The sequence below is a fragment of the Tenggerimyces flavus genome (assembly GCF_016907715.1).
GTDB lineage: Bacteria > Actinomycetota > Actinomycetes > Propionibacteriales > Actinopolymorphaceae > Tenggerimyces > Tenggerimyces flavus.
The window spans coordinates 6,827,070-6,884,740 of record NZ_JAFBCM010000001.1 but is presented as its reverse complement, the minus strand read 5'-3'; the positions used below and the strand labels follow the sequence as shown (position 1 = coordinate 6,884,740).

At 69.2% G+C, this 57,671-nt stretch carries 45 protein-coding genes and 1 pseudogene (2 of these 46 cut by a window edge); 19 read left to right on the top strand and 27 right to left on the bottom strand.

The window, feature by feature from the left end:
• Nucleotides 1–211, bottom strand: the 5' portion of a protein-coding gene (locus JOD67_RS32130) for a hypothetical protein (protein ID WP_205121446.1). 188 nt of this gene lie to the left of the window's left edge; only the first 211 of its 399 coding nucleotides appear in the window; the start codon lies at nt 209–211; its stop codon lies beyond the left edge, outside the window.
• A 187-nt stretch (nt 212–398) separates the two neighbouring features.
• On the opposite strand from JOD67_RS32130, the gene JOD67_RS42510 reads away from it, so the two are divergent.
• The gene (locus JOD67_RS42510) at nt 399–794 is read left to right on the top strand and encodes an STAS domain-containing protein (protein ID WP_372442374.1); all 396 of its coding nucleotides are present in this window, start codon (nt 399–401) and stop codon (nt 792–794) included.
• 71 nt (nt 795–865) lie between these two features.
• Entirely contained in the window at nt 866–1,561 is a 696-nt protein-coding gene (locus JOD67_RS32120; RefSeq protein WP_205121444.1) for a DUF2461 family protein, read from the top strand.
• Here JOD67_RS32120 and pdxR read toward each other — a convergent pair.
• Nucleotides 1,558–2,943, bottom strand: a complete 1,386-nt coding sequence (pdxR, locus tag JOD67_RS32115) for a MocR-like pyridoxine biosynthesis transcription factor PdxR (protein ID WP_205121443.1) — start codon at nt 2,941–2,943, stop codon at nt 1,558–1,560. The genes JOD67_RS32120 and pdxR overlap by 4 nt on opposite strands.
• Nucleotides 2,944–3,049: 106 nt before the next feature.
• Between pdxR and JOD67_RS32110 the strand changes: the two genes are divergently transcribed.
• The gene (locus JOD67_RS32110; protein WP_239554129.1) at nt 3,050–3,775 is read left to right on the top strand and encodes a DUF899 family protein; all 726 of its coding nucleotides are present in this window, start codon (nt 3,050–3,052) and stop codon (nt 3,773–3,775) included.
• Nucleotides 3,776–3,977: 202 nt separating this feature from the next.
• Here the strand turns inward: JOD67_RS32110 and JOD67_RS32105 are convergent, their stop codons facing one another.
• Nucleotides 3,978–5,231 (bottom strand): HNH endonuclease signature motif containing protein, encoded by a 1,254-nt coding sequence (locus JOD67_RS32105; protein ID WP_205121441.1) that lies wholly within the window; start codon nt 5,229–5,231, stop codon nt 3,978–3,980.
• A gap of 985 nt (nt 5,232–6,216) precedes the next feature.
• On the bottom strand, nt 6,217–7,347 hold the full coding sequence (locus JOD67_RS32100; RefSeq protein WP_205121440.1) for a GntR family transcriptional regulator: 1,131 nt from the start codon (nt 7,345–7,347) through the stop codon (nt 6,217–6,219).
• 111 nt (nt 7,348–7,458) lie between these two features.
• Between JOD67_RS32100 and JOD67_RS32095 the strand changes: the two genes are divergently transcribed.
• The gene (locus JOD67_RS32095) at nt 7,459–10,092 is read left to right on the top strand and encodes a DUF7402 domain-containing protein (protein WP_205121439.1); all 2,634 of its coding nucleotides are present in this window, start codon (nt 7,459–7,461) and stop codon (nt 10,090–10,092) included.
• On the opposite strand, the gene JOD67_RS32090 is transcribed toward JOD67_RS32095, so the two are convergent.
• Complete coding sequence (locus JOD67_RS32090; RefSeq protein WP_205123254.1) at nt 10,085–10,486, bottom strand: class I SAM-dependent methyltransferase; 402 nt, start codon at nt 10,484–10,486, stop codon at nt 10,085–10,087. The two genes, JOD67_RS32095 and JOD67_RS32090, sit on opposite strands and share 8 nt — an antisense overlap.
• 103 nt (nt 10,487–10,589) lie before the next feature.
• Between JOD67_RS32090 and JOD67_RS32085 the strand changes: the two genes are divergently transcribed.
• Nucleotides 10,590–12,500: a glycosyltransferase family protein gene (locus tag JOD67_RS32085; RefSeq protein WP_205121438.1), complete on the top strand. Its 1,911-nt coding sequence runs from the start codon at nt 10,590–10,592 to the stop codon at nt 12,498–12,500.
• Here JOD67_RS32085 and JOD67_RS42190 read toward each other — a convergent pair.
• Nucleotides 12,492–13,469, bottom strand: coding sequence for a class I SAM-dependent methyltransferase (locus tag JOD67_RS42190; RefSeq protein WP_205121437.1), 978 nt, complete (start codon nt 13,467–13,469; stop codon nt 12,492–12,494). The genes JOD67_RS32085 and JOD67_RS42190 overlap by 9 nt on opposite strands.
• The gene (locus JOD67_RS32075; RefSeq protein WP_205121436.1) at nt 13,466–15,469 is read right to left on the bottom strand and encodes a glycosyltransferase family protein; all 2,004 of its coding nucleotides are present in this window, start codon (nt 15,467–15,469) and stop codon (nt 13,466–13,468) included. The genes JOD67_RS42190 and JOD67_RS32075 overlap by 4 nt, the downstream gene beginning before the upstream one ends.
• Nucleotides 15,470–15,592: 123 nt before the next feature.
• Here JOD67_RS32075 and JOD67_RS32070 point away from each other — a divergent pair, with 123 nt between their 5' ends.
• Nucleotides 15,593–16,279, top strand: a complete 687-nt coding sequence (locus JOD67_RS32070) for a hypothetical protein (protein WP_205121435.1) — start codon at nt 15,593–15,595, stop codon at nt 16,277–16,279.
• Here JOD67_RS32070 and JOD67_RS32065 read toward each other — a convergent pair.
• Genes JOD67_RS32065 through JOD67_RS32055 form a run of 3 tightly spaced genes read right to left on the bottom strand, consistent with a single transcriptional unit; the run spans nt 16,245 to nt 21,929 of the window.
• Nucleotides 16,245–17,996, bottom strand: coding sequence for an AfsR/SARP family transcriptional regulator (locus JOD67_RS32065; RefSeq protein ID WP_205121434.1), 1,752 nt, complete (start codon nt 17,994–17,996; stop codon nt 16,245–16,247). The genes JOD67_RS32070 and JOD67_RS32065 overlap by 35 nt on opposite strands.
• A gap of 10 nt (nt 17,997–18,006) precedes the next feature.
• The gene (locus JOD67_RS32060; RefSeq protein ID WP_205121433.1) at nt 18,007–21,000 is read right to left on the bottom strand and encodes a GtrA family protein; all 2,994 of its coding nucleotides are present in this window, start codon (nt 20,998–21,000) and stop codon (nt 18,007–18,009) included.
• Nucleotides 20,994–21,929 (bottom strand): glycosyltransferase family 2 protein, encoded by a 936-nt coding sequence (locus JOD67_RS32055; RefSeq protein ID WP_205121432.1) that lies wholly within the window; start codon nt 21,927–21,929, stop codon nt 20,994–20,996. The genes JOD67_RS32060 and JOD67_RS32055 overlap by 7 nt, the downstream gene beginning before the upstream one ends.
• 1,551 nt (nt 21,930–23,480) lie before the next feature.
• Here JOD67_RS32055 and JOD67_RS32050 point away from each other — a divergent pair.
• The 8 genes from JOD67_RS32050 (at nt 23,481) to JOD67_RS32015 (ending at nt 34,847) form a co-directional block, all read left to right on the top strand.
• Complete coding sequence (locus tag JOD67_RS32050; protein ID WP_205121431.1) at nt 23,481–24,734, top strand: HNH endonuclease signature motif containing protein; 1,254 nt, start codon at nt 23,481–23,483, stop codon at nt 24,732–24,734.
• A gap of 214 nt (nt 24,735–24,948) precedes the next feature.
• The gene (locus tag JOD67_RS32045; RefSeq protein ID WP_205121430.1) at nt 24,949–27,528 is read left to right on the top strand and encodes a glycoside hydrolase family 20 zincin-like fold domain-containing protein; all 2,580 of its coding nucleotides are present in this window, start codon (nt 24,949–24,951) and stop codon (nt 27,526–27,528) included.
• Nucleotides 27,529–27,683: 155 nt separating this feature from the next.
• Nucleotides 27,684–28,583 (top strand): carbohydrate ABC transporter permease, encoded by a 900-nt coding sequence (locus JOD67_RS32040; protein ID WP_205121429.1) that lies wholly within the window; start codon nt 27,684–27,686, stop codon nt 28,581–28,583.
• 3 nt (nt 28,584–28,586) lie between these two features.
• Nucleotides 28,587–29,405, top strand: a complete 819-nt coding sequence (locus tag JOD67_RS32035) for a carbohydrate ABC transporter permease (RefSeq protein ID WP_205121428.1) — start codon at nt 28,587–28,589, stop codon at nt 29,403–29,405.
• A 26-nt stretch (nt 29,406–29,431) separates the two neighbouring features.
• On the top strand, nt 29,432–31,003 hold the full coding sequence (locus JOD67_RS32030) for a hypothetical protein (protein ID WP_205121427.1): 1,572 nt from the start codon (nt 29,432–29,434) through the stop codon (nt 31,001–31,003).
• A gap of 3 nt (nt 31,004–31,006) precedes the next feature.
• Nucleotides 31,007–31,828, top strand: coding sequence for a fumarylacetoacetate hydrolase family protein (locus JOD67_RS32025; protein WP_205121426.1), 822 nt, complete (start codon nt 31,007–31,009; stop codon nt 31,826–31,828).
• Nucleotides 31,825–33,054, top strand: coding sequence for an AGE family epimerase/isomerase (locus JOD67_RS32020; protein WP_205121425.1), 1,230 nt, complete (start codon nt 31,825–31,827; stop codon nt 33,052–33,054). Before JOD67_RS32025 ends, JOD67_RS32020 begins: the two co-directional genes overlap by 4 nt.
• Nucleotides 33,051–34,847, top strand: a complete 1,797-nt coding sequence (locus JOD67_RS32015; RefSeq protein WP_205121424.1) for a PQQ-binding-like beta-propeller repeat protein — start codon at nt 33,051–33,053, stop codon at nt 34,845–34,847. The genes JOD67_RS32020 and JOD67_RS32015 overlap by 4 nt, the downstream gene beginning before the upstream one ends.
• Here JOD67_RS32015 and JOD67_RS32010 read toward each other — a convergent pair.
• From JOD67_RS32010 to JOD67_RS31975, 8 genes are all read right to left on the bottom strand, one after another.
• Nucleotides 34,837–36,141, bottom strand: a complete 1,305-nt coding sequence (locus JOD67_RS32010) for an aspartate aminotransferase family protein (protein WP_205121423.1) — start codon at nt 36,139–36,141, stop codon at nt 34,837–34,839. The two genes, JOD67_RS32015 and JOD67_RS32010, sit on opposite strands and share 11 nt — an antisense overlap.
• A 10-nt stretch (nt 36,142–36,151) precedes the next feature.
• The gene (locus JOD67_RS32005; RefSeq protein ID WP_205121422.1) at nt 36,152–37,528 is read right to left on the bottom strand and encodes a hypothetical protein; all 1,377 of its coding nucleotides are present in this window, start codon (nt 37,526–37,528) and stop codon (nt 36,152–36,154) included.
• Nucleotides 37,525–38,367 carry an amidohydrolase family protein gene (locus JOD67_RS32000; RefSeq protein WP_205121421.1) on the bottom strand — a complete coding sequence of 281 codons (843 nt, stop codon included), beginning with the start codon at nt 38,365–38,367 and terminating at the stop codon, nt 37,525–37,527. The genes JOD67_RS32005 and JOD67_RS32000 overlap by 4 nt, the downstream gene beginning before the upstream one ends.
• Nucleotides 38,357–39,100: an amidohydrolase family protein gene (locus JOD67_RS31995; RefSeq protein ID WP_205121420.1), complete on the bottom strand. Its 744-nt coding sequence runs from the start codon at nt 39,098–39,100 to the stop codon at nt 38,357–38,359. The genes JOD67_RS32000 and JOD67_RS31995 overlap by 11 nt, the downstream gene beginning before the upstream one ends.
• Entirely contained in the window at nt 39,097–40,998 is a 1,902-nt protein-coding gene (locus JOD67_RS31990; RefSeq protein WP_205121419.1) for a heparinase II/III domain-containing protein, read from the bottom strand. Before JOD67_RS31990 ends, JOD67_RS31995 begins: the two co-directional genes overlap by 4 nt.
• The gene (locus JOD67_RS31985) at nt 40,995–42,029 is read right to left on the bottom strand and encodes a Gfo/Idh/MocA family protein (protein WP_205121418.1); all 1,035 of its coding nucleotides are present in this window, start codon (nt 42,027–42,029) and stop codon (nt 40,995–40,997) included. The genes JOD67_RS31990 and JOD67_RS31985 overlap by 4 nt, the downstream gene beginning before the upstream one ends.
• Nucleotides 42,029–43,333, bottom strand: coding sequence for an ABC transporter substrate-binding protein (locus tag JOD67_RS31980; RefSeq protein WP_205121417.1), 1,305 nt, complete (start codon nt 43,331–43,333; stop codon nt 42,029–42,031). The genes JOD67_RS31985 and JOD67_RS31980 overlap by 1 nt, the downstream gene beginning before the upstream one ends.
• 466 nt (nt 43,334–43,799) lie before the next feature.
• Nucleotides 43,800–44,021, bottom strand: a complete 222-nt coding sequence (locus JOD67_RS31975; RefSeq protein WP_205121416.1) for a hypothetical protein — start codon at nt 44,019–44,021, stop codon at nt 43,800–43,802.
• 653 nt (nt 44,022–44,674) lie between these two features.
• On the opposite strand from JOD67_RS31975, the gene JOD67_RS31970 reads away from it, so the two are divergent.
• The gene (locus JOD67_RS31970; RefSeq protein WP_205121415.1) at nt 44,675–45,919 is read left to right on the top strand and encodes an HNH endonuclease signature motif containing protein; all 1,245 of its coding nucleotides are present in this window, start codon (nt 44,675–44,677) and stop codon (nt 45,917–45,919) included.
• On the opposite strand, the gene JOD67_RS31965 is transcribed toward JOD67_RS31970, so the two are convergent.
• From JOD67_RS31965 to JOD67_RS31955, 3 genes are read right to left on the bottom strand one after another with little or no spacing between them, the layout of a single operon-like run.
• Nucleotides 45,916–46,143, bottom strand: a complete 228-nt coding sequence (locus tag JOD67_RS31965; RefSeq protein WP_307782753.1) for a DUF1761 domain-containing protein — start codon at nt 46,141–46,143, stop codon at nt 45,916–45,918. The genes JOD67_RS31970 and JOD67_RS31965 overlap by 4 nt on opposite strands.
• Nucleotides 46,144–46,176: 33 nt before the next feature.
• Nucleotides 46,177–47,091 (bottom strand): IS982 family transposase, encoded by a 915-nt coding sequence (locus JOD67_RS31960; protein WP_205118013.1) that lies wholly within the window; start codon nt 47,089–47,091, stop codon nt 46,177–46,179.
• A gap of 58 nt (nt 47,092–47,149) precedes the next feature.
• Nucleotides 47,150–47,746, bottom strand: a complete 597-nt coding sequence (locus JOD67_RS31955; protein WP_205123378.1) for a hypothetical protein — start codon at nt 47,744–47,746, stop codon at nt 47,150–47,152.
• Between JOD67_RS31955 and JOD67_RS40605 the strand changes: the two are divergent.
• A pseudogene (locus JOD67_RS40605) lies at nt 47,735–48,712 on the top strand (metal-dependent hydrolase family protein); the annotation flags it as partial. The gene JOD67_RS31955 and the pseudogene JOD67_RS40605 overlap by 12 nt on opposite strands.
• Before the next feature lie 83 nt (nt 48,713–48,795).
• Here the strand turns inward: JOD67_RS40605 and JOD67_RS42185 are convergent.
• From JOD67_RS42185 to JOD67_RS31930, 5 genes are all read right to left on the bottom strand, one after another.
• Nucleotides 48,796–49,206, bottom strand: coding sequence for a LysR family transcriptional regulator (locus tag JOD67_RS42185; protein WP_205121414.1), 411 nt, complete (start codon nt 49,204–49,206; stop codon nt 48,796–48,798).
• A gap of 12 nt (nt 49,207–49,218) precedes the next feature.
• On the bottom strand, nt 49,219–49,599 hold the full coding sequence (locus JOD67_RS31945) for an STAS domain-containing protein (RefSeq protein WP_205121413.1): 381 nt from the start codon (nt 49,597–49,599) through the stop codon (nt 49,219–49,221).
• 100 nt (nt 49,600–49,699) lie between these two features.
• Nucleotides 49,700–52,177 (bottom strand): GH39 family glycosyl hydrolase, encoded by a 2,478-nt coding sequence (locus JOD67_RS31940; protein WP_205121412.1) that lies wholly within the window; start codon nt 52,175–52,177, stop codon nt 49,700–49,702.
• 93 nt (nt 52,178–52,270) lie between these two features.
• Nucleotides 52,271–53,533, bottom strand: coding sequence for an MFS transporter (locus JOD67_RS31935; protein ID WP_205121411.1), 1,263 nt, complete (start codon nt 53,531–53,533; stop codon nt 52,271–52,273).
• A 158-nt stretch (nt 53,534–53,691) separates the two neighbouring features.
• Entirely contained in the window at nt 53,692–54,714 is a 1,023-nt protein-coding gene (locus tag JOD67_RS31930; RefSeq protein ID WP_205121410.1) for an LLM class flavin-dependent oxidoreductase, read from the bottom strand.
• Nucleotides 54,715–54,762: 48 nt separating this feature from the next.
• Between JOD67_RS31930 and JOD67_RS31925 the strand changes: the two genes are divergently transcribed.
• Nucleotides 54,763–55,857: a hydroxymethylglutaryl-CoA lyase-like TIM-barrel protein gene (locus tag JOD67_RS31925; protein ID WP_205121409.1), complete on the top strand. Its 1,095-nt coding sequence runs from the start codon at nt 54,763–54,765 to the stop codon at nt 55,855–55,857.
• Here JOD67_RS31925 and JOD67_RS31920 read toward each other — a convergent pair.
• Nucleotides 55,841–56,845, bottom strand: a complete 1,005-nt coding sequence (locus JOD67_RS31920; RefSeq protein ID WP_205121408.1) for an MBL fold metallo-hydrolase — start codon at nt 56,843–56,845, stop codon at nt 55,841–55,843. The genes JOD67_RS31925 and JOD67_RS31920 overlap by 17 nt on opposite strands.
• A 98-nt stretch (nt 56,846–56,943) precedes the next feature.
• On the opposite strand from JOD67_RS31920, the gene JOD67_RS31915 reads away from it, so the two are divergent.
• Nucleotides 56,944–57,381 (top strand): MarR family winged helix-turn-helix transcriptional regulator, encoded by a 438-nt coding sequence (locus JOD67_RS31915; protein ID WP_205121407.1) that lies wholly within the window; start codon nt 56,944–56,946, stop codon nt 57,379–57,381.
• On the top strand, nt 57,378–57,671 hold the 5' portion of the coding sequence (locus tag JOD67_RS31910) for an MFS transporter (protein ID WP_205121406.1). The gene runs 948 nt beyond the window's last position; only the first 294 of its 1,242 coding nucleotides appear in the window; it begins with the start codon at nt 57,378–57,380; the stop codon falls past the right edge of the window. Before JOD67_RS31915 ends, JOD67_RS31910 begins: the two co-directional genes overlap by 4 nt.

Sequence of the window (57,671 nt, the reverse complement as noted above, 5' to 3'; positions counted from 1 at the left end):
CCGGCCTCCAGGCGTGGCGGCGGACCAGCATCCAGGCGAGCATGCCGACCGCCATGTTCGCCGTCATCACGAGCAGGTGCAGGTCGGCGCGGTCCGCGGGCACGTTCCACAGGGCGTTCTGGAACGGCGGGAGCACCAGCATGCCCGCGGCCATGGCGAGCAGCATCTCGAGGAACTCCCACACCCGACGCTGTGCCGCTAGGGCGTTCATCCTGGCCTCCATCCGTCTGGCGGTTATACCCACCGACGAACGGGATCGCCTCGATACGACATCAGGCCGGAAGAATTTCACGCCTGGCCGCCCTCTGGTGAGCGAAAACGCGGAGGCGTATCGTGACCGCTGGTCCGACAGAGTGGCCACGTACACGGGGCATCACTGCGGTCAGGCGGTGGCTGTCATGCATATGGACGCGAACGTCGTCTTCCTCACCGTTGTCGAGGACGGCTCTCCGGCTGTGATCGCGACGCCGGAGGGCGACTTCGGCGAATCCGACGCCATCGACCTGATGGCTCAACTTCTGGGCGTACTCGCGCGGAATCCGCGGCATCTCGTCCTCGACCTCTCGCACGTGACCGCGATGGACCCGACTGTCGTGCGGGCCCTCGACCTGGTCGAGAAGCAGGCCGCCGAGGTGGGGTGCGACTACCGCCTCGCCAACCCAACCCCGGTCGTGGCGACCGCGCTGCACGCGGTGCACCGCCCGAGCGTCGCGCGCCGTACGGGCAGCAGCCGCCTCGACGCCGTCGCCGTAGCCCGCCGCCTCGCCCGCCGCCGCGCGGTCCTGCACAACTAACGGCAACGCGGGCGCTCGCCCGCGCGAATAGGTCAGCAGGTGTCCTGATCGGTCGGCGATACTGCTGCGGTATGGGTGGACGATTCACCGGCTGGCCAGAGCAGGCGTACGACGTGCTGCTGAAGCTCGAAGGTGACCCGCCCATGGCCGTCCGGGAGAGCGTTCGCGACGAGCGGGAGCGGCTCGTACGTCAGCCGATGGTCGCGCTCATGCAGGATCTCGCCGACGCGGACGCCTGCTACCGCAAGTTCGTCGTTCCGAGCCTCGGCCTCACGCTCTGGCCGTGGCAACGACAGGTTGGCTTCGTCCGGGCCGAGCGCAACTTCGACCAGCGGGTCTGGCTCGACCTCGACGGGATGTACGTCGAGGCGTGCTGGTGGATGTTCAACCCTGGCTCGTACACCAGCCCTTGGCGCGAGGCCTACATGACGGCCGTCGCCGACGACACGTCGGGGCCGGAGCTGGTCGGCATCGTCGAGACGCTGCGACAGCAGGGCTACGACCTCGGCGGTGAGCAGCTGGAACGGATCCCGAAGAGCTACCCGGGCGACCATCCGCGAGCCCTGCTGCTGAGGGACGCCGACCATCCGCGGGCCGGGCTGCTGCGGCACCGCAGCCTGGTCGCCGGACGGCACCTCGGATCCGAGAACTGGCTACACAAACCCGAGGCGGCCGATCGGGTGCTCGCGGCGTTCGAGGAGCTGCGGCCGATGGCGTCGTGGTTCGCCGACCACGTGCCGGGCGACGCCCACCGGTACCCGTCCTAGCAGCGGGGGAGGACGCGGGTGAGGGTGGACAGGGCGGTCGGGTACGTGTGCTCGGTCGGGCGGCTGTAGCCGATCACGAGGCCGGGGCGTTGGCGGGTGAACGGGAGGCACTGCTCGGTGAGGCTGCTGAGCTCGAGCCCGCGCCGCGCGGCCGCGGCGACGACATCGCTCTCGACGGTGTCCTCGGGAAGCCACAGCAGCGCGTGCAACCCGGCGGAGATGCCGGCGATGGTGACGTCCGCGCGGCTCGCCTCGAGCTGGGCCAGCAGCAGGTCGCGGCGGCGTCGGTAGCGCAGCCGGGACGCGCGGATGTGCCGGTCGTACGCGTGGCTGGCGAGGAAGTCCGCCAGCGCCACCTGGCCGAGCGCCTCGGTCTGCATGTCCGTGTGCAGACGGAGATCGACCATCGGCGCGACGAGCCGCGGAGGCAGCACGATCCATCCGAGCCGGAGCCCCGGGCCGAGCGCCTTCGACGTACTCCCGACGTAACAGACGTGCTCGGGAGCCGTGCCCTGCAACGCGCCGACGGGCGCGCGGTCGAAGCGGAACTCGCCGTCGTAGTCGTCCTCGATCAGCACCCCGCCCGTCGCCTCGGCCCAGCGCACGAGCGCGCGCCGGCGTTCGGGGCTGAGCGCGACACCCGTCGGGAACTGGTGCGTCGGCGTCAACAGCACCGCGTCCTCGTCGCTCAACGACTCGACCTGCACGCCGTCCTGGTCGACGGTCAGCGGGCGAACCGAGGCGCCCATCCGGGTGACGACGTCGCGCGCGAAGTACCAGCCGGGCTCTTCGACGGCGATCGTCGTCCGCCCCTCGTCGGCGAGGACCCGGGCGAGCAGGTGCAGCCCGTGCACCGATCCCGACGTGATCATCACCTGGTCGGGCGCGCACACCACGCCGCGGGCACGGCCGAGGTACGCGGCGAGCGCGATCCGCAGCGGGCGCCAGCCGAGCGGATCGCCGTAGCCGTACACCTCGGCCGGCGCGTCGGCGAGCCCGCGACGCATCGAACGCAGCCACTCGGTCGTGGGGAAGCGGCTCAGATCCGGGTAGCCGGGAGCCAGGCTGAGGCCCGGTCGGGGATCGGTGGAGCGTTCGGCGACCGCCGGCCAGTGGGCCGGCAGCTCGGCGACCTGCGTACCCACGCCGTGCCGCGAGAGCAGGTAGCCCTCGGCGACGAGTTGGTCGTACGCGGCGACCACCGTTCCCCGCGAGATGCCCAGCTCCGTGGCGAGCTCTCGCGTCGCCGGCAGCCTCGTTCCGGCCGAGAGCCGGTGCGACTGGATCGCCTCGCGCAGCGCCCGTTCGAGGCCCTCGCGGCGGCCGAGCTGCGGAGGGAGGGAGAGCAGCAGGTCCACCCCGGTGGTCCATTCACGTGCCACGGTTTCGGACCCTACCCCTGGACCACGGGATTTCGGCGGCCCGATGTCGAATCGTGAGGTGCCTCGAACGTCGGTGGGCATGGACCGCCGAACGAAGGAGAGACCGATGTCGAAGAGCGGACTGCCGAACGTGACGGACCGGGCGAGCTGGCAGGCAGAGCTCGACGCCCTGCGGCTGCGGGAGAAGGCGCACACCAGGGCGGGCGACGCGTTGGCGGCGGCGCGGCGGCGGCTGTCGATGGTGGAGGTCGACGCGACGATCCCGCTCGTCGGCGAGAACGGACGGGTGCCGCTGCTCGCCGCGTTCGAGGGTCGCGGCCAGCTGATCGCGTACTTCCACATGTGGCACGCCGGCCATGACTCCGCCGGTCAGTGCGAGGGCTGCACGTACTTCAACGGCCAGGTGCGCGAGCTGTCGGTGCTGCACTCGCGCGATGTCACGTACGCCACGCTGTGCCAGGGTCCGTACGAGCCGAGCGTGCGCTACCGGAACTTCATGCAATGGGACGTGCCGTGGTACTCCGCGCAGGACTCTTTGCAAGCCCTGTTGGGAGATCGGCCGACCGCACCGTCGCCGTTGGTGTTCTACGTACGAGACGGCAACCGGGTCTTCGAGACATACTGGACGAGCGGCCGCGGGCTGGAGCCGCTGGCCCCGAGCTACGGGCTGCTGGACCGGACCGTGTTCGGGCGCCGCGAGGGCTGGGAGGACCAGCCCGAGGGACGGCCGGAGCCGATGTGGCCGGACGACGTCAACCCGATGCGGATCAACGGGCGCCCGATCGCGCAGTGGTCCCGCATCGCCGCCGGCCGCGACGACACCCTCGCCTAACGGCACAGTTGTCCCTGGCGATGACCTGGTGAGCTGCGGTCGACAGCAACGGCGACCCGCGCGACCGGTGCCGGCGCCGGGGCCAATGATCGTGTTTACAGGCTCATTGGCCGCTTTACGTGGGGTGGGCGGCAGGTAGTGGGGTGGTTGGCCGTGTGGGGTGACCGCAGGCGGTCGGCGCTCCGCTGGCCCCGGCCGCCGCTTAGGCGGCTGGGGTGAGGCGGTGGTTGCGGAGTGGTTGTTGGTGGGGGTCGATCCAGTCGGGGGGTAAGAACTCGGGTAATCCGTCGAGTGCGATGCGGACTTGCCAGGTGCCTTGGTGGATGAGTCGGTGGTGGTACCCGCAGAGCAGGACCCCGTTGTCGCGGGTAGTGGGCCCGCCCTTACTCCAGGGGGTGACGTGGTGGGCGTGGCACCAGCCGGGTGGCCGGTCACAGCCGGGGAACGCACAGCCACCGTCTCTGAGCTCGAGCAACCGGCGCAGCTTGCCCTGGAAGAGTCGCTGCTGGGTGTCGGTCAAGAGGCTGACGCGGCCGGGCTGGTCCTCGGGCTTCACGAGGTAGGTGCGGTCGGCCTCACACATCAGCTGCTCGACCAGGCGGCGGGACAGCTCGATCCCGGTGTGCAAAGTCCGCCCACCAGTCTGGGTGACGGTGACGACCACCTGGGTGGGGTTCCCGCCATGAGAGGGCACCAACCGCTCAGCCAACAACCGCCGGCAAGCCTCATCCAAAGCATCCACATTGCGCTGCTCGGGGAACCGGGTGTCACGCCCGTCGGGTCCAGGCTGCGGCGCAGCCAACGGATCGAGAACCAGCTTGAGGCGTTCCCCGACCACCTTCGGGAGCCGGGCGGTGACCCGCCACGTCCCCGACGTGGCGTCGAAGGACATACGCAGGAACCGGTCCCGTTCGGCGCTGGCCTCTTCCTGTTTGAGCTTCAGTTCCAGGACCTGGTCAGCGAGGTCCGGAGCGACGGTCTCCAAGAGCCTGTTCCCGACCTTCGACAAGACTTTGGGGTCGAAGGCGGCGGCATTCTTCAGCAGGGTCGCCTCCACCTCGGAGCGGAGCTCCGGGGTGGCGATGTGGGAGGGCAGCATCGTCACGACCCGGGAGATCACCCGCACCTGTGGAAGAGAAATCTCGCCGCTAGCAAGCGCCCGCGCGGTGGCGGGCAACTCGGCGTCGAGATGAGAGGCCAGCTTCACCATCGCCCCCGCCTCAGCCGTCGGGACCCGAAGCCGACCAGCGACCCACTGCGCGGTGTTCGCCGCACCAGCCGTGACACCAAGGTTGCGGGCCTCGGCTTCGCGGATGAGCTCGAGCTGGCGGCCCTGGAGCTGGTTCAGCTGGGTGGCGTTGTCGAGAAGTGCGGTGGTGAGTTGGTCATCGGACATCGACCACGCCGACACACCACCGGCGGTGCCGATGGTGTTCGAGCAGGTGGTCGATTCCATAGCAGAATTCTACCAGCCGAATCGGCTTAATGCTCAACCCGGCAAGGGAAATCCCCCGACTTCATCCGAGCCGTAAGCAAGCCGTGGGCTCCACAAGCAACCCAAGCACGGCAGCAAACCCAAGGCACAGGAGACCTGTCCCGGGGAACTGTTCCGGGGGCAGGGGCGGCGCGTGAAAATCTGGTGGCCGGGCCGGGGCGAGTCAAGGGCCGCAAAGCGGTCGCGAAGCGACGCCTCTCTCCTCCGCGAAGCGCCCCAGAGAGGCGCCCTCGACGCGCCCCGGACCGGCCACCACAATCGACCGCCGCCACAGCCCGACCAGCTAATCGCCAAGCGCAGCAGGGAAAAGCAACAACAAGAGCAGAAGCACAGCACCGCCCCAAAAGGGGCGGAGGTGAAGAGGATGGGAGGTAGCGGGCTAGGTGCGAGCGCGTGGGGCGGAGTGATGGTCGCGGGGTGCGCAAGGTGGCAGCCCGGCCACCACAATCGACCGCCGCAACAGCCCCGATCAGATGCCTTGCTCAAGCAGGGTGGGGCAAATCAACAGAGGACAGCACGCCCCCGGAGGGGCGATGATGAAGAGGACGGAAGTAGCGGGCTAGGTGCGAGCGCGGGGGCGGAGTGATGGGCGCAAGGTGGCAGCCCGGCCACCACAATCGACCGCCACAACAACCCGACCAGCTACTTGCCCAAGCCCAGCAGGGCAAAGCAACAGCAAGAGGATAAGACCAGCAAGCAGGCGATAGTGGCGGGGCTTGATGGTCGAGAAGTGGGGTGATGGCTGCCTGGGGGTGAATGATCGAGGGGTGCGGACCCGCCGGGGACCTGCGGGGCATGGCGTGTGCGCGATCCTGCCGGGAGCTATGCGCGGGATGTGGCGGAGTGCGCGAGTCGCGAGTCGCGGGGTTAGTGGGTGAAGCGCCGCCCCGGTGGGTACTCACCGTTCCAGCCACCACACCCGCAACCCCAGGTCACGGCCTGGGACCTAAGCCGTCCCCGCCACCACCTGCAAGTAGCCGCGTGCGGTGTCGCGGGTGCGCAGGCTGATCGGGAGGACGACCCGCCGGGGACTGTCGTCGAGGGAGCCGTCGATCCGGGACGCGAGCAGCAGCGTGCTCTGCCGGCCCAGTTCCTCGGCGGGGACGACGGCGGCGGCGATTGTCAGCGGCAGGATGTCGAGCGGGCCGGCGTCGTCCATGCCGGCCAGCTCGACCTGGCCCGGCACCTCGATGCCCATCGAGGCGAGGTCGGCCGCGGCGGTGGCCACGGTGTAGCCGTGCGAGCAGATCAGCACCGTCGGCGGCTCCGGGTGTTCGAGCAGCTCCGCCAGCCGGGCGACGCGTGCCGGCCGGTCGAGACGTTGGTGCGCGGTCAGCACGGTGAGGTCGGGACGTTCCCGTACGTCGTGCTTCCGCAGCGCCTGCAGATGTCCGCTCAGCCGTTCGCGCACGCTGGTGCAATCGGTCTCGTCCCACAGCAGCGCCATCCGCTCGTGGCCCTGCGCGATCAGGTGCGTGGACAGGTCGTACCCGACGGCGAAGTGGTCGACGGTCACGGTGTCGGAGGCGACCGTCGGCAGGTAGCGGTCGACCATCACGACCGGAACGTTCTGCCGCTCGAGCGCCGCGAGCGCGGGCGAAGGGGAGCTGCCCTGAACGGGATAGAGCACGACCCCGCTGACGCCGCCCTCGTGCGCGCGTTCCAGCGCCCGCTCCTGGCCAGCGAGGGAGTCCTTGCTGTGGAACAGGAGCAGCTCCGCGCCGAGGTCGGAGCAGACCGACTCCACGCCGGCGATCACGTTCGCCCGCATCGGGCCCTGCCCGTGGATGACGCAGGCGACCGACGTACGTGACGACCGCGCCGGGCGCTCGGGAGCGACGACCGCCGAGCTCGAGCGGTCCGCGACGTACGTGCCACGGCCCTGCCGCCGGACCAGGATCCCCTCGGCGACCAGGTCGTTCAGCGCGCGGATCGCGGTCGTCGTACTCACGTCGAACCGCTCGCAGACGCCGCGCTGGCTGACGAACGGCTGGTCCGGAACGTACTCACCGCGTTCGATCGCCGCCCGGAGCTCGCGCTTGACCTGCTGGTAGCGCGGCAGAGAGTCGTCGCTCATGGGCTCAGGTTAACGCGTTCAGACTCCTGGCAGCTTCTGGCCGCGACATTGACGCGTTAACGCGCTAAGTCTACGGTCCCAGACACGTTCACCTGCGGGAGGAGCCCCGGGATGCGCATCGGCACGTTCGCCACCGTCCTCACCTTGCTCGGCGCCCTGCTCTGGGCCGCGTCCCCACCACCGATCGCCCAGGCGGCCGTCACGGCGACCGCGGACTTCTCCGTCGACGCCGGACCGGGTCACGCCGAGGTGTTCGGCTCGGGCATCAACGTGCCGAGGCTGACCGACACCAACAAGATCGAGACGCTCCACCAGACCGGCACGAGGTTCATCCGCGGCGACGCGTATCTGGACGACATCCTGCCGAAGGACACCTCGATCGCCGGCTACCTCGAGGCCATGCCGTCCGGTACCGGCGTGGCCGACCCGACGACGTGGGACTGGAGCAAGTACGCCTGGGTCGACGAGCACCACAAGCGCGGAGCGAAGATCGTGCTGATCCTCGCCTACAACATCAGTTGGCTCAGTGCCAACGGCAAGCAGTTCGGGCCGCCGAACGGGCCGGACGGGTACCGGGTGTACGGGGACGTCGTCGGCAAGATCTACCGGCATTTCAAGGACAAAGTGCATCTGGTCGAGGTGTGGAACGAGCCCGACCTGGACATCTTCCTCGACCTCCCCGACGGAACCACGATGGCGCAGCGGATCGAGGTCTACACCAAGATCTACGAGACCGCCGCCGATGCTGTTCAGGCCGCCGATCCCCACTCCGACGTCCCGATCGGCGGACCGGTGATGTCCCATCCCAACGTGGGCCTGCAGTGGATCGACAAGCTGCTGCGCGACACGCGAGTGAAGGACGACATCAACTTCCTGAGCTACCACGTCTACAACCACTACGACAGCTTCCGGGACGAGCAGGTGACGCAGTGGAAGCAGGCCGCACGTGACCTCGGCAAGGGCGAGGACTTCCCCGTCTACGTGACGGAATGGAACTGGGACCCGGTGTACGGCGACGTGCCGATGAACGGCAACCACCCGCACACGATCAGCTACGCGGCCTGGCGGCTCAGCACGTTCCTCAAGCAGCACACGAACGGGACCAACTACTTCGCCGACAACGACGAGGCGGAGGTCCCGGAGTTCTTCGGCGTGCACCGCAACGGCATGCTGCCGCCGAAGGCGCGCGTCTACCGGCTGATGTCGGTCGACCTCGGCCTCGGTGCCGGTGCGAGCCGGCTGCGGCCGATGACGTACCCGACGTCGATCAGCAGCGCCGGTGCCGCGATGAACGCGAACGGCGATCGCGTTGCCTGGTTGGTGAACGACGGCACCGCGCCGCTCGAGGTCGAGCTCAACCTCACCGGGCTCGGCTCGGCGACGTCCACGACGGCGACGGTCTTCGAGGCCAGCCCGATCCAGCCGACGACCGCACCGAAGACGTCCGTGCCGTTGCAGGTGACCGGGGGAGCGGCGCGTCTCGATGTCGCCGTTCCAGCCAAGTCGCTCATCGGCGTACGGCTCGGCGCGACGCCGATCGCCGACGTCGAGAACCTCGCCCGTACCGCCACGGTCACGCCGTCGTCGGTCTCCGCGGAGGCTCCCCAGCTGGCCGGACCGAACGTCGTCGACGGCGTCGTCGGTATCCACGCGCGCGGCGAATGGGCGTCCCACCGCGAGCTCAGGCCGAGCATCACACTCTCCTGGCCGACGCCGCAGACGATCGGTCAGGTCGTGCTGTACGACCGCGCCAACCCGACCGATCGCATCAACGCGGGGAGGGTCGTGTTCAGCGACGGCAGCGTCGTCGACGTTCCCGCGCTGGTGAACGATGGCGTTACTGGCAAGGCGATCTCGTTCCCGGCGCGAACGGCCACCTCGGTGCGCCTGGAGGTGACGAACGGGGCCGGCTCGAACGTCGGCCTGTCCGAGCTGCAGGTGTTCGCCGGCGACAACGTCGCCCGCGAAGGGACGCTGACCACGTCGACGCAGGCGGACCTCGGCCCGCGCGGCCAGCTCCGCGCGACCGACGGAAACTCCACCAGCACAGGCGAATGGGTGTCGACAGAGACCAACCCCTGGGTTCAGGTCAGCTGGGTGAACAGCCACCAGATCGACCGCGTCGTCCTGCACGACCGGGTGAGCACGGCGAGCAACGTGAACGGCGGCACGCTGACGTTCAGCGACGGCTCGTCGGTCGCGGTGTCCGGCGTTCCGGCGAACGGAGCGGCGAAGGTCGTGTCGTTCCCGCCGAAGTCCGTGACCTCGGTGCGTTTCCAGGCCGCGGGCGGAACGGGATCGGGCAACGGACTAGCCGAGCTGCGGATCCTGAGCGCGGGCAACCTGGCCTCGAGCGCGGTGGCGACGGCGTCGAGCTCGGCCGGCGACCCCGGCCTTGGCCCATCGGCGGCCGTGGACGGTGTCGTCAACCAGTGGTTCGCCGGCGAGTGGGCCTCGAACGGTCAGCTCAATCCCTCGTTCCGGCTGACCTGGACGACGCCGCAGACGCTTGGGCAGGTCGTGCTGTACGACCGGAACAACCTCGTCGACCACGCGCCGGGCGGGACGCTCGTGTTCAGCGACGGCAGTCAGGAGCCCGTGAGCGGAATCGACAACACCGGTGTGGGAAAGCCGGTCCCGTTCTCGCCTCGGACCGTCACCTGGCTGGAGTTCCATCCCGCCGTTGGGAGAGGTCTGAACGTCGGCCTGTCCGAGGTGGAGGCGTTCGCCACGCGGCCTAGCTGACCGGCCTGCGGGCGTGGACGACGCTCGAGCCGGGCGCGAACTCCCTGATGGCGTTGAGGGTCTCGTTCACGGCCGGCTCGGTGAGGTACGGCGTGACGCCCTCCCACAGGAACAGAGTCACGCGGTCCAGCGCGGCGCCCGCCGCGGGGAGCGACTCGAGCAGCGAGTCGGTGGTGAAGTCCATCGTGACGTAGTGGACCTCGGCGGACAGCTGCGGGAGGCCGCGCATCGTCTGTTGCTTCCAGTCGCTCGTCGACGGATGGTCGACCTCGAAGAACGGGATCCCGCGCGCGGCGTCGGCGAACCGGTGGGCCCGCGTGTAGCCGCCCGAAGCGCCGCCACGCCCTCGGCGGTGTAGCTCCGCTTGCCGTCCCTCATGCGTGCACGCCCACAGGTCCGTTCACCGATGATCGCGAATTCCATCATGGCCGCACAACGTCGGCGCCCTGTCAGGTGTCTCACTCATGGGATCGAAGTCACCAACGAGGGGTGCCAGCGTGCAGAGTGCAGAACGTCCATGGTCGCAGTCGACCACCGCGACCGTCGACGCCGAGCTGATCGAGTCGTGGACCGCCGCTCTCGACGAGCTTCCGTACCCCACCGTCGGCTTCGGCCGCACGGAGCCGCTGGCGCCGGGGCTGTCCATCGTGGTGCTCGACCTCGACGACCTCGACGGGCTCTCGGTGGACGGCCGGCGCGACGTCGAGCTCGTGATCGTCCTGACGTCAGCGGGGCGGCCGATCGTCGAGGCCTTCCGTACGTCGCATCCCGAGCTCGACGTTCGCACGATCTCGCTGCCGACCGCCCACCGTGCCGCCGCCCGGGTGGCCGGCCTCGCCGCCGCTCGCCGGGCCCAGGTCAGGGAAGCCGGCGAGAACGGCACGGTGGTGGAGACGGCGCTGGCTCAGGCGATCGCCCGGCAGGTCGGCGGCGCGGAGGACGTCTACTGGGCGAACGTCGCGGTGCGCACCAGGACGGAGTTCGTGGCCGGCACACCCGACGACGACGCGGGCTGGCGTCCGCACCTCGCCGCCATCGCCCAGCTCGAGGAGCTGCGCGCCGAGGCAGGCGCTGCGATGGTCGCGCCGATCGACGAGGCCATCGCGGCGCGCGCGACCGCGATCGGCACGTACCTCCAGCGGCACCCGTCCGAGCACGCCGAGCTGGTGGCCGCGCTCGACGAGCTCCCGATCTTCCACCTGCCTTATGGATTGGTGAACGCGGGCATGCCGCGCGGCGTGGTGTTCGCGTACGCGTTCGCCCCGTACGCCGACGCGAGCGGGATCGTCATGGCCAAGCGGATCAGGACGATGGGCCGGGTCGCCGACGTCGTCTACAACGCGATGGACCGGATCCGTACGGTCGATCCGACGACCCGCCGCATCGCGGGACCGTTCACCGCGGACGAGGCGGTGATCGCGACCCCCACGTACTTCTCGCACTGGCCGGCGATGGAGCAGTTCATCCTCGAAGGGCTCGACCAGGCGCGCAAGTGGGAGGCGGAGAAGGGCCCGTACCGCTGGTCGTACAGCCGCGCGCACTTCGCGGCGTCCCACCTGCTCGGCGCCGCGCACAAGCTGGCCAGCCCGTCGGTCTCGTGGACCGCGGAGTTCTCCGACCCGCTCTCGCGCGACATGCTGGACGAGGAGCGCGGCACGACGGTCGAGCCAGGGCCGGTACGCGAGTTGTTGACCGCGGGCTTGGAGAAACTCGGGCTGCCGATGCCCGCGTCCGACAACTGTTTCGTCTGGTGCGAGGAGCTCGCGTACGTCCTGGCCGACGAGCTCATCTTCACCAACGAGAACCAGCTGGAGTACATGCTGTCGTACTGCTCCGACCCGTTGGTGGCGGCGACGGCTCGCGCGAAGGCGGTGGTGTCGGCGCACCCGACGCTGCCGACGCCGTTCTACTCGATGGTCGACGGGCACGCGCCGCTCGAACCGGGCAAGGCGCACGTGGCGTACTTCGGCGTCTTCTATCCGACCCGCGGGCTCGACGACGTGCTCGCGGCGGCGGCCGAGCTCGGCCCGGCCGATCGCGAGCGGCTGATGCTGCACGTGTTCACGACGAAGCCGGAGACGCTGCGGGCACGGGCGGCGGAGCTGGGGATCGGCGCGTGCGTACGGGTGGGTCCGTACGCGGGATATCTGGAGTTCCTCAACCTCACCACGCGATTCGACTGCCTCGTGGTCAACGACGCGAACACCTCCGAGCACCACGAGCGCAACCCGTACCTGCCGTCGAAGTGGTCGGACTACAAGGGGAGCGGCACGGCGGTGTGGGGCTTGGTCGAGCCGGACAGCCCGTTGAGCCGCCAGCCGCTGGCCTACCAGTCGCCCGTCGGGGACGCCGCGACGGCGAAAGCCGTGCTGGAGCGGATCGTACGGGCGAGGTTTCCGTCAGCGTGAGCAGCGCAGGACCGAGGCGATCTTCTCCACGTTGAGGCGCGTCTCGGTCAGCCACGGGTACTCGGCCAGCCAACGCGCGACGAGCTCCTGCTCGTCGGTACGGACCAGGTCGTCCAGCACCACGACCGCATCGCCCGCGAACCGGTCGGCGAGCAGCGGCAACGCTGGATAGCGGGCGTGCCGGCCAGTCACGCCAGGTGGGCCGTCGACGAACAGCAGGTCGAGCTGGTCGAGGTCGCGCCAGGCGTCCTTCGCGTACCACGACCGGTCCTGGTCACCGAGGCGGTACGTCTGGAGCGGCGCGAGGCGTACGTCGGCGAAGTCCGCGACGCCGTGCGCTTCGAGCAATGCCTCGGTCTGGCGTACGTACTGGGCGTCGTGCTCGAGCGCGACGTGCCGGCCCTCGACGCCGAACGCGCGTCGCGCCAGCGCGCACCACAGCGTGGAGACGCCGCTGCCGCACTCGACGCTGAGCCGCGGCCGATCCGCGCGGATGGTTTCGACCAACAGCAGAAGGAGGTCCGGCGATGCCGCCCATCCCCGCATCGCCGGAACGCGCGCGGTCACCGGGACCATGCTGTAGAGGTTGACCAGCGCCTCGAGCTGGCGGTAGACGGTCGTGGTGTCCCGTATGACCTTCCGCCTGGTGTTCTCCGGGCCTCGGTCGATCGCGGTCGCCGCGGCATCCAGAGTCGAGCTCATCGTTCTCATCGCGGTCAGCAGGTCGGTGGCGTGCTGCGCGCCTTCCTGGTGCCTCCCTGCCAGCTGGCGGAGCTCGCCGATCACGAAGCGGTTCTGCCTGTGTGAATTGAGGACGACGAGGAGCTGCAGGCCGAGCACGGAAACGAGCAGGACGACGGTGACGTCCGATCGGAGCGCGGCGGTGATCGCCAGCGCGGCCAACCAGATCGCCGCGACCGCGGCGAGCAGGCCGCGGCGCGCGAGGTTGCTGGCGAGCTTCGACCTCACCGGCCCGAGTCCGGGAGCTCGACGCTGGCGTACTCCGCGAAGTAGCGGCGGGCACCGGCGACGTCGCGGTGCAGCAGGTCCGCCCACGCGGCGACGACCTTGTGCGGGTCGTGCGTACGGCCAATCTCCTCGCGGGCCTGGTCCCGGCTCTCGGCCGACACGGCTGGATCCGCGTTGCTCAGCACGGCGTTCGCGGCCGCGCCGATCGAGTCGTGCACCCACTGCTTGCCGTAGATCTCGGCCGCGCCGGGCCAGGACCGGACGACCGGCACGGCACCCGAGGCCATGCCTTCCGCGACCGACGCGTGGCTGCCCTCCTCGTCGCTGGTCGAGACGAGGTAGCCGACCCGGCGGAACCAGCGCGCCATGTCGCGTCCGGGCGGGTGCAGGACGACGGCGTCGCGCAGCAGCGGGTCGCGTTCGATCCGTTCGAAGCACCAGCCGACGTAGTCGCGTTCGTCGTCGTTGGTCCACGCGTACTTGTTGTGCCACGGCATCGCGCCGCGAACGACCATGCGGAATCGCTTGTCCGTCTGGCGAATCTCGGCGAGCAGGTCGAGCGCGAGGTCGAACCGCTTGCGGATGAACTCGAAGCCGACGAAGCCGAGCGTGAACTGGGCGCCGTCGAGCTTGGGCCGGTCGAGCCAGTCCAGGTCCAGGTAGTTCGGGATGTAGACCAGCTTGTCCGTGGGCCAGTTGAGCTCGTCGCGGATCCGTCGTCCGAACAGCGGCGCGATGTAGACGACGGCATCGACGTTCTCCAGCGCGAGCTGCCGCGGGTACGGGGTGTCGAGCTCGAACCTGTGCAGTCGTACGACGAGGAACTGGTCGGGGCGCTTGTGCTCGGACAACCAGATCGCGCTGGTGCGAGCCCACTCGGCGAGAATCGAGTCGGCCCGTTCCAGTCGTTCGGCGGTCTGGGCGGTTTGACGCGCCAGGCCTGGCCATTCGTCGATGGAGAGGTCGAGATCGCTCCTCCGGTCGAGACGTTCGGCAAGCTCGACGGCGAACTTGAGGTCGTGCCCGGACACCATCACGTTGCGCCGCTGCCTTGGCGCGGTGGGGCCGGGCATGCGGACGGTGTCGCGTACCGCGCGGGCGCCGGCGGCCTGCGCTGCTGCTGTCCAGTCGGCGGGTCGGTCGCCGGGCATCGTCATCGGCGTGCCGGTGTGGTCGTTCTGCCAGGCCGACCGGTTCGCCTTCGCCCAGGGACCCGCCAGGCCGCGTTGACGCGCGCCGGCGAACGAGTACGGGTGGGGCTCGTCCTCCTCCGCGTGTCCGTCGCGCCAGAGCGCGAGCTGCGCCACGGTGGGATCCAGCTCGGTCAGGTTGAGTGGCTCGACCGGCTGGCCGGTGCAGGCCTCGCAGGCCTGGTCGGTCGCGATCGGCGGGAACAGCTCGACCTTCGGCCTGAGCGCGTGGGCGGAGCGCTCGATCGACTCCCGGGCCAGCTCGCCGTCGGTGAGGAATCCGCCGACCTGCTTGGCGGTCTCGTTCAGCTCGGTCGCGTACTCCGTGTGCCCGCCGGGCGGCAGCCACTGCGGTGGGAGGGCGAGGGCCCAGACGCGGTAGCTCGGGGTGTCCGCGCTAGCCGCGGCCCGCGCGGCCCGGAGGGACTCGGCGACCACGAGGTCCGCACCGTCCAGGTCCGGTCGGTTTGGGTCGGGGGCACCCTGGTCCGAACCTATGGGACCAGGGTGCCCCCGACCCAGCCGGACCTCGGCCGTCGCGCGGCGCAGGCGTCGGTAGGCCTGGGCGAGCGGGCGCCGTGCGAACGGTGGCAGCCAGGCCAACCGGCGTGGACCGTTGCCCGTGGTCGCCTTGCGGACGGGTGCGGGAGCGGGCGGCTGCCACACTACCTCGCGGACCGTCGCGCCGGCCGCGCCGAACGCGTTCCGCACGCCGCTGCGCCAGCAGCAAACGCCGGGCACGTTCGGCCATTCTCCGTCGCACAACAGGACGACCTCGAAGTCCTGGTGCTCCGTTACATCCCCGCCCATTCCACCCTTGCCTTTCGACCGACAATTGCTCGTCGAACTGTGTCATGGAGCGTTGTCAAACGGCCTTCAGATCTCCTTCATTCGCCGCGAGAACTCACCGTGGAAATGCGCTAGCGTGAAATCATGGAAAGCGAAGCCAAGCTGCTCGTGGTGATGGATGACGCCGATTCCTGGTCCGACGCGTTCGCGCTTCCGTTCCGGGACGCGACCGTGGTGGACGGCGACGGTGCGTGGGAGCTCGAGGGCGCTTTCGACACCGTGGTCATCGACCGTCCCGGCTTCGATCCGTTGTGGCTCGACCGGGTCGCTGCCGAGCTGCGTTCGGTGGTGAGTCCGAAGGCGCGGATTCTCGTCGCGCTTGGTGGTCCGGCCGCCGCGACCGCGCAGTCGCCTGCCCTGCCTGGGCTGGAGTGGGACGGGCTGGTGCTGCTCGGCGAGCGGCCGTGTGCGGTGTTGCGTACGACGGGGTCGGGCTCGGGCTCGACGGGAGTCCTGGTGGCTGCCGCTCATTCGGCGGCAACGATCGCGGAAGCGGGCATGGCTCGGAATCGTCCACGTGCACAGGAAGTTCGGCGGCTTCTGCTCTCGGGTGAGGCGGACCGGAGGCGCAGCGAGCAGGCGCTGCTCGGTCACCTCGCGAAGGCCGCCGCGCACGCGGAGAAGCTGTCCGTGGAGCTGCGCCGGCACCTCGATGCCGCAGCCCAACCGGTCACCGTCAAGGCACTGTTGCGCTCTTCGTCCTCAGGGCGGCGCCTGCTGGGTATCCTCGGTCGGGCTAAGCGGCTGCTCCGTCGGCGCTCATCTGCTTGAGCGAGGTTGCCCGCGCGAGAACGTGAAGCCGGTAGCGATCCGGCGCGTGTTCCTTGACCAGCTGGGCGTCCGCGAGCTCCTCCAGAAGTCGTCTCGATTCGGCCACCGTCGAATGCAGAAGAATGGCGGTGCTCTGGGGCGTGAGCTCGCCGCAGGTGTGCTTTCCGAAAAGCCGCAGGGCACGTTCCTGATCGCGCGTGAGATCTCGAGAGGACAATGCGAAGGCGGCGTCTACCTCGGATATTCCCTCTCGGAGCCGTTCCGTCAGCTGGGAAGCCGACCAGAATGGTCGGGAGCGGAACAATTCCGCGGCGTGCCTGAGGGCGAGAGGAAGGCGACCGCACAGCTCGACGAGCTCGTCGACGGCCTGCCGGGAGTCGTCGCGTTCTCGTCCGTGCGACCTGGTGAACATCGCGATCGCGTCTGCCTTGGGGAGCACGTCGAGCGTGAGCTGATGGTCGGCGTCGATCGTGCGCAGACGCCGGCGGCTGGTGATCAGGAGCAGGCAGCCCGGGCTGCCTGGGAGGAGCGGTCGCACCTGCGACTCGTCGTGCGCGTTGTCGAGTACGACGATCATCCGGCGGCCGGCGAGCGTGCTCCGGTACAGGGCGGCACGTTCGTCGAGCTCGACCGGGATGGACTCGTCCTGCACGCCGAGCGCGCGCAGCAGGCGCGCGAGCACGACGCCGGGAGCCAACGGCGATCGGCCCTCCGTGTAGCCGTACAGGTCGACGAAGAGCTGACCATCGGGAAACTCCGGCGCGAGCCGATGCGCCACGTGCACCGCCAGCGCGGTCTTGCCCACGCCGGCCATGCCGTCGATCCTGCTCGCGAGGACCGTCGTTGCCGGTTGTCCGGCGAGGTGGAGCAGCTCCTCGACCTCCCTCACACGCCCGGTGAACGCGGGGGTGTCCGCGGGTAGCTGCGCCGGCCGGACGGGTTCGGCGATGGTCACGGCCGGAGTGTCCGCGGCGAGCAGGCGAGGGTCCGCGGCGAGGATGGCCCGATGGAGGTCCCGCAGCTCGCGTCCCGGGCTGACGCCCAACTCGTGTGTGAGCACGTCCGCCGTCGCGGTGTACGCCTGCACGGCCTCGGCCTGACGACCAGACCGGTAGAGCGCCAGCATGAGCTGACCGCAGAACCGTTCCCGGAGCGGATGCTCGGCGAGCAGCCGCCGCAGTCGCGGGAGCTGGCTGGCGTGGTGGCCGAGCGACAGTTCGTCGTCGATGAGCTGTTCCTCGGCCTCGAGCCGACGTTCGTTCACCGGCGTGGCGTCCAACGCGTGCAGAACGTCGGAGTCGAGGTCGACGCAGATCGGACCGCGCCACAGCCGCAGTGCCTCGGTCAGGAGCTCGACCCGACGTCCGGTCTCGGATGCCTTTGCTGACTGGCGGAGCAGCTGGTCGAACCGCAGCAGGTCGAGCTGGGTCGGGTCCAGCTCGAGCTGATAGCCACCCGGGGTGGTCCGGATCAGCCGCGGGTCACCGAGCGCCTGCCGAAGCCGCACCACGTACAGCTGGACCGCGTCTCGAGGCTGGCTCGGCGGCCGCTCGTTCCACAGCCGTTCGACCAGCTCGCTCGTGGGGACTGGATGGTTCGCCCGCAGCAGCAGCGAGGCCAGCAGCGTGCGGAGGCGCGGCGGACCCACCCGCACGGGCCGGCCGCCGCGGGTGACCTTCAGCGGTCCCAGGACCGAGAAGCTCGGCTTTCCCGACATCTGACGTCCTCTAGTGGTGACTCGAGAGTTCCTTGCGTGAAGAGACACGCGAGAGCGTCGTTTCGTTGTCGCGACGGTGCCGTCGGAGTACGGGCACGGCGACCAGCATGATCAGCCCGGCTGCGCCGACGGAGGACATCAGCAGGCCGGCGCGCAGGCCGGGCGGGCGAAAGGCGAGCTCGATCCGATGGCGACCAGGCTCGAGGTCGAGGCCGATGAACGCACCCGCGGTGGTCCGGATCGGTGCGGGACGACCGTCAACCTCGGCCTGCCAACCGGAGATGTGCGGTACGGACAGGAAGAACCGGCCGCCCTTCGCGTCGTCGACCTCGACGGCCAGCCCGGCCGACGTCCAGCGCACCGCGGTGGCCGAGCGGGCGCGCAGCCCGCTCACCCACCGGTCGAAGCGCGCCACGTCCAGGCCTTGTACGAGAGGTTGAGGAAGCGCGACGCGCTTGCTGCGCGTACTGAACTCGATCGTGAACGTCGTGTCGGTGCGCTGGCCCAGGTCGAGCGGGCCGGTCGCCTGCCTGGTCGGGTAGGTGATCGTCGGCTCGTCGTCGATCCGTACGTCGCTCGCGTCGAACGGGGCCTGGTGCCACAGGTAGAGCTGACGCGTGCTGGTGGCGTGGCAGGTCCAGCGCAGCGTCGCGGATTTGACCGCCGGGTCGCGGGTGAGGACGATCGCGCCCGGGCGTTCTCGCACGGTCCCGCCGGTGACGACGGGATCCTTTTGGCAGCTGTCGGTGAAGAGGTTGTCGTCGCCGAGGAGACTCTCCTGGTTGGTGAACGGGTTCTTCGAGTCGAGCGGACCTCCGGGCTCGAAGAAGTAGCCGACCGGCAGTGCGTTCGCGTTTCGGTAGGCGAACAAGGGTTCCTGGTACGGCGACGGCCGCTCGGCGGGAACGTGGCGCACCAGCTCGAAGCCGGGGCGGGTGAGTGGCCGGTCGCTGAGCACGGTCCGGAAGCCGAACATCGCGTCGGTCACCAGCGTCGAGCCCTGGTAGTCGAAGCGCACGTTCGGAAGCGGGTCGGAGAAGCCGAGCGCGTGGAAGGCGCGGTGGGCGCGGCCGTTCGTGATCGACGAGTAGTGCGTGATCGCGAAGTTGCCGAACCGGAGCGCGTCGTTCGGCGTGCGGTAGCTCGTCGCGTCCGCGCGGAAGAACTCGTCCTGCTGGGGGTTCGCGGCTCGCAGCTCCGCGGACCAGGCCGGTCCGGGTCGGCTCCACAGCTCGCGGTCGACGACGACCAGCTTCTTCGACGCCAACGCGGCCGCTCCGCTCGCGTCGAGGATTAGCAGGATCGCGAGCGCGGCGACGAGCGGCCTTCGAATTCGTTCTCTGCCGCGGAACAGGAAGTACGCGAGGCCGATCGTCGCGGCGGCAGTGACGACGACGGCCGTCCACAGCAGCACTCTCTCCGGCAGCAGGGCGGGTCGTACGCCGGCGACCCAGGCCGCGGTGGCGAGTGCTGCCCCCGCCACTCCGACCGCGGCGGTTGCCGCGACCCTGCCGATCCCTGTGACGGCGGCGCGATAGCCCAACAGCACAAGGAGAAACGAGAGGACGAACCCGAACCGGTGCGGGTAGCTCGTCGGCGGCTCGAAGCCGTGCCACAGCAGGTAGAGGAACGGCACCTGGCAGGACGCGATCAGAAACGCGAGCAGGAGGCCGAAGCCGACGCGTTCGCGTCTTGGGATTCTCTTGGCGGCGAAGAACACCAGCGCGAAGACGAGCGTGGCGGTGCCGACCGCGAGATGCGGCGGGCCGTTGAGCTTGTCGAGCATCGTTCCGCCGTACAGGCTGCCGAGGAAGTCGGCCCAGGGGAGCGGAACGTCGCTGTTGCCCTCCGGCGCCGCGTAGCGGTCCTGGATCGCCCGCAGGGACGGGATGATCACCACGCCCGCGCACAGCAGCCCGATCGCCACGGCGGCCGTGGCTCGCGCGGCGGTGGTCAGGGCGGCACGTGTCTGGAGGGTGTGGTGGAGGGCGACGTACCGGACGACCAGGTAGAGGCCGGCGAACAGCATCGTCATCATGCCCGCGTAGTAGTTGACGATCATGGTCGCGGCGGTGAGGCCGGCGAGCGGCAGCATGCTCTGGCTGGCCAGGAGTCGCTCGATCGCGAGGAGGACGAGGGGCAGGAGGTAGAGCGCGTCCAGCCACATGAGGTTCGAGGCGTTGAAGATCGCCCAGCTCATGGCCGAGTAGGTGACGGCGGCGGCGACGACGAACGGGCGCGGGCCGGGGAACGTTCGGCGGAGGTACCAGGCCATGGTGGCGGCCGCGAGCGCGAGCTTGCCGGCCGTGACGGCGATGATCGCCTCGGGGAGGTTGCTGTCGCCGACGAGTAGTGCGATCGCGTTGAACGGGCTGGCCAGGTAGTAGGCGGCGAGTGGGAAGAGGTTCATGCCGAGATCGGCCTGCCAGCTGAACATCAGGCCTTCGGGACCCAGGACGGCCTGGCGGAGATAGGAGAACAGTGGGGCGTACTGATGGCTGAGATCGTGGGTCAGGATCGAGTTGGTGCCGGCGGGATAGACGTTCCTGACGACCAGCGTGCCGAGGTAGACGCCGGTGGCGAGTACTGCGGCTGTGACGATCTCCCATGCCGGTGTGGGTTTGCTTGTGGGCTCGTCCTTGGGGGCGAGGATCGTACGCGATACGAGGAACGTGACCGGGATCGCGGCCGCCGCGGCGACGAGTGGGGCGGGGCGTTCGTCCATGCCGATCCACTCGACGAGTACGTACACGCCCGCGGTGGTGAGCACGAAGTTGGTGGCGGTGGTGAGGGGGAAGAGGAGGAACCGCTTCCAGGTGGGGCTTACGCGGTAGGTGAACCAGCAGTTGAGGAAGAACGAGCCGACGGTGCTGATGGCGAACGCGAGGACGTGCGCCGCGAGGTAGGGGAGGACGAGGCGGAGGGCGAGATAGCAGGCGAGGTACGTGCCGGTGTTGACGACGCCGACGAGCCCGAACCGTACAGCCTGCCTGAGGATCACCATGGGCCGGGCACGTTGCTGTCCTTGACCAGGAAGTGCGGTCGGCGCTTGGTCTCGTAGTAGATGCGGCCGATGTACTCGCCGATGACGCCGAGGAACAGCAGCTGGATGCCGCCGAGGCCGGCGACCGCTGCGACGAGGGTGACGTAGCCGGGCATCTCGACACCGAAGAGTGCGACGCGGATCGTCAACCAGAGCACGTAGAGCATGGATGCGAGGATGACGATTCCGCCCAGGTAGATGGACAGTCTGAGCGGTCTGTTGTTGAACGAGAGGACGCCGTCGATGCCATAGTTGAGCAGGCTGCGGAACGTCCAGCTGCTGTCGCCGCCGGCGCGTTGGACGTTGTCGTACTCGATCGTGATCTGCTCGTAGCCGATCCAGGAGAACAGGCCCTTGGAGAAGCGGTTGTACTCGCCGAGCGCGAGCACGGCATCGACCGCACGGCGGGACAGCAGCCGGAAGTCGCCGACGCCGTCGACGAGCTTGACGTCGACGAGGCGGTTCATCACCTTGTAGTACGTCTTGGCCGCAAGCGTCCGCGTCGGCTTGTCGCCGGTCCTGGTGCGCCTGGCGACGACCTGGTCGAACCCTTTGCGGTGCAGCTCGAGCATGCGGGGAACGAGCTCCGGCGGGTGTTGCAGGTCGGCATCGATGATCACGACGGCCTCGCCGTTGGCAGCTCTGAGCCCGGCGAGCATGGCGGCTTCCTTGCCGAAGTTGCGGCTGAACGCGACGAACCGGACCCGTTCGTCCTCGGCCGCGAGGACGCGGATCAGCTCGAGCGTGCCGTCCGTACTGCCGTCGTCGACGAAGACCAGCTCGTAGTCGTCCACCACCTCGGCGATCTCGCCGGTGAGGCTCGCGTGCGCAGCAGTAACCACCTCCGCCTCGTTGTGGCACGGAACGACAACGCTCAGCGCCGGCTTCATCGACCCCCCGCCTTCGGTTCGTTCACCGTTAAAGACATCGTGCGGGGGCTGTTTGTTGCCTCGGATGCCGGACTGTTACTTGATGGGTTGCGATTGCTCGTGCGGGTGGCGGGCGACTTCACCCCACCCCAGGCCTCGCCCAACGGGCCGTCACGTGACCCTCGGCGCCGCACTCCCACCCCGACGGTGATCACCCGTCTCCGTTGTCCCGCACCGTCTTTGTCCACCCGTCTACCCGGGCCGTCACTTGACCCACGGTGCCGTGACTTCACCTACCCCCGGCCACACCCGCTAGGGCCGTCGCCTCATCCTCTGGGCCGCGACTTCGTCCACCACCCCTGAGACCTCACCCCGGCACGTCACCTTCCGTCCGCGACCTCGTCCACCGGGCCGCCGCCTCGGCCCACTACCCCGACACCTCACCGTGGCTCTGCACTCACCGAGCCGTCTGTTCATCCGCCGCGTGGCGACGTCGCCCAGGCGGCCGCTACTTCGCCCACCGGGCAGCGGTTCCTGCCCGTTCGGGTCGTGACGCGCTGGTTGTGGTGCGCGGCTGGGCGTGGTCGTCGTGGTTTCGTGATTGGGTGTCGAGCCGCACTCCGAGGCCTGTCGCTCCCGCCCCTCCACCGTTGCCACCCAGCGGCCCATCACCTCACCTTCACTCCACTTTCGGACCCATCCATCGATGCCACCCGGAAGTCATCGCTCCCACTCCCGCGACCAGTACCCGTCTTCCGCCAGCGGCCATCGCTCCCACTCCGGCCGCTCCCGCGGCCATCACCCGCCGCCGCATCCAGCCGCCATCCTTCTCATCCCCACGCATGTCCCATCCCGGCTAGTCCCGCACCTCTCACCTCACCCACCGGCCGTCACGTCACCCACCGGCCGTCACGTCACCCACCGGCCCGTCACGTCACCCACCGGCCGTCACGTCACCCACCGGCCCGTCACGTCACCCACCGGCCGTCACGTCACCCACCGGCCGTCACCCACCGGCCGTCACGTCACCCACCGGCCCGTCACGTCACCCACCGGCCCGCCACCTTGCGCTTACCCCGCGACCATCACTCCATGCCGCGCCTCGCTAGCCCACTACTTCCTCTTCAACATCGTCCACCGCTCGGTCGCTCCCAGCTCTCGACCGTCACTCCCATCCTCTTCACCTTCGCCTCTTGGGGACGGTGCTGTGCTTCTGCTCTTGCTGTTGCTTTTCCCTGCTGTGCTTGGGTGAAGTAGCTGGTCGGGCTGTTGCGGCGGTCGATTGTGGTGGCCGGTCCGGGGCGCGTCAAGGGCGCCGCGGCGGCTTCGCAGAGGGGCGACGTCGCTTCGCGACCGCGTTGCGGCCCTTGACTCGCCCCGGCCCGGCCACCAGATTTTCACGCGCCGCCCCACCCCCCGGAACAGTTCCCCGGGCAAGGCCCGCTTGTCGTTCCCGTCTGCTGCCGTGTTGCGGCTTCTTGTGGAGCCCCCGGCCTCTTGTAGTTTCGATGAAGCCGGGGATTTCCGTTGCCGGGTTGAGCATTAGACCGGTTCGGCTGGTAGAATTGTGCTATGGAATCGACCACCTGCTCGAACACCACCGGCACCGCCGATGGGGTGTCGGCGTGGTCGATGTCCGATGACCAACTCACCACCGCACTCCTCGACAACGAGGCGGCACTCCACCGGCACGAAGGCCGGCGGCTCGAGCTCATCCGCGAGGCCGACGCCCGGAACCTCGCCGTCACCGCGGGTGCCGCGAACACCGCGCAGTGGGTGGCCGGCGTCCTTCGTGTTCCTTCGGCTGAGGCTGGGGCGATGGTGAAGCTGGCCAGCCACCTGCACCACGAGTTGCCCGCCACCGCGCAAGCGTTAGCTGACGGCGAGATCTCTGTTCCGCACGCCCGGGTGATCTCGCGGGTGGTGCAGCTGCTGCCCTCCCACATCTCCACCCCGGAACTCCGCTCCGAGGTGGAGGCGACCCTGCTGAAGAATGCCGCGACCTTCGACCCCAAAGTCTTGGGGAAGGTCGGGAACCGGTTGTTGGAGACCGTCGCGCCGGATCTTGCTGACCAGGTCCTGGAGTTGAAGCTCAAGCAGGAAGAGGCCAGCGCTGAGCGGGACCGGTTCCTCCGCATGAGCTTCGACGCCACGTCGGGGACGTGGCGGGTCACCGCCCGGCTCCCGAAGGTGGTCGGGGAACGCCTCAAACTTGTGCTCGACCCGCTGGCGGCGCCGCAGCCCGGACCCGACGGCCGTGACACCCGGTTCCCCGAGCAGCGCAATGTGGATGCTCTGGATGAGGCCTGCCGGCGGTTGTTGGCCGAGCGGCTGGTGCCCTCTCATGGTGGGAACCCGACCCAACTGGTCGTGACCCTCACCCAGACTGGTGGGCGGACTTTGCACACCGGGATCGAGCTGTCCCGCAAACTCGTCGACCAGCTCATGTGCGAAGCGGACCGCACCTACTTGGTGAAGCCCGAGGACCGGCCCGGCAGAGTCACACTGCTGACCGACACCCAGCAGCGACTGTTCCAAGGCAAACTCCGCCGCATCCTCGAACTCCGCGACGGCGGGTGTGCGTTCCCCGGGTGTGATCGGCCACCTGGTTGGTGTCACGCTCACCATGTGGTCCCGTGGAGTAAGGGCGGGCCGACTACTCGCGACAACGGGGTCCTGCTGTGTGGGTATCACCACCGGTTAATCCACCAAGGCGCGTGGCAGGTCCGAATAGCGCTCGACGGATTACCGGAGTTCTTACCCCCCGACTGGATCGACCCCCACCAACAACCACTCCGCAACCACCGCCTCACCCCGGCCGCCTGAGCGGCGGCCGGGTGGGTGATCATGCGCGGACGGCCTTCGCCAGGCTGTCCTAAAGCTCGGTTGTCGGCCGCGCGATCCATCCCGATCCGCCGGGCCGCTACTGAGCGAGGTCTTTACAGCGTGGCAACTTGAGGCCAAGACCTTTTGTCCGCGCCCCAGCGGCCCGACACTGGCCGTGGTCCTGAACTCGGGTTTCGGACATCGGAGGTCGCCAATGTGGGCACGTCGTTCCATCCTGCTCTCCGCCGTGGCTCTGCTCGGTGCCAGCCTGCTCGGCGGCGTCCAGCCTGACCGGGCCGAGGCCGCTGATCCGTTACCCGGCACCGTCCCGTCCGTACGCCAAGCCACCGCGGGCACGGGGGCTGGGTTCGCGTGGACGCCGACCGGACGCATCGTGGCCGAGGCACCCCTTGTGAACGACGCAAGGACGCTCGCCGAGGACCTTGCCGGGATCTTCGAGGGCCGCCTGCCGCAGGTCGTCACCGGCGCGCCCGGCAGCGCGCAGCCCGGCGACATCACGCTCGCGCTGGGCAGCACCGATACCCAGCTCGGCGAGGAGGGTTACACCCTCGCGATCGGCCCGACCCTCAACATCCAGGCGAGAACGAGCACCGGCGCGTTCTGGGGTACGCGCACGGTCCTCCAACTGCTCAGGCAACGCTCGACCCTGCCCGCGTACACCGTCAGGGACTGGCCGAAGTTCAAGGTCCGCGCCGTCAGTGTGAGCCTCGACAAGTATCCGGCTGGCTGGTTCGTCAACCTGGTCAGGGACCTGAGCTTCGTCAAGCTCAACGAGCTCACCACCGGCTCCGCCCTCGCCGGGCTCTCCGACGACCAGCTCAGAACGATCCAACAAGCTGCCGACAAGTACCACGTCAAGTTCGTCGGCTGGTTCAACACCCCGCACTACAACGGCAACGTGCCGCCGGCGCACCAGCTGCGGGTCGCCAACCAGGCCGGCACTGTGGTCGCGCCGGACCCGAACACGCTCGACCTCACCGAGCCGGCCGCGATCAAGTGGGCGACCGACCAGATCGAGCACTACATGGACCTCCAGACCACGCCGATCTGGCATGCCGGCGGTGACGAGTACCCGAAGTGGTACCTGCGCAACGACCGGGTCACCGCCGCCAATGCGCCGGATCTGTACGCGGTCGCGAAGCAGCGCTACCCGACCGAGACGTACCCCGCGGGCGCGCTCTACAACGAGGTCTTCAACAACCTGAACGACCTCGCCAAGCAGCACGGCAAGCAGATGCGGATGTGGAGTGACGCCATCGTTCCGACCACGACCATCCAGCTCGACCCCGACATCACCATCGACCACTGGTTCAAGCGGCCGCCTTCGCTCGAGCCCGCGCAGTTCGCCGCCGCCGGACACCAGCTGATCAACTCCAACCAGCAGTACCTCTACTACAACGAGGGCGCACCACAGTTCCCGAACGCCACCGACACCGCGCTCTGGACGACGTTCGATCCCGGCGAGTTCAACGGCGGACTCAGGCTGCCCGGCGGCGCCGACGACCCGCACCTCGACGGCATCAAGCTCAACACCTGGCACGGCTCGATGCACCTGCCGCCGGCGCCGATGGAGAACAACCTGCTGACGCTCACCCGTCCGCTCGCCGAACGTGCCTGGGCGCCGACCAAACCGACGTCGACGATCGCCGTGGCACGCGTCCTGTTCAAGGCGATCGGCCGCGCGCCCGGCTTCGTCCAGACGCCCGCGACCGGTGCCGCGAACGACCCGTGGGATCCCGGCAAGTCCTCGCTCCCCGGCAGCCCCGCCGTCGGCTACAACGGTTCGCAGCAGGTCTTCTTCGTCAACGCCGCCGGCCAGCTCCGGCACCGGTTCTGGAGCCCCGGCCAAGCGGTGAAGGACGAGCCGCTGACGACCGCGGTCACCGTGACCGGCCGTCCCCTCGCGTACGTCGGAAGCGGCCAGCTGCACGTCTGGGTACGCGGAACGAACGGCAGCCTGCAGCACGTCTGGTGGGACCCCGGCGCGAACCGCTGGGCCAACGACGACTGGACCGCGAGGAGCGGCACACCGCTCGGCTCGTTCACCGGCGACCTGGCCGGCTACGCGTACGGCCCGCACCAGCACGTGTTCGCGCGCGGCACCGACAACAAGCTGCGGCACATCTTCTGGGACGCCAACCAGCAGAAGGTGCTCACCGACGTCTGGGGCGGCGACATCGCGGGATCACCCGTCGCGTACGCGTGGGGCAGGACGCAGAACGTCTTCGCGGTCGCCCCCGACGGCACGCTGCGGCAGTGGTCGCTGCAGGGGACCGACCTGGCCCACCGGCAGTACCGGAACCTCGGCGGAACTTTCGGCGCCGACGCGAGGCCCGCCGCGCTCGCCTTCTTCGAGACCCGGCAGGACGTCGTCCTCCGCGATACAGCTGGCCGGCTGCGGTTGTGGTCGCACGACCACAAGGCAGGCAGCTCGTCCTGGCGCGACCTGACCACCGAGACCGGGATCACCGTCACCGGCAACCCGGTGGAGTACGCCTTCGGGGTCGGCGACGCCGGAACGCGGTACGTCTGGGTGCGCCGCGCGAGCGACGACCACCTGATCCGGCTGTCGCTGCCTCCGGCGGGCGGCGTCACCGTCGACGACTGGACGGCGACCGCGATCGGCGGCCCGGCGACCGCCGTCGCGGATCCGTACGGCTTCAACTCCGCTAACGACCAGCAGCACGTCTGGGCCACCGACGCGGCCGGGAAGATGCACCACTGGTTCTGGAAGATCCAGGACAGAAAGGTCTACCAGGACCTCTGGGGGTAGCTGTCGTCCGAAATTAACACTGCGGACATCAACGGGTCGGTCCGTCGGAACAGCGCAGGCGGGCCGACCACGGACTTCGTGCTTGACAGTGTCCAAGAAGGCAGGACAGGCTGTGGAATCGATCTGCCGTAAACCCGATTTTAGGACAGCGACGTATGGCACGTGGCGGGGCAGTGCGGGAAGGCCCGCGACGGGTGGTCGGCCAGCGCGCCCTGACGCCGTACCTGTTCATGCTGCCCGGCCTGGCGTTGTTCGCAGCGATGTTCGCCTGGCCTGCCTTCATCTCCCTGCAGATGTCGGTCTCGTCGTACCGCATCGTCACGCCGGTCACGTTCGTCGGCCTCCGCAACTTCCTGCAGTTGGCGAACGATCCGCAGTTCCACCACGCGGTCACCAACACGTTCATCTTCATGGGCCTGTTCCTGCCCTGGGCCGTCGTCCTGCCGCTGCTCCTCGCGCTCCTCGTCAACCGGCGCTTGCCGGGCATCCATGCGTTCCGCGTCGCGTACTACCTGCCGGTGGTGACGAGCATGGTCGCCGTCGCGGTCGCCTGGCGCTACCTGCTCAGCCGCGAGGGCGTCCTCAACTGGCTGCTCTCGCTCGTCGGCCTCGGCCCGATCGACTTCCTGCTCGACACCGGCTGGGCGCTGCCCGCGCTCGCGACCGTCGAGGGCTGGAAGTCGATGGGCCTGTTCATGATCATCTACCTGGCCGGCCTGCAAGGAGTGCCCAAGGAGCAGCTCGAGGCGGCGACGATGGACGGCGCGAACGCGGTCCGCAGGCTGTGGCACGTGACCCTTCCGGCTCTGCTCCCGTACATCTCGGTCACGCTCACGCTCGGGATGCTGGAGGCGACGCGATCGTTCGAGTCGATCTACGTGCTCACCCGCGGCGGCCCGGAGGACAGCACGTTGACGCTCGGCTACTACATCTGGAGCACGGCGTTCGAACGGTACGAGATCGGTTACGCCAGCGCGGCCGGCCTGGTGCTGTGGGCGTTGATGATCCTGCTCGCCATGCTGAACCAGCGTCTCACCAGGCAACAGGGGGTGTGAGAGGTGCGGATCGCCAAGCGGGTCGGAACGTACGCGCTGCTCGTCGTCGTGGCGGCAGCGTTCATCGGCCCGTTCCTGCTGCTGCTCTCGACCGCGCTGAAGCCCGGATCGCAGTCGGTCTTCTCGTTCCCGCCCGACCTGATCCCGCGCCCACCGGTGGTCGACTGGTTCATCGAGGCCTGGACGACCATCCCGTACGGCAAGTTCGTGCTGAACTCGCTGTTCTACGTCGGCGTCATGGTGCCGCTCTACCTCGTCGTCTCGGCGATGACCGCGTACCCACTGGCACGCATCGCCTTCCGTGGAAGGCAAGTCTTCTTCCTGCTGTTCCTCTCGACGATGTTCCTGCCGGGCGAGCTGATGCTCATCCCGCGCTTCCTCGTCATGCGCGAGCTCGGGCTGATCGACACCTACGCCGCCGTCATCCTGCCTGGCATCCTGTCCGCGCTCGGCATCTTCATGCTGCGCCAGACGTTCGCGACGATCCCCGAGGCGATCATCGAAGCGGCACGGGTCGATGGTGCGAGTGAGTGGCGCATCTTCCTCTCGATCGCGCTGCCGCTCGCGCGACCCACCCTTGCGGTGTTGACGATTCTCGGCTTCATCTCGGTCTGGAACAGCTTCCTCTGGCCGCTCGTCGCGCTGACCGACCAGAGCAAGTTCCCCCTCGCTCTCGGCATCGCCTACCTGTCGGGTGTCAGTGGTGCGGACGTACGCGGCCTCGCCGCGGGCACCGTGCTGTCGCTGATCCCCGTGGTGGCGGTGTTCCTCTTCCTGCAGCGCCACATCCTCAGCAGCATGGCCGGCGCGATCAAAGGGTGATCGCCTTCGTACGAAAGGGATCCGTCATGAACGATGCCTTCTCTGCACGCCGCCCGTCCTCCTCCCTCACCCGACGCACGCTTCTGGCAGGCGGTGCCGCGCTCGGACTCGCGGCGACGGTCGCGTCGCCGGCCCGAGCCGCCACCTACGAGTACACCTCGCCCGCGGACTTCGATCGGTTCCTCACCGGCTACGAGGCCTCCGGAGCGATCGGCCAGCCCACCGAGAACAACGAGAACGGCAACCTGGCCTGGGGGCAGGCGTACGTCCTGCTCGGTCTTGTGCGCATGTACGAGGCGACCCACGACACCAAGTACCTCGACCACCTGATCCACAACGTCGACCTCGTCCTCCAGCAACGCGACTCCGAGCGCGGCGTCACCGACTACCGCGGGATCGCCGGCCCGGTGTGGCGCGCACGCGGCAACTACACCGCGGCGACGGCCACGTTGAAGAACGCCGCCGGCCGCCCGCTCATCCACGTCCGCAACGCGCAGAGCTCGGTCAACACGGGCGCGTCGGTGGAGATCCGCGCCGGCAGCAGCCCGCAGAAGTTCACGATGCTGCTGACGCCCAAGGGCGGGACTCCTGTTACCACGTTGACCGATCTCGACTTCGACGTGACCAGCAGTCGCTACTTCTTCAAGCGGGTCTACCTGGACGTCTACAACACCACCACGCGCTGGAGCGTGCGGGACGCGCGGCCGGACCGGGTGTTCGACGGTTTGCCGATGCTCGGCCGCACCACGTTGCAGCCTTCGGCGTACGTCTTTCCCGTGCACACCGGGCAGCTCTGCTACCCGATGGCGGCGTTCGTCAGGATCATCAAGCGTGACCCTGCCCTGAACGCGAACCCCACCTACAGCGCGAAGGCGGACGCGTACAAGGAGGCGGTCGACGCCGCGATCGCGTACCACGAGCGCGAGTACTGGACGAACACCGACGGTTGGGGCTCGTACAAGTGGATCAAGGAGACGCCCGTTCCGTGTGACGGCAGCAACCAGCCGCTGAACCAGTGCAACACCCTCGGCGCCGCGTCGGCCGAACTGTTCCGCGCGACCGGCGACGCCGCCTACCGCCCGCGCGTGGTGGGGCTCGCGAAGGCCATGCGGGAGAACCTGGAGCTGGCGGGCAGCACGTACCGCTGGCACTACTGGTCGATCCGCGCCGCGGTGTACAACGGCTGGACCGCGACCGGCTACACCGCGCAGGACATCTCCAGCTACACGCAGACGATGTCCGCCTCGCGGCAGTACGAGGACATCAGCCACGGCGCGATCAACGCGGAGTTCGTCGTGGCCGCGTACCGCGCCGGCCTCGCGTACACCGCGACCGACATGACGCGGCTCGGCGCGACGTATGCGACCAACGTGCGCAACGGCGCCACCGGCGCTCACCTGACCGTCGCCGGCACCGGGACCGCCGGGTCGGGCTACATCCAGCAGGTCCCGCGGTGGATGCCCACCGGGGCGTTCAACACCGCCGTCCTGCCGCACGCGCTCGCGGTCACGCGCGCGCAGGCACTGCAGCCCACGCAGGGCTCGTACGTGCTGGGTTTCGCCTACTGTGTATGGGGATCGAGAGGATATGGGAGCTAACTGGTGAGGATCGTTCGACTGGGAGAACCGGGCGAGGAGCGCGAGGCCGTGCTCGTCGACGACGAGCACGCGGCGTGGCTCCCGCCCGGTGGCGGTGACGTACGTCAGCGGGGTGAGGAAGCGCTCGCGAACGGAGAACGCGTTGCCCTGCAGGGGATTCGCGTCGGAGCGCCGCTGCGTCCGGGCAAGATCGTCTGCGTCGGGCTCAACTACGCCGACCATGCGGCCGAAGGAGGGCAGCAGGCGCCGGCGGAGCCGATCCTGTTCATGAAAGTGCCGGACACCGTCGTCGGTCCGTACGACGACGTCGTGATCCCGCGCGGCGGGGACAAGACGGACTGGGAGGTCGAGCTCGGCGTGGTGATCGGTCGCCAAGCAACCGCACTCGCCGACGAGGCGGCCGCGATGGACCACGTCGCGGGGTACGTGCTGTGCAACGACGTGTCCGAACGCGCGTTCCAGCTCGAGCGCGGAGGCCAATGGGACAAGGGAAAGAACTGTGCGACGTTCTGCCCGATGGGTCCCTGGTTCGTCACCGCCGACGAGCTCCCCGATCCGCAGGCGGTCGCGCTCGGCCTCGACGTCAACGACACGGCGTACCAGGACTCCAGCACCAAGCAGATGATCTTCCCGGTCGCGCACCTCGTCTGGTACATCTCCCAGTTCATGACGCTCTATCCCGGCGATGTCATCAGCACCGGCACGCCCGCCGGGGTCGGCGCGGGACAGAAGCCGCCGGTCTTCCTGCGTACCGGAGACGTCATGCGGGTATGGGCATCCGGACTCGGCGAGCAACGGTCCACCCTGATCAGCGGAGACTCATGACCCCTCGACTGCAGACGTACGCCACGCAGCACCTGGAGCATCTCAACACCCAGGTGCTGCCGTGGTGGTTCAGTAACGGCAGCGACGACGAACGGGGCGGGGTCTACACCTGCTTCGACAACGCCGGCGAGCTCGTCTCGACCGACAAGTACACCTGGAGCCAGGGCCGCTGGGCCTGGCTGGTCGGCGCGATCGCGACCGAGGAGAAGCTGTCGGTCTTCGGCGCCGACCAGGCCGCTGCTCGTGCAGCGCGGACCGCCGACTTCCTCGTCGCGCACGCCGTGCTGCCGGACGGGTCGACGATCTACCAGCTCACCGCGGACGGCGAGCCGATCGCCCAGGCCGACGGCACGTTGCACGCGAGCATCTACGCGGACCTGTTCCTCGTCCTCGGCCTCGCCGGCGCCGCGAGCGCGCATGCCGGCTCCGAGCGCGCGGCGGTCTGGACGAAGACGGCGCAGGACGTCCTCGCCTCGGCGAGCGACCGGATCAGGCGCAGCGAGATCCGGAGCGAGCCGTACCCGGTGCCCGAGGGCATGACCAGCCTGGCCGTCGGGATGATGATGCTGAGCGCGTCCACCGCTCTCTTCCGCGCGACCGGCGAAGCTGGCGTACGCGACATCGCCACGCACTGGGCGGAGCTGCTGATCGCGCAGTCCTCCGGCGACGGGCTGCCTGCGGAGTTCACGTCCGCCGCACCGCGCGACACCCTGATGGAACGGCACCGCACGCCCGGGCACGTGCTCGAGCTGCTGTGGTTCCTCGTCGACGCGGGCGACGCGCTGCCCGACGTGGGCGCGAAGCTGGGCGAGTGGTGCGTACGGCTCGCCGTACGTTCGCTGGAGCTGGGTTGGGACGCCGACGAAGGTGGGCTGTTCCGGTTCACCGACCGCGACGGCGGCCCGCCGACCGGTGCGCGGATCGGCGTCCCGTACGAGGACCTGGTCGACCGCACCTGGTCGACGAAACTGTGGTGGCCACACGCCGAATCGCTTTACACCACGGCGTTGTTGGCGGAGAGGTACGACTCCGACGAGCTGCTCGACTGGCACGAACGGCTGCGCGACTACGCGTACGCGACGTTCCCCGACCCCAACGGCAGGGAGTGGATCCAGATCCGCGATCGGCACGGAGCACCCGTCGACCAGCTGATCGGCCTGCCGGTCAAGGACCCGTTCCACGTAGCGAGGTCCCTCCTCCTCACCGCACGTCTCGGAGCGGCATGAACGTCGACAACCTCGGCCCCGGCATCGTCGCGTCACCGATCACCTCGGCGGCCAAGGACGGCACCGACCTGTTCCTCGGCACGCGCGGGATCCGTCCCACGAGCGTGCTGCGCTACGACCTGGCCACCGACCGGGTGGTCGCGTCGGCGGCGCTGCCGATCGGCTCGGGGAGCTGGGCGGCGACGGCAGCCGGCGGAGTGGTCCACCTCGGCACCTACGCCCCCGCGGCGATCGTCCGCTACGACCCGGTGACGAACCAGACACGCCTGCTCGCGGACCTGCCCGAGGAGGACTTCGTCTGGGACCTCGTGACCGCCCGGGACGGGACGCTCTACGCGGGCAGCTATCCGGGCGGTCGCGTGTACGCGATCGATCCCACCACGGGCGAGGTCGACGACCTCGGAGAGGCCTGCCCTGGGCAGCGTTACGTGCGCTGCGTCGCCATCGGGGCGGACGGGACGGTCTATGCCGGAGCGGGCGGTGAGACGGCGCACCTGATGGCATACGACCCGACGCTGCGCGAGTTCCGCGAGGTGTTGTCGATCGAGGGCGAGACGTTCGTCCGGACGCTGGTGGCCGACGCCGACCGGGTCGTCGCCGGCACCGCCCCGCACGGCTACCTCGTCGTCGTGGATCGCACCAGCGGGGTCACGACCATCGACGTCGGCGAGGGCGGGATCGACGCGATCCTGCTCGAGGACGACGGCGTGGTGTTCGCTACCGGGAACACCGGCGCGGTCTTCCGGTTCCGCGCGGGAGCGCTGGAACGGCTCGGGGTGCCCGCAGCGGAGGAGGCTCGCGCGCTCGTGCCGATCGACGGCGGGATCCTCGGCGTCACCGGCGGCGGCGATCTGTGGAAGCTGGGCACGCCGGGGCTTCGCAGCCTGCTGGACGCGGGCGCTCCCGGTGGGCCGGAGCCCGTGCAGTCGGTGTCGGTCGACGGTGAGAACGCCTATGTGGGCGGCAACTACCGGATGTCCGTCCACGACCTGCGCACCGGCGACGCGCGCCGGATCGTGGTGGGCGGCGAGGCGAAGAAGTCCCTCTCCGTCGACGGCAAGCTCTACCTGGCGCTCTATCCGGGCGCGCACCTGGAGACGTACGACCCGCGCACGGGCGAGGTGGAACGGATCGCGACGCTCGGCGGCCGGCAGAACCGTCCGCTGTCGCTCGTCCACCACGCCGAACGAAACGCTCTCCTCATCGGCTCGCGCTCCGACTACGGACTGATCGGCGGTTCGTTCTCCCGCTACTCCCTCGACACAGGAGCGGTGGAGCGCCTCGACGATCCCCTTCCCCAGCAGGGCGTCAGCGCGATCGCCGCCGATGGTTGTGTCGCGTATCTCGGCGGCAGCATCGGGGCGGACGGCGTCGAGGGCGTAGCGTCGGAGTGCGAGCTCGCGGCGGTCGACCTGTCCACGTTCGCCGTGCTGTGGCGGTGGGTCCCGCTGGCGGGGGAGGAGGCGATCCTCTCGCTGCGGACGTACGGCGATCACCTGTACGGGTTGACGAATCGCGGCACGCTCTTCCGTGCGGACGTCGCCGCGCGCGAGGTCGTCGCGACGTACTCGACGCCGGACAAGACGAGCGGCACGCTCTTCGAACGCGGCGGCGACCTCTACGGCGCGAGCGGGGACACGGTCTTCCGCGTCGACGCCGACGGGTTGACCATTGTCGCGGACGGCCTGGCCGGCGACTGGTTCAACCCACCGGCGCCGTACTACGACGAGAAGACCGACGCCGTCTACACGATCCGGGACCGCGACCTGGTGCGCGTACGGCTCAGCGACTGAGCTCCGCGAACGCCGAGTCCACCGCCGTGAGCGTCTCCTCGACGTGCGCGGCGGTGTGCTCGGTGGACAGGAACCACAGGCCACGCGGAACGGTGTAGATGCCGCGGTCCAGCAGCAGCTCGTGCAGCCGCTGCATCGCCGCGCGGTCGGTCGAGGCGAAGGCGCGGTAGTCGTTCACCTCGGGGCTCTCCGTCACGTACACCTGGAACAGCGCTCCCGGACCCGTGACCAGCACCGGGACGCCGTGCTTCTCGGCCGCCGCGCGGATGCCGTCCATCAGCGAGCGGCCGGTCGCGTGCAGCGGCGGGTAGATCTGGTCGCGCTTCTCGTCCAGGACCTCGAGCACCGCGGCGGCTGCCGCCATCGCGACGGGCTGGGAGTTGAACGTGCCCGCGTGCGCGACCCGCCCGTCCGCGATCGCCGCCATGAACTCGGCGCGGCCGGCGAGCGCGGACACCTGCATCCCGCCAGCCATCGCCTTGCCGAACGCCGCCAGGTCGGGCGTGACACCGAAGAACTCCTGCGCCCCGCCGGCAGCGAGCCGGAAGCCGGTGATGATCTCGTCGAAGATCAGCAGCGCACCCGTCTCCGTACACACTTCTCTCAACCCAGCAAGGAAGCCCGGCAACGGCGAGATCACGCCGGAGTTGCACAGCAGCGGCTCGCAGATCACCGCGGCGACCTCGTCGGCGTGCGCGGTGACGTACGTACGCACGGCCTCGAGGTCGTTGAACGGCAGCACGACCAGCTCGTCGCCCGCACCCGGCGTCAGTCCCGCCGACCCCGGCACCGTCGCCGGCCGCGCCGCCGCGCCGGCGGCGTCCAGCGGGGGATGCACGCTGTACAGGACGGTGTCGAACCAACCGTGGTAGTGCCCCTCGAACTTCACCACCTTGCGCCGGCCGGTGTAGCCGCGGGCCAACCGCAGCGCGGCGTGCACGGCCTCCGACCCGACCGTGTTGAAGCGCACCAGCTCCGCGCCGGGCACCATCGCGCACAACCGCTCGGCCACGACGTGCTCCAGAGCGTGCTGGGCCGCGTACGCCACCCCACGCGTCACCTGAGCGGAAACCGCCTCGGCGACCACCGGGGCGGCGTGCCCGAGCAGGTTCGGGCCCTGGCCGAGCACGTAGTCGACGATCCGGTTGCCGTCGACGTCCCACAGCTCCGCGCCGCGGGCGTGGTCGACGAACAACGGCGTTCCGGCCGCTCGCCGGGCGTCGCTCGACACCCCGCCGGCGATCGTCAGCCGGGCTCGGGCGTACATCTCGTCGGCGCGCGTACGAGTCACCATCGCAACAACCTCAGCCGAACAGGCTCGTCGAGGTCGCCGGACGACTGTCCGGCAACAGGCGGAACTGCAGTCGGGGCCGGCCGCCGCCCGGCGGGGCGACCGGCGGCAGCGGCCAGGCCAAGCCGGCCTCGACGAGCTGCTTGAGCAGCCGCCGCCCGGTCCGGTCGGTCACGCCGAGCGCGGAGCTGACCTCCTCGACCCCGACGACCGGCGGCTGTTCGCCGGCGGCGGGGTGCGCGGACAGGATCCGTTCCAGTACGGCGACCGCCCGCTCGCGTTCGCGGTCGGAGGACTCGGGCTCGTCGGCGGCGCGGTCCGGCGCGGTGAGCACGATCGCGGCGTCGCCGCCGTCGACGTACACCGCGACCTCGCCGCGCTGCTCCAGCGAACCCTCCAGTCCGACCAGCGCGTTGCCCTCGGCGTCCCGGGCGGTGTTGCCCACGCCGATGCCCACCGCGACCGGCAGCCCGAGCCGCTGCTGGATCGCGTTGATGAACGGCGCGTGCTGCAGGTGCGCGGTCAGCGAGTCGAGCCCACCGAACGTCGTCGTCAGGACGAACGAAGCGTCCCCGCGCCGGGCGACCGTCGCGCCGGCCGTCCGCGCCTCGGCAAGCAGCAGCCGGTGGACGGAGAGCGCGGCCTCCTGCTGCCAGTAACTGCTGCCGTTCGCGAGCGACCCCTCCGTGAGGACCTGCACCGCGATCATCGCGATCTGCTGCTCGCCGAGCTTCGACCCGTGGCCGAGGAGTACGGCCGTCTCCAGCGCCTCCCGGATCGTCGCGCGCGTCGGCTGGATCCGCATGACCGGAAAGCCCTCGGACCGCAGCTCCTGCTCGACGCTGAGGATCGTGGTCAGCGCCATCGTCGACTCGCCGGACCGCAGCAGCGGCCGGTGGAACTCGGCGAACCGCAGCGCGGATTCGGGATCCGCGTACGGCGAACACCGCACCCCGGCCGAGGGGACGTCGATCTCCTCGTACGCCTCCTCGACGGCCGCGTGGCTGAGCGAGTCGATCGAGATCCGGGTCAGGTCGAGCTCGCCGTGCACGCGGCCGCGGAGCAGCGTGGAGTACAGCGCGGCGCCGCTGAGCCGGACGTACGACGACGGCACCGACAGGTAGCCGGCGGCGCGGGCGAGGTCGTAGTGCATCGGGCCGGGGAAGACCGCGACGTCGATGCGGTCGGCGAGGCGTACGTACCGGTCGGCGGCCTCGGACAGGTCGGCGTGCCCGGCGGCGAGGAACCGTACGGCCTGGCGCGGATGGCGTGCGGCGACGGTCTTGCCCTCGTCGACCATCACCTTGACGATCGCGCGCGGGCCGAACAGACCGACGGCGAGGTCGGGCACGTTCTCCCCGACGGCGTGGAGCGGCTTGTCCTCGGTCATGCGATGCCTTCCGCGTACTGCACGGTGCCGAACCGTTCCGGCGACCGTGGGCCGAACAACAACCTGGCGTTTCCGCCAAGGATGGCGGCTGCGGAGCCCGAGTCGAAGCCCGCGCCGACGACTCGCCCAAGCGAACACCGTTGGTCGATGAACGGGAAGTCCGAGCCGAACAGCACCCGGTCGGCGCCGACCCGGTCGACCAACCAGCGCAAAAGGGACCCGGTCATACCCGAGCCGCAGATCTCGAGGTACGCGGTGGGGTGCCGCTGCGCGACCTTGATGGAGGCGGCCATGCCGGCCGGGCTGACGCCGCTGTGGCCGAGCAGGAACGGGATGCCGGGGTGCCGCGCGAGCACCTCGCCGACCATCGCCGGGTCGTCGAACCGCGAGCCGTGCCAGGTGTGGGTGAGGACGGGGATGCGTTCGGCGGCGGCGCGTTCCCACAGCGGCTCGTAGAGGTCGCCGGTGAGCGGGTACTCGTGCAGGTCCGGGTGCACCTTGAAGCCGAGGAACCTCTGGTCCTCGGCGATGCGTTCCAGCTCGCGTTCGGGGTGCTGCCACGGGTTGACGACGCCGTACCCGGCGAGGCGGTCGGGGAAGCGGTCGATCGCGCGCAGCGTCTCGTCGTTGCCTGCTGGGGCGTCGTGCTGGATGGCGCGGTTGGACGAGAGCACCGTGAGCCGTACGCCGGTCCGGTCCATGACGCCGACCATCGCGGCGGCGTCGGAGTCGGGGACGAAGAACAGGCTGTACGTGCCGAGGTGGGCGTGCGCGTCCACCACGTCGACGCCGGACAGCGGGCGGCCGGCGCGCATCGCCCGCAGAAGCTCAGCCGACATGGGCGACCACTCCGGGGAACAGGCGCTCGGCGTTCGCGTGGCCGACGAGCTCGCGGTCGGCGTCGGTGAGCCCGGACCACATCAGCCGCCCGACGGCCTCGGCCGGGTCGCGGAACGGTGCGCCGGTCGCGAACAACAGCCGTTCAGCGCCGTACTGCCGGGCGAACCACTCGAAGCCCTCGTGGGTGGCGAAGTTGACCGTGTCCGCATGCAGGTTGGGCCTGCGGGCGAACAGCGGCGCGATCGTCCGCAGCGCGCGGTAGCCGATCGACGAGACGATCAGCGTCAGCCTCGGCCACCTCGCGGCGAGCGCGTCGAGGTTCGCCGGACCGATGTCGGCGTCGATCGTGAGGGGGCGCCCGGTGCTCACCAGCGCGTCGTACGTCGGATCGAGCGCGGCGTCGGTCGGGTCGAACCCGTGCGTCGACGGCGCCATCCGGAAGCCGACGACGCCGGCCGCGACCGCTTCCGCGACCAGCGCCGGCGGGTCGGACTCCTCGGGGGTGGAGCCGACCAGGGTGAAGCAGGGGAACAGTCCGTGGTGGGTCGCGGCGGCGAGCGCCTCGTCGTTGCCGCCGACGGGGTCGTGCCAGACGGCGGCGGTGGCGCCGACCATCGCCGCGGCGATGTCGAGCCGGCGCATGGTCGCGGCGAGGCCGGCGGCGGTGTGGTCGTCGACGTACGCGCGGGGATGGGCGCCGACCCACGCGCAGGCGTCGATGAGCGCGGTCATCCGACCTCCACCAGCCAGCGCACGGTGCCGTCCGCGTCCTTGTGCGAGAGCTGCGTACGGGTGAGGAGGTCCTCGCCTTGGGGGTGCGCGATCGTGAGGGCGCTGTCGGTGCCGAAGACGTGCCAGCCCTCGGTGGTCGGGGCGAGGACGGTGGTGAAGTCGCCGCTCGTACGTTGCCAGCCGAGCGTGTGCAGGGGCCCGTACTCCGCGGTGCCCTGCTCTGGATTGGGGATGCGCGCTGTGCCGGTCGTCAGGTGGGTGGAGTCGTCCGCGGCCCCGATCAGCCAGGCCCGTACGCCGCTCTCCCACTCGTCGCCCTTGCCGCGCCACGGCGTGGGGGAGTGCAGGTGGAGCTCGTACGTCCGGTTGCTGTCGTCCTCCGCTGTGTCGCGGACGACGAGGTACGCCGGGTCGGTCCGGACCAGCACGAACGTGCGCCGCTGGACGAACCCGTACCCGCGGTGTCGTGCGGTGAGGACCGCGACCTCGTCGGTTTCGCGGAACGACTCCACCACGGCGTCGCGGTCCGGGCTCGGGTCGCCGCAGTCGACCATCACCGTGTTGTGGCCGCGGGCGGCGCGATACCAGGTCTGGTATGCCGGATCGTCGTAGTCCGGCGGTCCGCCGGCCTCCCAGAGCAGTGGCTCGCCGGCGTGGTCGACGACGAAGTCGAGGACGGCGTGGTGGGAGTGCGACTCGAGCTCGTGCTCGACGTACGGGCCGCAGTTCACGACGACGCGCAGGTCGTCCGCCTTGAGCACCGCGTAGCCGCTGGCCGGCAGCAGGACCGACCTTGCCTCGTGGGGATTCGGCCAGCTGGTCGGCCGGCGTTCGGCGAACGCTGTCGGCAGCGCGGCGAGCTCGCGGAGGACGCGTTCCTCGGGCAGCCAGCGTTCGGCCGCGCGGACCAGCTCCTGGTCGTCGAGCAGCAGCCCACCGCGCAGCAGCGACGGGCCGCTCCACACGATGCCGGAGTCCTGTAGGTGCGGCGCCCAGCCACCGTTGCCGGTGAGCTCGAGCAGCCAGTGGTGCATCGCGCGCACCTTCGGATGGTCGGCCAGCCCGGTGTGGAGATGCAGCTCGTCGACCCCGAGGGCGAGCTGGACCGCGTCCAGACACATCGAGTGGTAGCCGGGGGAGCGTTCGTGGTGGCCGCCGTCGTCGCGGAGGTCCTGGTCGAGGTGCTCGATCAGCCGTTCGCGTCCGCGTTCTCGCCAGGCCGCCGCCTCCATGAGCTGGGGGTAGGCCGCGCCGATGTGCAGCAGGTGCGAGGCGGAGACGAACTGCCAGTTGCCGTGCCGGAAGGCGTCGTGCTCGTCGTACGCCCATCGCGCGCCGCCGATCAGCGTCGCCATGATCGCGCCCCACGCCTCGTCGGAGAGCGGCGAGCGGCGCAGGCTGTCGAGCGCGGGGAGCAGGAGGGCGGCGCGGGCCCAGGTGCCGAGCGAGTACCAGACCAGGTCGAGGCCGGGCCACTCGCCGGCGAGGCCATCCTTTTCCCTTGCCCAGTTGAGGAACAATGTCTCGAACGTGTGGACGTACGCCTCGTCGCCGGTCAGCTCCCAAGCCTGAATGGCGGGGTGGAGCCAGCCCAGGTAGTGGTGGCCGTACCGCGCGGACCTGCCGAGTTGCGCACCGGTCACGTCGGTCGGCTCGTCGCGCAGGCGGTTCGCGGCGGCGATCACGTTCGCGGCCTCGTCGGTGCCGAGCCACGCGTCCGCCCACCGCCCGATCGGCCACAGCGCGGTCCGGCTCTCGGCGGCGGCCCACTGCCGCAGCGACTGCAGGTCGGTGACGCCTTCCGGCCGCCCGAACGCCTCGACGAGCTCGTCGGTGCCGATGCGGGTGATCCGGTCGTCGATGTGCCGGGCCTTCTCCGGCCCGGTCGCTGTCGTCATGTGGCGGCCGGCGGGGCGACGTCCACCGGCTGTCGAGACTGGATGGACTCGTGCGCCGCGGCGAGGACGGCGGTCACGTGGCGCGAGCTCTCCACACTGATCAGCGGCTCGGAGCCGGTGAGGCAGCAGTCGACGAAGTGCCGGATCGCGTCGCGGTAGGCCCCTGCAGGGATGCCGTGCAGGACGCGCTGCAGCATGTTCCGCGGGTACGCGTACGTGTCGTGGGTGGCGAGAACGACGTTCTCCTTCTGGCGATCGAGCTGCACGACGCCACCTTCGCAGGCGAGCGTGACGTAGGAGTCGACCATCGTCGGGAACGTCTCCGGGTAGACCCACGCGGACTCGAACGTCGCCGTCGCGCCGCGGCTGTACTCGGCCTGGATCTGCACGGCGTCGGGGGTGTCGATCCCTCGTTCGCGAAGGACGCCCCATCGCGCGGTGGCGTAGACGCGTGTCACCTGGTCGTCGACCAGCCAGTTCATCAGGTCGATGTCGTGGCTGGACAGGAACCACGCGCTGGTCGTGCGGTCGGCCCAGCTGAGCATCTTCGTGGGCACGTAGATCGTGTCGTTCTTGCGCGCGTACCCGACGACCGCTTCGCCGAGCTGGCTGGTGAGGTCCTTGGCCTGCGCGTACGCGGGAACCCAACGGTGGTTGAACAAACACATCGCCACGACGCCGGCCTTGCGGATCGCGGCGACGGCACGGTCGGCCTCGGCGACGTCGGTGGTGAACGGTTTCTCCACCAGGATGTGCTTTCCGGCCTCGGCCGCCCGCACCATCATGTCGCCGTGCAGGTGGTCGGGTGTGGTGAGCACGACCGCGTCGATGTCCTTGCTGGCAAGGACATCGTCGAGGCTGTCGAGGACGCGCGGCGCGTCCTTGTGGTCGTTCGCGAGGGCCTCCGCGTTCGCCCTCGTGTGGCTGGTGATCGCGGCGACGACCACGTCGCGTTCGCCCGACAGCGCCTGGGCGTTGCCGCGCCCCATGATGCCGGCGCCGACGATCGCGACGCGGAGCTTGTCCGCCATCAACTCGCCTTGGCCAGCTCGGTGTCCCAGGCCGCGGCGGCTGCCTTCAGTGCCTCGTCGGCGGACTTCGAGCCGCGCATGTACGTCCTTACCTCTTCGTCCAGCAGCTCGCGCATGCGTTCGTCGTTCTGCGAACCCAGCGTGGCGTCGACGATCTGCGGGAACGTGTCAACGAGGACCTTGCGTGCCTCGTCGATCGGTGTTTTCCCTGCTGTGCTGGTGAAGTGCGGGTCCTCGAGGGTCTTCAGCGCGGACGGGTAGATCGACGAGATCTTGCAGAAGCCGAGCTGGTTCTCCGCGTTCGTGACGAACTTGAGCCACTCCGCGGCGGCCGCCTTGTTGTCGGACTTGGCCGGAATCCCGAACACCTGTTGGCCGTTCAGCAGCTGGTCACCTTGCGCGCCGGTGACGGCTGGCGTGACGACGATGTCCTCGTAGACGTCCGGCGAGTTGTTCTGCAGCAGCACGACGTCGGTGGAGGTGGCCTTCGGCATGAACGCGATCAGCTTGTTGGACAGGTTCTGGGCGTACGACCGCGCGTCCTTGCCGAGCACGCCGGGGGCGATCGCGCCGGAGTCGAGGTTCTTCTTGTACTTCTCCAGCACCGCGGCGGCTTCTGGGGTGGCGAACGCGGCCTTCTTGCGGTCGTCGGAGATCAGCTTGATGCCCTCGCTCTGCAAGGTGTAGCTGTAGGCCATCGCGTTCGTGCCGTACCCGCCCTTGGCGTCGTGCACCTTCTGGGCCAGGGCGAGCGCTTCGTCCCACGTCTTCGGCGGGTTGGCCGGGTCGAAGCCCGTACCCTCCAGCGCCGACTTCCGGTAGATCGCGACGCCCGCGCCGCCGTTGTACCAGGGGATGGCGATCTGCTTGCCGTCCGTGCTCTTCAGCTTGTCCAGCAGGGCTGGCGCGTACGTCGCCAGGTCGTCCTTGCTGAAGAGCTCGCCGAGGTCGGTCATCGAGTTGCCGAACAGACCGGTGGTGAACGACGTGAAGTTCACGACGTCCGGCACCTTGTCGCCGGCGATCGCGGCGAGCAGCTTGGTCGTGATGTCCTGGCCGGGCACGTCGACCCAGCGGATCTTCACGTCCGGGTGCTGCTTCTGGTAGCTGTCGATCAAGCCCTGGATGTACGTGGGGTAGTTCTTCTGCAGGTTGATCGTCCACCACTCGACCTCACCGGCGTACTTCTCGCCGGCGGGCTGGTCCGTGCTCTGTTCGGCTGCCGGCTCGCCGCCGGAGATGCAGCCGGTGAGCATTGCGCCGGCAGCCAGCACTCCGGCTGCCACCTTCCACAGCGACCGCATCGCGCGCCTCCCAGCATTCGATGTCCGAAACAAGGTCTACGGACATCGGACACTATGGGCGAGCGGGCTGTGGGCGTCAAGGTCCGTGTCCGGACTGCCTTCGTTGGCCGGCGTTTCACCTGGGCCGGAAACGCGTCTTTAGGGAAGGTGCGGCGTCGTGCCGGTCGGCGGGGTGGACTGGTTCGGGCTGATCGAGGAAATGCGGCCGCCTACGGGGTGCCGTGGCAGGAGCAACTGAAGATCGTTGCCACCGCGGTGGGTCGTTCGGCCACTGTCGACGCGGTGGTGGCGGGCGCATCCGGAGTTCGAGGGCGATGCCGTCGGATCCGCGGATGCAGTTGCTTGCCGCCTTGGGGTTCGAGATCGCCTCGGTGGCGCCGGAGAAGGTCGAGGTGCTCGAGGCCGACGTACTGCTGATCGCCGCCCTGGGCGCGGACGGCAAGGTGGTGCCGGAGGTGCGGAACGCTCAGGTCTTCCAGAATCTCGCCGCGGTGAAGGCCGGGCACGTCGCGTCCTTCCCCGGGCCGGCCAGCATCATGTCGACGACGGCGGACTGGCAACTTCTCCAGCGAAGTCGCGTCACGCCGGGATCCACGACGATCGGGAACACCGCATCTGGCCTGGTGAGCAGCTCCTCCTTCTCCATCGGCGGCCCGCTGGGAGTCCCGGCCTGCTTGGACGAGCTCACCAAGCTCCTCGCGACAGCCATCGGCGGCCCCCGGCGCCGCGGCCCTGCGGGAGGTGAGTCGCGCGGTGCCAGTCTCCGCCCTGGAGGCGCCCCCGGCCACATCCGCCGTCCTCACCGCCGCCACCATGACTCCTGGCCCGCCACCCCCGCGCCTCCGCGGCCTGACGCACTGCATCACGCGGGCGGCTCACTTCCACTTCCACTTCCACCGCCCCGCACGTCCCACCCCCTTGCTCCTCCCATTCACTTCACCCACTGGGGCTGCCACTTCACCCAGCACTCCGTGCCTCGCATTGCCGCCACCTCGCGCACCTCCGCTCCCTCATGCCACGTCACCGGTGAACTGTCACTTCTATGCTCTTCATCGCCGCCTCCTTGGGGGCGTGTTGCTCCTCGCTCTTGCTGTTGCTTTGCTCAACTGTGCTTGGCGATTAGCTGGTCGGGCTGTTGCGGCGGTCGAGTGTGGCCACCAGATTTTCACGCGCCGCCCCGCCCCCCCGGAACAGTTCCCCGGGCCAGGCCTGCTTGCCGATCCGTCTGCTGCCGTGCTTGGGTTGCTTGTGGGGCCTTCGGTCTCTTGGCGTTGAGATGAAGCCGGGATATTTCCCTTGCTGGGTTGGGCATTAGGTCGATTCGCTTGGTAGAATTCTGCTATGGAATCGACCATCTGCTCGAACGGCATCGCCGGTGCTGCGGCGTGGTCGATGTCCGACGACCAACTCACCACCGCACTCCTCGACAACCAGACCGCACTCCACAAGCACGAAGCCCGCCGGCTCGAACTGATCCGCGAGGCCGATGGCCGCAACCTCGCCGTCACCGCTGGAGCCGCGAACACCCAACAATGGGTCGCCGGCATGCTCCGGGTTCCTCCGGCCGAGGCGGGGGCGATGGTGAAGCTCGCCAGCCACCTCGACTCGGAGTTGCCGGCCACCACCCAAGCCCTCGCCGACGGTGACATCTCTGTCGGTCATGCCCGCGTCATCTCCCGGGTTGTGACGATGCTGCCGCCGCAGATCTCCACCCCCGAGCTGCGCTCCCGAGTCGAAGCGACGCTGGTTGAGCGATCCGCCACGTTCGATCCAGTCACGGTGCGGCAGCTCGGGAACCGGCTGTTGGAGACTGTCGCCCCGGATCTCGCTGACCAGGTGTTGGAGCAGAAGCTCAAGCTCGACGAGGCTCACGCCGAGCGGGGCCGGTTCTTCCGCATGTCCTACGACGAGACCACCGGCACCTGGCCGGTCAACGGCCGGCTGCCGAAGGTAGTGGGGGAGCGGCTCAAGCTCGTTCTCGACCCGTTGGCCGCTCCACAGCCCGGGCCTGACGGCCGCGACACCCGGCTCCCCGAACAACGCAACGTCGACGCGTTGGATGAGGCGTGCCGCCGACTCTTGGCCGACAAGCTCGTGCCCTCGCATGGTGGGAACCCGACCCAGCTGGTGGTCACCGTCACGAACACGGGTGGACGCACGTTGCACACCGGGATCGAGCTGTCCCGGAAGATCGTCGACCAGCTCATGTGCGAAGCCGACCGCACCTACCTCGTCAAGCCCGAGGACCAGCCCGGCCGAGTCACCCTTCTCACCGACACCGAGCAGCGACTCTTCCAAGGCAAACTCCGCCGGCTCCTCGAGCTACGCGACGGCGGGTGCGCGTTCCCCGGATGTGACCGCCCACCCGGCTGGTGCCACGCCCACCACCTCACCCCCTGGTCGGAGGGCGGCAAGACCAGCCGCGACAACGGGGTGCTGCTCTGCGGCTACCACCACCGACTCATCCACCAAGGTGCATGGACCATCCGACTCGCACGCGATGGGTTACCGGAGTTCTTACCCCCGGACTGGATCGACCCCAGCCGAACCCCACTCCGCAACCACCGGTTCGTACCGGCTGCCTAGGGTGCTGCCTTCCTCACCACGATGAGCGCCATGATCATCGTGGTCAGGAGGGCGTCGCCGGTGTGGAGGACGTACAGGCCGAACGAATAGCCCTCGTGGATGACTGAGCCGAGGATTGCCATGGCTTGGAAGCCCAGCCAGAGCAGCGCTCCCGTTGGGAGGGCCGCTGCTCGCGTCGCCACTCGGAGGCGGGCCAGCAGCGTGGCTAGGACCGTGGCGACTATGAGGTTGCGGCCTAGATGATCGATTCCAAGGGGTTAGTGGTCGTAGGCCAGGAGTGATCGCTTGATCGGTTGGCTGGTGTGATCGTTGTGCCAGATCGCGGTAGTCATGGCCAGGACGCGTTGGAGGACGCGGACCCAGACGCCTGCGGGGGTGTGGCCGCCGTGGTGTTCGAGGTCGAGTTGGCCTTTGAAGGTGTCGTTGATCGACTCGATGACTTGTCGTAGCGGTTGGAAGAACTCGGCGCCTGCCCGTGGGGTTTCGCCTTTGCGGGTCGGGCGGAGCAGGTGGAGGCCGGCGTCGGCCAGGGCGGTCTCGAACTCGCGGCCGTAGTAGTTCTTGTCCGCGATCACGATCTGCCCGACCCTCCCGGTGGTCAGGTCGGGGTCGGCGTGGAGGACGCCGAGCAGGATCTGACGTTCGTCGGCCTTCGCTCCGGTCAGGGCGAACCCGACCGGTAGCCCGTGCAGGGTGCACAGCAGATGCAGCCGCAGTCCCCAAAAGAAGCGGGAGTGGCTGGCGCAGTAGCCGTACTCAGCCCAACCGGCCAGATCGGAACGACGCGCGGTCTCGCGTGATCGACCGCACTCGACCGGAGTCGAGTCGACCACCCACACATCGTCGGTCCACATCGTGGTGTCGCGGGCCAGCACCCCGACCAACCAACCGATCGTCGAGCCCAACCGCCGCAGCCGCTTGTTGTAACCGGGCTGCTTGGGCAGATACGGGAACAACGCCCGCAGGTGGCTCCGGGCATAGCGCAACCAGCGCGCCTCGCTGGTGTGTCCGAGCAGTGCCTGCATCACCGCCAAGGTGACCAGTTCAGCGTCACTGATCTTCGGAACGATCCCCACCGCAGGACGCCATGGCGCTCGTTCCGGCGCCGACTTCAACCAATCATCGGTCCGCACGTACAGTGCTGTCGCGAGGGTGTCCAGGTCAGCGTCCACGAAGGTCTCCACGAGATCGGCGTCGGGTAAGCAACGCCGATCCTGGACACCCTCCACCTCAGCCAACACTCACCACGCCGAACCACACCCCTTGGAATCGATCATCTAGTTGGGCGGCGATGGGCCACAGTTCCGTCGACAGCTCCGCTCCACCGCGGAGGTCCTGGTACACGTCGCCGAACAGGATGTAGTAGACGGAGCTGGCGAACATGGTCGCCACCGCTGCCACCAGGATGCGCCATGCGTACGGTGCGAGGGGCTGGATTCCTGTGGGGGTAGGGGTTTCGGTTCGCAGGTCGGTCATGGTGAGTCTCCTCTTCTTGCGTCGTTGACGGGAATCGTCGACCCAACTCGCAGAGGGAACGATGGCCAGTGGCTCATCGCATCGTGAAGCCACGCTTATCGATGCGGTGAGCTGTCGGCCGTTGTTCACACCACGCCACCGGTAGATGCTGGATGGGTGCAGAAGTTCTGGTTGACCCATGCCCGGGTGCTCGACGCCACCGGGGCCGCTCCTCGTAATGGGCGGGTGATTCTTGTTGAGGACGGGCGGATCGTCGCGGAGGAACGTGCTGGCGCTGCGCCCACCGATGCGCTGACCATCGATGTCGAAGGTGGGACGGTCCTGCCCGGCTTGATCAATGTGCACGCCCATGTCTTTGCCGCGCCCCCAACGCCCGCGGAGGGTGCTGAGCCGCTGTGGCCGGGCACCGGAGCGCACTTTGTGGCTGCCGGGCTCAAGGACGCCTTGCGGATGGGGTTCACGACGCTTCGCGATGTCGGGTCGTACGGCGACGTGGTCGTCGCGGCGCGGCAGGCCATGCGGTACGGGGCGTTCAACGGTCCGCGACTCCTCACCTGCGGCCGGATCGTGTCGGCCACCGCGCCCGGCGGGCGGTTCTTCGACGGCATGTATCGCGAGGCCGACGGCCCCGACGAGGTACGCAAGGCCGTCCGCGAGCAGGTACGGCGGGGCGCTGACTTCGTCAAGGTCATGACGACCGGCGCCCGCTCGGTCGAGCTCGAGGACCCGCATCCCGCGCAGCTCACCAGCCAGGAGATCGAGGCGCTGATCGACGAGGCACACCGGCTCGGCTACCGAGTCGCCGCGCACGCCGAGGGCCTCCCCGGCACCGAGCGGGCGATCAGGCTCGGTGCCGACACGATCGAGCATGGCATGTACGTGAACCAGCGCCCCGAGCTGCTCGACGAGATGGCTGCCAACGGTCAGACTCTCGTTCCCACCCTCTCCTGCTACTACGGCGTCGCCGAAGGCCCGTGGACCGAGAAGCTCGTCAAGCTCGCAAGGCACAACCTCGAAGAGGCCTCACGCACCCTGCTCGCCGCACGAGCCGCAGGCGTACGGATCGCGCTCGGCCACGACTGGCAGCCCTTCCAGGGCGCGGCCATCGAGCTCGCGCGGCTCGTCAAACACGGATTGACGCCGCTCGAAGCCCTCCAAGCAGCTACCGTCGACGCGGCGCACGCGCTTGGCATGGACAAGGAACTCGGCACGATCGAGCCGCGCAAGAGAGCCGATCTCCTCGTGGTGCAAGGAGATCCGCTCCAGGAGCCGACCCTGTTCCAGGACAAGCACAGGATCTGGCTGGTCGTTCAGGACGGCGAGCCGGTGGCCGGCTCAGCGCTCGAGAGCTCGCCAGTTGGACGACCGGGAGCGTCTCCGGTGGCACGGTGGATGACGCGTCAACCAAAGGCAACGCCTCCAGGTCGGCGCGCGTCGCAACCCCGAGCCCCGCCAGCGGATGCCGCTTGCGAACGGCGAGCGCCCGCGGCTCCCGCAGCACCACCGGCCACGAAGTTGAGCAACGCGATCCGCAGCTGCCCGGTGATCCCCGACGCGACCTCGCGGACCTCGGCGAACGCGCGGTAGATCTCGTCGTACGCTGGCCGCAGCCGGTCCCGCAGCCGTTCGCCCAACGGAGTCAGCAGCACCCGCCGCGACGTCCGCTCGAACAGCTCCCCGCCGACCCGCGCCTCCAGCGTCCGCACGGTCTGGCTGATGCGCGACGAGGACAGGTACAGCCGCTCCGCGGTCCTGCCGAAGTGTAGTTCGTCGGCCAGCGTCAGGAAGATCTCGATTTCGCGGAGCTCCACCGCCCCATCTTGTCAGCTCGGGGTTGACGGTCCGCCGCGTTCGACGGTGGCGAGGGCCTCGTCGACGCTGGGGTGGATCGGCCAGATCCGATCCAGCGCGGTGGCGGCCAGCGCTCGGGCGGCGACGTGGGTGGGGGCGGCGAGGTGGAACTCGCAGTCGAGCTCGCGGGCTCGGCGGGCGGCGACGACCAACGTCCCGATCCCGGACGAGTCCAGGAACGCCACCTGGGACAGGTCGACGACCAGCGCGGCCGGCGCCGGGTCGAGCGCCGAGAGCAAGCGCTCGCGCAGCAGCGGCATGTGGTCGACGTCGCCCTCGCCGCGCGGCACCACCACGGCCACCCGCAGAGAGGCCACGTCGCGTAGCTCGACCGAGACCGCGAACTCAGTCATGAGAACTGCCCCCGAGTAGACGACGAACGGCCAGGCTGCCGGACCTGGCTTCCAGGACAGTCAAGATCCTAGGCCAGCGTCCGGAAGCGTGCCGCTTTCGTCAGTGGTAGAGCTCGACCTCCGCCAGCTGGAACGCGAAAGTTCCATCGGAGAACCGATACAGATCGGTGGCCTCGATCCGCACGCACCGAGCAGTACTGGTGGGGAAGCCGATCGTGCGGGCGAATGTCCCCGGGTTCGGATAGTTCGCCCGGCTCGCCACCGTCGTCCACGTCGCACACGCGTCGTCGGCGGCAACCTGGACGTGGAACGACTTCGGGAACCCCGCACCCTGGTTGCCCGCCTCGTCGCGCGGGAACAGGTCGACGCGGCTCAGCCGGGTCGTCGCGGGCTGCCGGAGCGTGAGGTGCTGGGGCGTGTTGGCGGTCAGCAGTGCGGTCGACCAGCCGTGCGAGGCGCCCGAGGACGACCGGACGCCGTCGTTCACGAACGCCTGGGACCAGCCCCAGTCCTCGATCGTCGTGCTGCCCTGGGCAGTGGCTCCGATCGATGCGTTGGTGTCACTCTCCACCTGCAGCTCGGCGAGCTGGAAGTGGAAGCTCGGGTCGTCGGCACACGCGGGCCGCAGCCGCGAGGCGGTCACCCGTACGTACCGGAAAGTCCCGGAAACTGTGTACGTCTGCGCACCGATCGGAGCGGCGAGCGGCTGGCCGCCGTTGTGGTTGGTCACCGTCCGCAGGTTCGACCAGTTCGCGCCGTCGTTGCTGCCCTGCAGAACGAAGTCGACCGGGAAGCCGTAGCCCTCGCACTCCTTGTCGTCGCGAGGGAACAGCTTGATCCGACTCAACGACACCGGTGCCCCAAGATCCACCTGCACCCATTCGGGAGCGGACGCCACTGCCGAGGGGTGGCCGTTGCTCGACCAGCCGTTGCTGATCGGGCCGCTGTCGACCTTCCGGAACGTGTGGGTGAGACCGTCCACCACCGCACCGGGCGACCAGCCGAACGCCACCGAAGTGCTCGCGGAAGCCAGCCGTCCGTGCGCGAGGTTGCGTGACCCCACGGGGATCGGGGCCGGCCCGACCTGGGGAACGTCGGTCGGCGGCGTCGCGGTCGGCTCGAGCACCCACAGCACCACGCTGTGCGGGGCGGCCTGGAACGTCCGCGTGAGCGACTCCCCGCCGGCGATGACCCGGCTCTCCACCGGGTCGGCGTTCTCGTACGGCCCGACCTTCCAGCCCCGCAGGCCTTCGGAGTAGTCCTGCCAGTAGGTCCCGTGCGTCGCGTCGATCTGGTAGCGCGTCAGCCGCACGTTCTGCCCGGCGTACGGAAGTTTCGACAGGTTCACCGAAAGATCCGTCGCCGCGTTCTGATCGTTCCAGGCCAGTACCGCAACTTTCCCGGTAGCAGGGTCCTTGGTCGCGATAGTCCCGACCGTTCGATCGGAAGTTCCGGAGCCGGTGGCGGTCGCCGCCAACCGCGTCCCGTACAGCCTGTTCAGCAGCTGGAACGTGTTGGCCGGCGCCTTCTTGTGCCCGTCGACCGTCAGCAGGCCCAGGTCGCCGTTCATCAACGCCGTCGGCGTCAGCCCTTCCTTCGGAACGAACCAGAAGACCTTCGACAACGCCGGCCTGTCGAGCGCGTCGGCCACCCGGCGGGCGGCGTAGGACGCGCCGACGTTGGTGTCCGTCGCCGACCCCGGGCCGCCGGTCATGTTCGGCGTGCGGTTCCACTCGGTGATGAAGATCGGCACGCCCGTGCGCCCGGCGGCGTCGAGCCGCATCTTCGCGGCGTCGGTCTCGCCGAACGTGTTTCCCCCGTAGGTGTGGAACGACGCGAAGTCCAAAGGCACATCAGGGTTGTTCTTCAGGAACGTCGTGAAGCCCTCGAAGAACGCCCATCCACCCTGCGTCGTCGTCGGCCCACCGATCTTCGCGGAAGGGTCAGCCGCCCGAACGCCCTCAGCGGTCGCGGCGTACATCGCGTTGAACTGCGCCTGCGTACCGGCCCAGAACGACGGAACTCCTTGCGCGTCGGTCAGATCAGGCTCGTTCCACACCTCCCAGTACCACCCGGTGTGGCCGAGGTCCTTGTAGTGCTGGACCATCGCCCGCACGACCTGCGTCCAGTGCGCGTTGTTGTTGGGGATCGCGTTGCTGAAGCCGGTGGCCGAGCCGCCCAGCACCGCCGGGGTGAACGCCACGCCCATCAGCGGCGTGATGCCCTGCTCGACCAGCGGCAGCACGACCCGGTCGAGCTTGTCGAAGTCGTAGCTGAAGTTCGGCGCCGTTCCCGAGACGACGTTGTAGAAGTTCTCGTTCAGCAGGTGGGTGATCGCCACCATCCGCATGCCCAGTTGGTCGAGCTGCGGGTACGACTCCGGCAGCCACGTGAGCGCGTTGTGCGTCAGGTAGCCACCCTCGTTGCCGTTCAGGACCTTCGCGTGGTCGAACGTGCCTGCGGTGACGGTGTAGTCGGCGTTGATCGTGACCGTCGCCGCCTGGGCAGCGGTGGAAACGGCCAGGAGGATCCCGACGACGAGCATGAGCGAGACGACGAACCGAGCGAACGACGGCATGACGAACCCCTCCTGCGATGGCGCGTTGGCGCGTGAGAGCTGCAAGGGAAGCTGCGGGCGGCCGCTGAGCCGAGCCTGACTGTCAGGCCCCAGTCAGGAGTAGTCCGATCCGAGCCGGGACTCGGACGATCCTGACCGACTTGCCCGCGCGGTCCGGAGCGTACGGCTCGCCGTGGCCAGCACGGCGAGCGCCAGCAGCCAGACCGAACAGGCGATCGCCAACGCCGGCGCGCCGATCAGGCCGAGCAGTACGCCGCCGACCATCGTGCCGACCGCGGAGGCGCCGGTGACGAGCGTGCCGAGCGCGCTCATCACGCGCCCCCGCATCCGGTCCGGCGTGATCGACAGCCGGTACGTGTCCATCGCGACCGAGTAGATCGGCGTGATCACGCTCTCGGAGAACGCCACCAGCGCGAGCCAGATCCAGGACGGCGCGATCGCGTAGAGCGGGAACGCGGCCGCCTCGACCCACAGCATCACGGTCGCGACCCGTCCGAGCGCGAACCGGCCGGCGATCTTGCCGGCCAGCAGCCCGCCCGCGAGCCCGCCGATCGCCGCGCCGGTGAACACCAGCCCGACCTGGACGGGGTTCGCGCCCACGTGCCGGGCCAGCTCGATGATCAGCAGGTAGCCCGCGCCGAACCGCAGTGCGTCCGCCGCCTCGACGATCGTGAGCAGCCGCAGCACGCGCTGCCCCCACAGCCACTGCAGCCCGTCGCGAACCTCGCCGACCAGCCGATTGCCGCTCGCCGCGGGCTCGGCCGGAGCCTCCTCCTGGAACCGGGTCCGGATCGCGCGCAGCGTCACCGCGGACACCAGGAACGAGACCACGTTGAACACGAACGGCACCGCACGCCCGAGCGCGTACGTCGCGCCCGCGATCGACGAGCCCACGATGCTCAGCGCACTGCCCGAGGCGTGCGTCGCGCCGAGCGCGTCCGGCAGCTGGTGCGCCGGCACGACGTTCGGCAGCGCCGTGGTCCACGCCGTCCGGAACAGCACGGTGAGGATGCCGGTCGTGACCGCGACGCCGTACACCTGGGCCATCGTGAGCGCGTCCCAGATCATCACGACCGGGATCGTCGCGGTCAGCACCGCGCGCCCGATCTCGCACCAGATCATGGTGCGCTTGCGGTCCCAGCGGTCGACGAGCGCGCCGGCCACGAGCCCGACGACCAGGTACGTCGCGGTGCTGACGCCGAGGACCAGGCCGGCTTGGGTGGGCGAGCCGGTGAGGGTGATGACGAGCAGCGGCAGGGCCAGAAGCTGGAGTGAGTCGCCGAGCTGCGAGATCAGCTGCCCGCCGAGAAACAGGCGGAAGTCGCCATTGCGCCAGATGCTGGTGGAGGTGGTCATGGGAGTTCCCTCGGGGCGTGTCTGTCGGGCGTGGACATGCGAGGACACGCGAAGAGAAGGCTCACGAAGAGTCAGACAGAACGGCCCGGATCTGGGCACACTTCACCCGCGTGTCGAGTCCAGCCACCTAGACATCGCTGAGAAGCATGGCCCGGACGCTACCAATCCGCGCGTTCCAGGTCCAGACCGTTTCGGACCCGGGGGAGGACGTGCTCGGTGAAGCGGTGCAGGCCGTCGAGCGCGACGTCGAGGGGCATGCCGGGCCAGTTCATCCGCAGGTGCAGGTGGTCGACGCCGAGCGCGGCGTAGCGGGCGATCTCGCGTAGGCAGTCGTCGGGATCGCCGAGGATGAAGCGGTCCGCCGCGAGCTCCTCGAACGGGACCGTGAAGTCCTCCTCACCGGGCAGCGCTTTGTCCTGTCCCCATTGGGCGTACGCGTCGTACTTGCCGCCGAGGTACGGCTCCGCGATCGCGACCGCCTCCGCCCGCGTGGCGCCGCAGTAGAGCTCGCGGCCGAGCGGGAACGTGCCCACCGGCTGTGCGGCCGCCGCGCGATAGAGCTCCAGCTGGCGGGCGATCGTCTCGTACCGGGCGTGTGAGTTCCCGTTCCACGGCAAGCCCCACCGACCCACCCGCGCGACCGCCGCGTCGGCGTTGGCGGCGATCCAGATCGGTGGATGCGGCTGCTGCAAAGGGCGAAGCGTGCAGACCGCCTGGTCCAGCGCGAACCCCAGCCCGGTCACCGTCACCGACTCCTGCGTCCACAACGCCCGCACCGTGTCGACGACCTCGCGCAACGCACGCACGCGCTTCGACGGGTCGACGCCGAACGCCGCGTACTCGACGTCCCGGTACCCGAGCGCGAACGACAGCCCGATCCGTCCACCGGTGATCACATCGAGGGACGCCCACGTCTCGGCCAGGTCGACCGGGTTGTGCAGCGGCGCGATCAGCGTGCTCACCAGCCGCAGGTCTCCGCTCTCCGACGCGATGCGCGCCAACAGCGGCACGGGTTGCAGCTCACACAGGGGATCGAGCAGGTAGTGCTGCCCGGTCGTGAGGTAGTCGAAGCCGCTGTCCCGTACGGCGTGCACCCAGGTGAGCAGCTCACCGAGGCGCTGCGTCATGTCCGAGTCCCGCGGCTGCTGCGCGAGTCCCAGCAGCGAGACACCGACCTTCATCGCGGATCCGGCACGCCGACCATGCCTACAGAATATAGAATCGAGCGCATGGATGCATGGCCAACCGTCACGTACAAGGAAGAGGCGATGCGCGAGGGCATGCAGATCGAGTCCGCCGGCATCTCCGTCGACGACAAAGTCCGGCTCCTCGAGGCGCTGAGCGACACCGGGCTGAATGAGATCGTCGTCGGCTCGTTCGTCCGCCCGGAGTACACGCCGCAGATGGCCCACATCGACGAGGTGGTCAAGAGGTTCCGGCCGCGGCCCGGAGTGACGTACACCGCCCTACTCGTCAACCAGCGCGCGGTGGAACGGGCTCGGCAGTACGCGCCGCCGCTCACGATCGAGCAGGACGTGCCGCGGCTGTCCGCCCACCTGTGCGACGTCTTCGCGCGGCGCAACTACAACCGTAGCCAGGCGCAGGTCATCGCGGCGTGGCCTCAGGTCGTCGCCCGCGCGGTGGAGAACGGCGCCCGAGAGGCGGGCATCGGAGCGCACGCCGCGTGGGGATCGAACTTCACGGGCGAGGTCGCGCTGCCCCAGCTGATGGACACCCTCGCGACCGCGCACGCGCCCTGGGACGAGGCGGGCATCCCGGTGACCTCGGTCGTTTTGCTCGACCCGATGAGCTGGAACACCCCGCACCGCACCGAGGCGATCCTCCAAGCCATCAAGGAGCGTTGGCCGGCGATCCGTTCGTTCCGGCTGCACCTGCACGACGCGCGCGGCATGGCGATCGTGTCGGCGTACGCGGCACTCCGCGTGCTCGGCCCCGGCGACGTCCTGCACCTCGAGGGCACGATCGGTGGCGTCGGCGGCTGCCCGTACTGCGGCAACGGCCGCGCCACCGGCATGATGGCGACCGAGGACCTGCTGCACCTGTTGGACAGTATGGGCATCGACCACGGTGTCGACCTCGACCGGATCATCGACTGCGTGTGGATGCTGGACGAGATCCTCGGCCGGCCGACGATGGGGCACGTCTCGAAGGCGGGACCGCGGCCGATGACCCCGGATCGCTGGTACGACCCCGACCTGCCGTTCGTCGAGACGTTCTCCGAGGCCACGCACTTCAAGCGCGGGCCGGGCGTGTACGAGGGACAGCTCAAGCCGTGGAAGGAGCCGATCACCCGCCCCACGTGATCGGCGCGCTGCCTTCCCGCGTCGCCCGGCCGGTCGCCGCGAGGTGGACGAGGTGCGCGTACGTCTCGCCCATCGAGCTGATCTTCGCCGCCGCGTTGAGCTGGTCCCACGTACGCGAACGGGGCACCAGGCTCGCGACCTCCCACACCGTCGACGCCCCGCCGGCGACCAGCCGCTCGCACAGCGACAGCCGCTCGGCATGGTGCTGGCGCAGCTGACCCAGGCGTTCGTCGAAGCCCTCGAACGGCTCCTGGTGTCCCGGCAGCACGAGGTCGACGGGAAGCGTCGCGAGCCGGGTCAACGACCGCAGGTAGTCGCCGACCGGATCCGCGGAGCACTGCGGGCGGAACGCCGGACTCGTCTTGATGTGCGGGAACACGTGGTCGCCGGAGAACAGCAACCGCGACGTGCGTTCGTAGAAGCAGAGATGCCCGCCCGTGTGGCCAGGGGTGTGGAACGCGGTGAGCTCCCAGCGGTCGTGCTTGATCACCTCGCCGTCCACGACCAAGTGGTCGGGAACGAGGGGAGCGACGCGTGCCTTCGACCGGGTCAGCTGGGTGAGCGACACCTCGCGGACCGCGTCCGGCGACCCGGTCGCGTCGACCCAGCGCATCATCTCGGCCCGGTACGGCGTCTGGTCGACGAACCGGTCGTACAGGTGACCCGCGTCGATCGGGTGCATCCCGATCGACGCGTCGACGAACAGCCCGGCTTGGCCGCAGTGGTCGGGATGGAAGTGCGTCAGCAGCACGCGGCGTACGTCGCGTGCCGACGAGCCGACGCCGCGCAGCAGCTGGTCGAGCGCGTCCCAGGACTCGTCCGACCGCCAGCCGACGTCGATCAGCAGCACGCCCTCCGGCGCGATCAGCGCGTAGGAGTTGACGTATCCGATGCTGTGACCGGGCAGCGGCACGGGAAGTCGCCAGATCCCCGGGGTGATTTCGGCCGGCTCCGCATGCGACGTGGACGCCCGCCAGCCAGGTTCCATGACCTATAGATTACACAATTTGCTCGCCGGAACTAGTACGCCTGGCGTACCAAAGCGGTACGCTAGGCGTACTAGTTCTCGACCACGAGGAGACGCCGGTGCCCGCCGCGACGAAGGTGCCGCTGGACACGGTCGTACGGCTACGACTCGCCGCGCTGCGGCTCGGGCGAAGGCTGCGCCGGCAGTCCGGTACCGGTCTCACCCCGTCGCAGGAGTCGGCGTTGTCCGCGCTCGAACGGCATGGCTCGATGCGCATCGGCCGGCTCGCCGAGCACGAGCAGATCGGCAAGTCGACCGTGACCCGGCTGGTGGCGAATCTCGAAGCACTCGGGCTGATTCGCCGCAGACCGGACACCGAGGACGGCCGTACGTGGTGGGTCGACGTCACCGATCGCGGGCACGACCTGCTCGCCGGGTCGACCGAACGCGCCAACGCGTACCTGGCCAGGCAGCTCGACGGGCTCTCGCCCGCCGACCAGCGCCACCTGCTCGCCGCCGTCCCCGCTCTCGAACGGCTGCTGGAAGTCAAGAGGTGAGGCGGTATCTACGGGCCACGTTCGCCTCCCTCGGCAACCGGAACTACCGACTGTTCTTCGCCGGGCAGACGATCTCGATCAGTGGCACGTGGATGCAGAAGATCGCCCAAGCCTGGTTGGTGCTTGAGCTCACGAACTCGGGAACGCTGCTCGGTGTGACGGCGGCGCTCCAGCAGCTGCCGACGATGCTGCTCAGCCCGTGGGGCGGACTGCTCGCCGACCGCTTCGACAAGCGCAAGATCCTGCTGTGGACGCAGTCGCTGTCGGCGATTCCCGCACTGGTGCTGGGC

Excerpts from the sequence above, each read along its gene's own strand:
- JOD67_RS31995 (WP_205121420.1), bottom strand. The coding sequence starts at position 39,100 with ATGACCGCGCTCATCGACGCCTGCGCGTGGGTCGGCGCCCATCCCCGC.
- JOD67_RS32060 (WP_205121433.1), bottom strand. The coding sequence starts at position 21,000 with ATGGTGATCCTCAGGCAGGCTGTACGGTTCGGGCTCGTCGGCGTCGTC.
- JOD67_RS32015 (WP_205121424.1), top strand. The coding sequence starts at position 33,051 with ATGAACGTCGACAACCTCGGCCCCGGCATCGTCGCGTCACCGATCACC.
- JOD67_RS31925 (WP_205121409.1), top strand. The coding sequence starts at position 54,763 with ATGGATGCATGGCCAACCGTCACGTACAAGGAAGAGGCGATGCGCGAG.
- JOD67_RS31940 (WP_205121412.1), bottom strand. The coding sequence starts at position 52,177 with ATGCCGTCGTTCGCTCGGTTCGTCGTCTCGCTCATGCTCGTCGTCGGG.
- JOD67_RS32010 (WP_205121423.1), bottom strand. The coding sequence starts at position 36,141 with ATGGTGACTCGTACGCGCGCCGACGAGATGTACGCCCGAGCCCGGCTG.
- JOD67_RS31970 (WP_205121415.1), top strand. The coding sequence starts at position 44,675 with ATGGAATCGACCATCTGCTCGAACGGCATCGCCGGTGCTGCGGCGTGG.
- JOD67_RS32040 (WP_205121429.1), top strand. The coding sequence starts at position 27,684 with ATGGCACGTGGCGGGGCAGTGCGGGAAGGCCCGCGACGGGTGGTCGGC.
- JOD67_RS31985 (WP_205121418.1), bottom strand. The coding sequence starts at position 42,029 with ATGGCGGACAAGCTCCGCGTCGCGATCGTCGGCGCCGGCATCATGGGG.
- JOD67_RS32000 (WP_205121421.1), bottom strand. The coding sequence starts at position 38,367 with ATGTCGGCTGAGCTTCTGCGGGCGATGCGCGCCGGCCGCCCGCTGTCC.
- JOD67_RS32005 (WP_205121422.1), bottom strand. The coding sequence starts at position 37,528 with ATGACCGAGGACAAGCCGCTCCACGCCGTCGGGGAGAACGTGCCCGAC.
- JOD67_RS32045 (WP_205121430.1), top strand. The coding sequence starts at position 24,949 with ATGTGGGCACGTCGTTCCATCCTGCTCTCCGCCGTGGCTCTGCTCGGT.
- JOD67_RS32020 (WP_205121425.1), top strand. The coding sequence starts at position 31,825 with ATGACCCCTCGACTGCAGACGTACGCCACGCAGCACCTGGAGCATCTC.
- JOD67_RS31930 (WP_205121410.1), bottom strand. The coding sequence starts at position 54,714 with ATGAAGGTCGGTGTCTCGCTGCTGGGACTCGCGCAGCAGCCGCGGGAC.
- JOD67_RS32100 (WP_205121440.1), bottom strand. The coding sequence starts at position 7,347 with ATGAGCGACGACTCTCTGCCGCGCTACCAGCAGGTCAAGCGCGAGCTC.
- JOD67_RS31990 (WP_205121419.1), bottom strand. The coding sequence starts at position 40,998 with ATGACGACAGCGACCGGGCCGGAGAAGGCCCGGCACATCGACGACCGG.
- JOD67_RS32065 (WP_205121434.1), bottom strand. The coding sequence starts at position 17,996 with ATGTCGGGAAAGCCGAGCTTCTCGGTCCTGGGACCGCTGAAGGTCACC.
- JOD67_RS31945 (WP_205121413.1), bottom strand. The coding sequence starts at position 49,599 with ATGACTGAGTTCGCGGTCTCGGTCGAGCTACGCGACGTGGCCTCTCTG.
- JOD67_RS31980 (WP_205121417.1), bottom strand. The coding sequence starts at position 43,333 with ATGCGGTCGCTGTGGAAGGTGGCAGCCGGAGTGCTGGCTGCCGGCGCA.
- JOD67_RS32055 (WP_205121432.1), bottom strand. The coding sequence starts at position 21,929 with ATGAAGCCGGCGCTGAGCGTTGTCGTTCCGTGCCACAACGAGGCGGAG.
- JOD67_RS31955 (WP_205123378.1), bottom strand. The coding sequence starts at position 47,746 with ATGGGCGTGCACATTGATCAAGCCGGGCAGGACCGTCCCACCTTCGAC.
- JOD67_RS32030 (WP_205121427.1), top strand. The coding sequence starts at position 29,432 with ATGAACGATGCCTTCTCTGCACGCCGCCCGTCCTCCTCCCTCACCCGA.
- JOD67_RS32095 (WP_205121439.1), top strand. The coding sequence starts at position 7,459 with ATGCGCATCGGCACGTTCGCCACCGTCCTCACCTTGCTCGGCGCCCTG.
- JOD67_RS32120 (WP_205121444.1), top strand. The coding sequence starts at position 866 with ATGGGTGGACGATTCACCGGCTGGCCAGAGCAGGCGTACGACGTGCTG.
- JOD67_RS31920 (WP_205121408.1), bottom strand. The coding sequence starts at position 56,845 with ATGGAACCTGGCTGGCGGGCGTCCACGTCGCATGCGGAGCCGGCCGAA.
- JOD67_RS31935 (WP_205121411.1), bottom strand. The coding sequence starts at position 53,533 with ATGACCACCTCCACCAGCATCTGGCGCAATGGCGACTTCCGCCTGTTT.
- JOD67_RS32050 (WP_205121431.1), top strand. The coding sequence starts at position 23,481 with ATGGAATCGACCACCTGCTCGAACACCACCGGCACCGCCGATGGGGTG.
- JOD67_RS32070 (WP_205121435.1), top strand. The coding sequence starts at position 15,593 with ATGGAAAGCGAAGCCAAGCTGCTCGTGGTGATGGATGACGCCGATTCC.
- JOD67_RS32075 (WP_205121436.1), bottom strand. The coding sequence starts at position 15,469 with ATGGGCGGGGATGTAACGGAGCACCAGGACTTCGAGGTCGTCCTGTTG.
- JOD67_RS32105 (WP_205121441.1), bottom strand. The coding sequence starts at position 5,231 with ATGGAATCGACCACCTGCTCGAACACCATCGGCACCGCCGGTGGTGTG.
- JOD67_RS32110 (WP_239554129.1), top strand. The coding sequence starts at position 3,050 with ATGTCGAAGAGCGGACTGCCGAACGTGACGGACCGGGCGAGCTGGCAG.
- JOD67_RS42510 (WP_372442374.1), top strand. The coding sequence starts at position 399 with ATGCATATGGACGCGAACGTCGTCTTCCTCACCGTTGTCGAGGACGGC.